The sequence below is a fragment of the Flavobacteriaceae bacterium genome, from assembly GCA_014075215.1.
Classification (GTDB): Bacteria; Bacteroidota; Bacteroidia; order Flavobacteriales; family Flavobacteriaceae; genus Polaribacter.
Window position 1 is genome coordinate 1 of record CP046177.1, and the last position, 57,671, is coordinate 57,671.

63 protein-coding genes and 4 pseudogenes (1 of these 67 running past the window's edge) are annotated in these 57,671 nt (G+C 34.8%); 40 read left to right on the plus strand and 27 right to left on the minus strand.

Annotation, left to right across the window (positions count from 1 at the left end; all coding sequences use genetic code 11):
* The 6 genes from GKR88_00005 to GKR88_00030 form a co-directional block, all read left to right on the plus strand.
* Positions 1-1,668: hypothetical protein (locus tag GKR88_00005; protein QMU62810.1), on the plus strand; the 1,668-nt coding region annotated here is incomplete at its 5' end.
* A gap of 223 nt (positions 1,669-1,891) precedes the next feature.
* Positions 1,892-2,506 carry a hypothetical protein gene (locus GKR88_00010; GenBank protein ID QMU62811.1) on the plus strand — a complete coding sequence of 205 codons (615 nt, stop codon included), beginning with the start codon at positions 1,892-1,894 and terminating at the stop codon, positions 2,504-2,506.
* A complete protein-coding gene (locus GKR88_00015) occupies positions 2,500-2,820 on the plus strand; it encodes a hypothetical protein (protein QMU62812.1) in 321 nt (106 codons plus the stop codon). The genes GKR88_00010 and GKR88_00015 overlap by 7 nt, the downstream gene beginning before the upstream one ends.
* A gap of 54 nt (positions 2,821-2,874) precedes the next feature.
* A complete protein-coding gene (locus GKR88_00020) occupies positions 2,875-3,195 on the plus strand; it encodes a hypothetical protein (GenBank protein ID QMU62813.1) in 321 nt (106 codons plus the stop codon).
* A gap of 406 nt (positions 3,196-3,601) precedes the next feature.
* Positions 3,602-4,621, plus strand: a complete 1,020-nt coding sequence (locus GKR88_00025) for a hypothetical protein (GenBank protein QMU62814.1) — start codon at positions 3,602-3,604, stop codon at positions 4,619-4,621.
* An 18-nt stretch (positions 4,622-4,639) separates the two neighbouring features.
* The gene (locus GKR88_00030; protein QMU62815.1) at positions 4,640-4,993 is read left to right on the plus strand and encodes a DUF2019 domain-containing protein; all 354 of its coding nucleotides are present in this window, start codon (positions 4,640-4,642) and stop codon (positions 4,991-4,993) included.
* A gap of 110 nt (positions 4,994-5,103) precedes the next feature.
* On the opposite strand, the gene GKR88_00035 is transcribed toward GKR88_00030, so the two are convergent.
* On the minus strand, positions 5,104-5,322 hold the full coding sequence (locus tag GKR88_00035) for a hypothetical protein (GenBank protein QMU62816.1): 219 nt from the start codon (positions 5,320-5,322) through the stop codon (positions 5,104-5,106).
* A gap of 24 nt (positions 5,323-5,346) precedes the next feature.
* Positions 5,347-5,694, minus strand: a complete 348-nt coding sequence (locus GKR88_00040) for a helix-turn-helix domain-containing protein (GenBank protein ID QMU62817.1) — start codon at positions 5,692-5,694, stop codon at positions 5,347-5,349.
* A 161-nt stretch (positions 5,695-5,855) separates the two neighbouring features.
* Between GKR88_00040 and GKR88_00045 the strand changes: the two genes are divergently transcribed.
* The 11 genes from GKR88_00045 to GKR88_00095 all read left to right on the plus strand — a co-directional run bounded on the left by GKR88_00045 (position 5,856) and on the right by GKR88_00095 (position 14,843).
* Positions 5,856-8,381: a toprim domain-containing protein gene (locus GKR88_00045; GenBank protein ID QMU62818.1), complete on the plus strand. Its 2,526-nt coding sequence runs from the start codon at positions 5,856-5,858 to the stop codon at positions 8,379-8,381.
* A 171-nt stretch (positions 8,382-8,552) separates the two neighbouring features.
* Positions 8,553-8,765: a hypothetical protein gene (locus GKR88_00050; protein ID QMU62819.1), complete on the plus strand. Its 213-nt coding sequence runs from the start codon at positions 8,553-8,555 to the stop codon at positions 8,763-8,765.
* A gap of 52 nt (positions 8,766-8,817) precedes the next feature.
* Positions 8,818-9,759 (plus strand): hypothetical protein, encoded by a 942-nt coding sequence (locus GKR88_00055; protein QMU62820.1) that lies wholly within the window; start codon positions 8,818-8,820, stop codon positions 9,757-9,759.
* Positions 9,760-9,907: 148 nt separating this feature from the next.
* Complete coding sequence (locus tag GKR88_00060; protein ID QMU62821.1) at positions 9,908-10,522, plus strand: hypothetical protein; 615 nt, start codon at positions 9,908-9,910, stop codon at positions 10,520-10,522.
* Positions 10,452-10,838 (plus strand): hypothetical protein, encoded by a 387-nt coding sequence (locus GKR88_00065; protein ID QMU62822.1) that lies wholly within the window; start codon positions 10,452-10,454, stop codon positions 10,836-10,838. Before GKR88_00060 ends, GKR88_00065 begins: the two co-directional genes overlap by 71 nt.
* Positions 10,839-10,892: 54 nt before the next feature.
* Entirely contained in the window at positions 10,893-11,213 is a 321-nt protein-coding gene (locus GKR88_00070; GenBank protein QMU62823.1) for a hypothetical protein, read from the plus strand.
* Positions 11,214-11,619: 406 nt separating this feature from the next.
* The gene (locus GKR88_00075; GenBank protein ID QMU62824.1) at positions 11,620-12,567 is read left to right on the plus strand and encodes a hypothetical protein; all 948 of its coding nucleotides are present in this window, start codon (positions 11,620-11,622) and stop codon (positions 12,565-12,567) included.
* Positions 12,564-12,851: a hypothetical protein gene (locus GKR88_00080; GenBank protein QMU62825.1), complete on the plus strand. Its 288-nt coding sequence runs from the start codon at positions 12,564-12,566 to the stop codon at positions 12,849-12,851. Before GKR88_00075 ends, GKR88_00080 begins: the two co-directional genes overlap by 4 nt.
* Before the next feature lie 152 nt (positions 12,852-13,003).
* Positions 13,004-13,987 carry a hypothetical protein gene (locus tag GKR88_00085; GenBank protein ID QMU62826.1) on the plus strand — a complete coding sequence of 328 codons (984 nt, stop codon included), beginning with the start codon at positions 13,004-13,006 and terminating at the stop codon, positions 13,985-13,987.
* Positions 13,988-14,381: 394 nt separating this feature from the next.
* On the plus strand, positions 14,382-14,558 hold the full coding sequence (locus GKR88_00090) for a hypothetical protein (GenBank protein QMU62827.1): 177 nt from the start codon (positions 14,382-14,384) through the stop codon (positions 14,556-14,558).
* A 33-nt stretch (positions 14,559-14,591) separates the two neighbouring features.
* Positions 14,592-14,843 carry a hypothetical protein gene (locus GKR88_00095; protein QMU62828.1) on the plus strand — a complete coding sequence of 84 codons (252 nt, stop codon included), beginning with the start codon at positions 14,592-14,594 and terminating at the stop codon, positions 14,841-14,843.
* A gap of 89 nt (positions 14,844-14,932) precedes the next feature.
* On the opposite strand, the gene GKR88_00100 is transcribed toward GKR88_00095, so the two are convergent.
* Positions 14,933-15,490 (minus strand): IS3 family transposase, encoded by a 558-nt coding sequence (locus tag GKR88_00100; protein QMU62829.1) that lies wholly within the window; start codon positions 15,488-15,490, stop codon positions 14,933-14,935.
* A gap of 54 nt (positions 15,491-15,544) precedes the next feature.
* Between GKR88_00100 and GKR88_00105 the strand changes: the two are divergent.
* A pseudogene (locus GKR88_00105) lies at positions 15,545-15,890 on the plus strand (transposase).
* 1 nt (position 15,891) lies between these two features.
* A pseudogene (locus GKR88_00110) lies at positions 15,892-16,867 on the plus strand (DDE transposase).
* Positions 16,868-17,139: 272 nt separating this feature from the next.
* On the opposite strand, the pseudogene GKR88_00115 reads toward GKR88_00110, so the two are convergent.
* Positions 17,140-17,622, minus strand: a pseudogene (locus GKR88_00115) (ATP-binding protein).
* Positions 17,623-17,680: 58 nt separating this feature from the next.
* Between GKR88_00115 and GKR88_00120 the strand changes: the two are divergent.
* From GKR88_00120 to GKR88_00145, 6 genes and pseudogenes are all read left to right on the plus strand, one after another.
* Positions 17,681-18,846 (plus strand): IS3 family transposase gene (locus tag GKR88_00120; protein ID QMU62830.1). Its coding sequence is split into 2 segments (ribosomal slippage): positions 17,681-17,930 and positions 17,930-18,846, totalling 1,167 coding nucleotides; the frame shifts between segments, so codons are not numbered across the junction.
* A gap of 23 nt (positions 18,847-18,869) precedes the next feature.
* A pseudogene (locus GKR88_00125) lies at positions 18,870-19,307 on the plus strand (ATP-binding protein).
* A gap of 317 nt (positions 19,308-19,624) precedes the next feature.
* On the plus strand, positions 19,625-19,873 hold the full coding sequence (locus GKR88_00130; protein QMU62831.1) for a hypothetical protein: 249 nt from the start codon (positions 19,625-19,627) through the stop codon (positions 19,871-19,873).
* 24 nt (positions 19,874-19,897) lie between these two features.
* A complete protein-coding gene (gene asnS / locus GKR88_00135; protein ID QMU62832.1) occupies positions 19,898-21,331 on the plus strand; it encodes an asparagine--tRNA ligase in 1,434 nt (477 codons plus the stop codon).
* Between the two features lie 28 nt (positions 21,332-21,359).
* Positions 21,360-22,820, plus strand: coding sequence for an RNA polymerase factor sigma-54 (gene rpoN, locus GKR88_00140; GenBank protein ID QMU62833.1), 1,461 nt, complete (start codon positions 21,360-21,362; stop codon positions 22,818-22,820).
* The gene (locus GKR88_00145) at positions 22,820-23,419 is read left to right on the plus strand and encodes a hypothetical protein (protein ID QMU62834.1); all 600 of its coding nucleotides are present in this window, start codon (positions 22,820-22,822) and stop codon (positions 23,417-23,419) included. Before rpoN ends, GKR88_00145 begins: the two co-directional genes overlap by 1 nt.
* A 23-nt stretch (positions 23,420-23,442) precedes the next feature.
* On the opposite strand, the gene GKR88_00150 is transcribed toward GKR88_00145, so the two are convergent.
* The 6 genes from GKR88_00150 to GKR88_00175 all read right to left on the minus strand — a co-directional run bounded on the left by GKR88_00150 (position 23,443) and on the right by GKR88_00175 (position 27,871).
* Positions 23,443-24,117, minus strand: a complete 675-nt coding sequence (locus tag GKR88_00150) for an outer membrane beta-barrel protein (protein ID QMU62835.1) — start codon at positions 24,115-24,117, stop codon at positions 23,443-23,445.
* Between the two features lie 159 nt (positions 24,118-24,276).
* Positions 24,277-24,741 carry a biopolymer transporter ExbD gene (locus GKR88_00155; protein QMU62836.1) on the minus strand — a complete coding sequence of 155 codons (465 nt, stop codon included), beginning with the start codon at positions 24,739-24,741 and terminating at the stop codon, positions 24,277-24,279.
* A 19-nt stretch (positions 24,742-24,760) separates the two neighbouring features.
* Positions 24,761-25,393 carry a biopolymer transporter ExbD gene (locus tag GKR88_00160; GenBank protein ID QMU62837.1) on the minus strand — a complete coding sequence of 211 codons (633 nt, stop codon included), beginning with the start codon at positions 25,391-25,393 and terminating at the stop codon, positions 24,761-24,763.
* 6 nt (positions 25,394-25,399) lie between these two features.
* Positions 25,400-25,855: a hypothetical protein gene (locus GKR88_00165; protein QMU62838.1), complete on the minus strand. Its 456-nt coding sequence runs from the start codon at positions 25,853-25,855 to the stop codon at positions 25,400-25,402.
* Positions 25,856-25,863: 8 nt separating this feature from the next.
* The gene (locus GKR88_00170) at positions 25,864-26,583 is read right to left on the minus strand and encodes a MotA/TolQ/ExbB proton channel family protein (protein QMU62839.1); all 720 of its coding nucleotides are present in this window, start codon (positions 26,581-26,583) and stop codon (positions 25,864-25,866) included.
* Positions 26,584-26,836: 253 nt separating this feature from the next.
* On the minus strand, positions 26,837-27,871 hold the full coding sequence (locus GKR88_00175) for a type I asparaginase (GenBank protein ID QMU62840.1): 1,035 nt from the start codon (positions 27,869-27,871) through the stop codon (positions 26,837-26,839).
* 94 nt (positions 27,872-27,965) lie between these two features.
* Here GKR88_00175 and GKR88_00180 point away from each other — a divergent pair, with 94 nt between their 5' ends.
* Both GKR88_00180 and GKR88_00185 read left to right on the plus strand, forming a co-directional pair.
* Positions 27,966-28,664, plus strand: a complete 699-nt coding sequence (locus GKR88_00180) for a hypothetical protein (GenBank protein QMU66595.1) — start codon at positions 27,966-27,968, stop codon at positions 28,662-28,664.
* Between the two features lie 551 nt (positions 28,665-29,215).
* Positions 29,216-30,211, plus strand: coding sequence for a hypothetical protein (locus GKR88_00185; GenBank protein ID QMU62841.1), 996 nt, complete (start codon positions 29,216-29,218; stop codon positions 30,209-30,211).
* Positions 30,212-30,393: 182 nt separating this feature from the next.
* Here the strand turns inward: GKR88_00185 and GKR88_00190 are convergent, their stop codons facing one another.
* Positions 30,394-31,317 (minus strand): LD-carboxypeptidase, encoded by a 924-nt coding sequence (locus tag GKR88_00190; GenBank protein QMU66596.1) that lies wholly within the window; start codon positions 31,315-31,317, stop codon positions 30,394-30,396.
* 164 nt (positions 31,318-31,481) lie between these two features.
* Here GKR88_00190 and metG point away from each other — a divergent pair, with 164 nt between their 5' ends.
* Positions 31,482-33,572 (plus strand): methionine--tRNA ligase, encoded by a 2,091-nt coding sequence (gene metG / locus GKR88_00195; GenBank protein ID QMU62842.1) that lies wholly within the window; start codon positions 31,482-31,484, stop codon positions 33,570-33,572.
* Positions 33,573-34,618: 1,046 nt separating this feature from the next.
* Here the strand turns inward: metG and GKR88_00200 are convergent.
* From GKR88_00200 to GKR88_00240, 9 genes are all read right to left on the minus strand, one after another.
* Positions 34,619-34,777 carry a hypothetical protein gene (locus GKR88_00200; GenBank protein ID QMU62843.1) on the minus strand — a complete coding sequence of 53 codons (159 nt, stop codon included), beginning with the start codon at positions 34,775-34,777 and terminating at the stop codon, positions 34,619-34,621.
* Between the two features lie 404 nt (positions 34,778-35,181).
* On the minus strand, positions 35,182-36,177 hold the full coding sequence (locus GKR88_00205; protein ID QMU62844.1) for a transposase: 996 nt from the start codon (positions 36,175-36,177) through the stop codon (positions 35,182-35,184).
* 381 nt (positions 36,178-36,558) lie between these two features.
* Complete coding sequence (locus tag GKR88_00210; GenBank protein ID QMU62845.1) at positions 36,559-36,864, minus strand: hypothetical protein; 306 nt, start codon at positions 36,862-36,864, stop codon at positions 36,559-36,561.
* 430 nt (positions 36,865-37,294) lie between these two features.
* A complete protein-coding gene (dusB, locus tag GKR88_00215; GenBank protein ID QMU62846.1) occupies positions 37,295-38,299 on the minus strand; it encodes a tRNA dihydrouridine synthase DusB in 1,005 nt (334 codons plus the stop codon).
* Positions 38,300-38,426: 127 nt separating this feature from the next.
* On the minus strand, positions 38,427-39,296 hold the full coding sequence (locus GKR88_00220; protein ID QMU66597.1) for a hypothetical protein: 870 nt from the start codon (positions 39,294-39,296) through the stop codon (positions 38,427-38,429).
* Positions 39,296-39,685 (minus strand): hypothetical protein, encoded by a 390-nt coding sequence (locus tag GKR88_00225; GenBank protein QMU62847.1) that lies wholly within the window; start codon positions 39,683-39,685, stop codon positions 39,296-39,298. Before GKR88_00225 ends, GKR88_00220 begins: the two co-directional genes overlap by 1 nt.
* The gene (locus GKR88_00230) at positions 39,663-40,202 is read right to left on the minus strand and encodes a YceI family protein (GenBank protein ID QMU62848.1); all 540 of its coding nucleotides are present in this window, start codon (positions 40,200-40,202) and stop codon (positions 39,663-39,665) included. The genes GKR88_00225 and GKR88_00230 overlap by 23 nt, the downstream gene beginning before the upstream one ends.
* Positions 40,203-40,206: 4 nt before the next feature.
* Complete coding sequence (locus GKR88_00235; protein QMU62849.1) at positions 40,207-40,551, minus strand: cytochrome c; 345 nt, start codon at positions 40,549-40,551, stop codon at positions 40,207-40,209.
* 50 nt (positions 40,552-40,601) lie between these two features.
* The gene (locus GKR88_00240; protein QMU62850.1) at positions 40,602-41,828 is read right to left on the minus strand and encodes a DUF4910 domain-containing protein; all 1,227 of its coding nucleotides are present in this window, start codon (positions 41,826-41,828) and stop codon (positions 40,602-40,604) included.
* Between the two features lie 166 nt (positions 41,829-41,994).
* On the opposite strand from GKR88_00240, the gene GKR88_00245 reads away from it, so the two are divergent.
* The 4 genes from GKR88_00245 (at position 41,995) to GKR88_00260 (ending at position 46,101) form a co-directional block, all read left to right on the plus strand.
* Positions 41,995-43,098 carry a hypothetical protein gene (locus GKR88_00245; protein QMU62851.1) on the plus strand — a complete coding sequence of 368 codons (1,104 nt, stop codon included), beginning with the start codon at positions 41,995-41,997 and terminating at the stop codon, positions 43,096-43,098.
* 190 nt (positions 43,099-43,288) lie between these two features.
* Positions 43,289-45,085, plus strand: a complete 1,797-nt coding sequence (gene lepA / locus GKR88_00250; GenBank protein QMU66598.1) for an elongation factor 4 — start codon at positions 43,289-43,291, stop codon at positions 45,083-45,085.
* On the plus strand, positions 45,078-45,401 hold the full coding sequence (locus GKR88_00255; GenBank protein ID QMU62852.1) for a hypothetical protein: 324 nt from the start codon (positions 45,078-45,080) through the stop codon (positions 45,399-45,401). The genes lepA and GKR88_00255 overlap by 8 nt, the downstream gene beginning before the upstream one ends.
* Positions 45,402-45,417: 16 nt before the next feature.
* Positions 45,418-46,101 (plus strand): hypothetical protein, encoded by a 684-nt coding sequence (locus GKR88_00260; protein QMU62853.1) that lies wholly within the window; start codon positions 45,418-45,420, stop codon positions 46,099-46,101.
* Between the two features lie 174 nt (positions 46,102-46,275).
* Here the strand turns inward: GKR88_00260 and GKR88_00265 are convergent, their stop codons facing one another.
* Positions 46,276-46,710: a hypothetical protein gene (locus GKR88_00265; protein QMU66599.1), complete on the minus strand. Its 435-nt coding sequence runs from the start codon at positions 46,708-46,710 to the stop codon at positions 46,276-46,278.
* A 338-nt stretch (positions 46,711-47,048) separates the two neighbouring features.
* Between GKR88_00265 and GKR88_00270 the strand changes: the two genes are divergently transcribed.
* Complete coding sequence (locus tag GKR88_00270; GenBank protein QMU62854.1) at positions 47,049-47,306, plus strand: hypothetical protein; 258 nt, start codon at positions 47,049-47,051, stop codon at positions 47,304-47,306.
* 212 nt (positions 47,307-47,518) lie between these two features.
* On the opposite strand, the gene thiL is transcribed toward GKR88_00270, so the two are convergent.
* Both thiL and GKR88_00280 read right to left on the minus strand, forming a co-directional pair.
* Positions 47,519-48,568: a thiamine-phosphate kinase gene (gene thiL, locus GKR88_00275; GenBank protein QMU62855.1), complete on the minus strand. Its 1,050-nt coding sequence runs from the start codon at positions 48,566-48,568 to the stop codon at positions 47,519-47,521.
* Between the two features lie 104 nt (positions 48,569-48,672).
* Positions 48,673-49,107, minus strand: coding sequence for a peptidase, M28 family protein (locus tag GKR88_00280; GenBank protein ID QMU62856.1), 435 nt, complete (start codon positions 49,105-49,107; stop codon positions 48,673-48,675).
* Positions 49,108-49,293: 186 nt separating this feature from the next.
* Here GKR88_00280 and GKR88_00285 point away from each other — a divergent pair, with 186 nt between their 5' ends.
* Positions 49,294-49,665: a transposase gene (locus GKR88_00285; protein QMU62857.1), complete on the plus strand. Its 372-nt coding sequence runs from the start codon at positions 49,294-49,296 to the stop codon at positions 49,663-49,665.
* Positions 49,665-50,522, plus strand: coding sequence for an IS3 family transposase (locus tag GKR88_00290; protein ID QMU62858.1), 858 nt, complete (start codon positions 49,665-49,667; stop codon positions 50,520-50,522). Before GKR88_00285 ends, GKR88_00290 begins: the two co-directional genes overlap by 1 nt.
* A gap of 86 nt (positions 50,523-50,608) precedes the next feature.
* On the opposite strand, the gene GKR88_00295 is transcribed toward GKR88_00290, so the two are convergent.
* Together GKR88_00295 and GKR88_00300 are read right to left on the minus strand one after the other, a co-directional pair.
* A complete protein-coding gene (locus GKR88_00295; GenBank protein ID QMU62859.1) occupies positions 50,609-51,604 on the minus strand; it encodes a transposase in 996 nt (331 codons plus the stop codon).
* A gap of 281 nt (positions 51,605-51,885) precedes the next feature.
* On the minus strand, positions 51,886-52,023 hold the full coding sequence (locus tag GKR88_00300) for a M28 family peptidase (protein QMU62860.1): 138 nt from the start codon (positions 52,021-52,023) through the stop codon (positions 51,886-51,888).
* A gap of 277 nt (positions 52,024-52,300) precedes the next feature.
* On the opposite strand from GKR88_00300, the gene GKR88_00305 reads away from it, so the two are divergent.
* From GKR88_00305 to GKR88_00315, 3 genes are read left to right on the plus strand one after another with little or no spacing between them, the layout of a single operon-like run.
* A complete protein-coding gene (locus tag GKR88_00305) occupies positions 52,301-53,377 on the plus strand; it encodes a radical SAM protein (protein QMU62861.1) in 1,077 nt (358 codons plus the stop codon).
* Between the two features lie 2 nt (positions 53,378-53,379).
* On the plus strand, positions 53,380-54,897 hold the full coding sequence (locus GKR88_00310; protein QMU62862.1) for a radical SAM protein: 1,518 nt from the start codon (positions 53,380-53,382) through the stop codon (positions 54,895-54,897).
* A gap of 6 nt (positions 54,898-54,903) precedes the next feature.
* Entirely contained in the window at positions 54,904-55,578 is a 675-nt protein-coding gene (locus GKR88_00315) for a methyltransferase (GenBank protein QMU62863.1), read from the plus strand.
* A gap of 274 nt (positions 55,579-55,852) precedes the next feature.
* On the opposite strand, the gene GKR88_00320 is transcribed toward GKR88_00315, so the two are convergent.
* The gene (locus tag GKR88_00320) at positions 55,853-56,263 is read right to left on the minus strand and encodes a hypothetical protein (GenBank protein ID QMU62864.1); all 411 of its coding nucleotides are present in this window, start codon (positions 56,261-56,263) and stop codon (positions 55,853-55,855) included.
* A gap of 434 nt (positions 56,264-56,697) precedes the next feature.
* Positions 56,698-57,216, minus strand: a complete 519-nt coding sequence (locus GKR88_00325) for a hypothetical protein (GenBank protein QMU62865.1) — start codon at positions 57,214-57,216, stop codon at positions 56,698-56,700.
* A gap of 105 nt (positions 57,217-57,321) precedes the next feature.
* Here GKR88_00325 and GKR88_00330 point away from each other — a divergent pair, with 105 nt between their 5' ends.
* Positions 57,322-57,465, plus strand: coding sequence for a hypothetical protein (locus GKR88_00330; protein QMU62866.1), 144 nt, complete (start codon positions 57,322-57,324; stop codon positions 57,463-57,465).
* A 23-nt stretch (positions 57,466-57,488) separates the two neighbouring features.
* Positions 57,489-57,671 carry the beginning of a sigma-70 family RNA polymerase sigma factor gene (locus tag GKR88_00335; protein ID QMU62867.1) on the plus strand. Its footprint extends 330 nt past the window's final position, so only the first 183 of its 513 coding nucleotides appear in the window; its start codon is at positions 57,489-57,491; the stop codon falls past the right edge of the window.

Below are 57,671 nucleotides of genomic sequence, written 5' to 3' on the forward strand. Positions count from 1 at the left end.
GATGGCGAGGATATTAATTCTTTATTGGACAGTCATACTTCAGAAATCGTTACCCAGTTTTTTGAAAAACGAATACAGGTAATATCTACAAAACAACCACAAAAAGACTACACTTTAAATATTGAAACTCATAAAACAATTTACCAAGACGAACATCTAAACATCCAAGTATTAGGCAAATTAGATACAAAAAATCTAGGCGCACTTCGAGTTACGTTAGTGGTAAAAAGCAAACACAATCCCAATCAGATACCCGTTAGAAATACTTTAGATTTATACCACGGCGACCGCATAGAAAAGTTTGTAAGAACCTGTGCAGAGAAACTAGAAACGGGTACAAGTTTTATAAGAAAGGCTTTAAATACCCTCACAGAGGGTTTAGAAAACCACCGATTACAGCAAGTTGAAATTGCCCAGGAACAACAAGATGAAAAACCAACGTTAAGAGAACTTACCAATCAAGAAAAACAAGCAGCTCTTTTACTTTTAAAGGATAAAAACCTAACAAAAATCCTCACTCAAAAATTACAAAATACAGGTATTGTGGGCGAAGAGAAAAAAGCCCTTTTTTTATTTACCATTTTATTGAGCCATCAAATGCATCATACTTTACACGCTATGGTTCAAGGAACTTCGGGAAGTGGCAAAAGTCATTTAATAAAAAAAGTGGCCGACTGTATGTTTAACCAACAAAAAATCAAACGCTTTACCAGAGTTAGTGAGAAAAGTTTTTATAATTATGGGAGTTACGACTTGCAACATTGTGGAATTATTTTAGAAGATTACGATGGACTGGCAGAAGAAGCGCAATTGGCATGGAGAGAATTGCAAAGCAATGGACAATTAAGTAGCAGTGTGAGTTTAAAAAACGAAATGACAGGCGAGATAAAAAGCGGAGAAAAATGGGTCTACGGTCCGATTGCTTCCTTAGTGGCTACTACAAAATTTAGATTGTATGAAGACAACCAAAGTAGAGTATTTACCATTGCCATTGATGAGAGCGAAGCACAAACAGAAAAGGTGTTGGAATATATGGCTTCAAAAGCATCCAAAGGCATCACAGAACAGCAGGAACAACAGGCTATACGTGAAATCCAAAACTTAGTGAGTTTATTAAAACCCTATGCTGTACAAAATAACTACCGATTGCATTTACCAAAAACCACCCAACAACGTAGAAGATTAACGCAAATGCTACATGATTTTATAGAGCAAATAACTTTACTACATCAATACAATCGGCAGAGAATCTCCGCAGATACACAAGAACCACAAACGCTAATCACAGAACTAGAAGATCTAGAACTGGCGGTAGATCTCATGTTTGAAAGCATTGTATTAAAAACCGATGAACTCGATGGAATCCTACGACAGTTCTATGAAAACTTAAAAGAATACATTACTAAAAAAGCCAAGAAAATAGGAAAGAGTTTATCTGAAACTGACTTTATACAAAGAGAAATCCGACAAGAATTTAGAATTAGTAAAACACAGCTCTTTCGTTATTTTACAGAATTACAGGAACTGGAATACATTACAAAAACCCATACAGGAAGCAGAAATACCTTTAGTTATAAAATAGGGTATTGGGATAATATAGAAAAATTACGAACAGAAATAAGAGATTATTTATACAAACAAATCCAAGCATTTAAGAAGAATACCTAAAAAGGCAATTACTTTGGAACGCTTTGGAACGGAAAAGGAACGCTTTTGGAACGGTTAAAACGTTGATATACAGTAAATAAAGTAGTAGCGTTCCAGAATTCCATAACAAGAATAAATAAGAGAAATAAAAAATTGCTATAGAAATCATCTTTTTAAAAGTAAATAACTTCTGCTTTTAAACAATTCCACACGTACACAATTTAATTTTTTAATTACAATAATCATGAACACCAGTTACAAAAAGCAGGCAGTAAAACGCTACGTAAAAATTGAAAAAATCAAGTACAGAAAATACCACATTAAAGATTTTAATTTATTGATTAAACTTATTTACCCCAAACGAGTGGTACTCAATCCTTATCATAAATTATTAGAAAAAACAGGTAGTTTTAGCAAAGTACATTTAGAGTTGATTAAAGAAACGACCGCTAATTTTACGATTTTAAATGAGTTGCACAGAGACCAAGATAAATATGGGAGATTGTATACTGTGAGAGAAGACTTAAACAATGCTATTTATTTTTTACAAAACGAACTAAAACTTAAAGAACAAGATATTTTATTGAATGCTTCTACACGTTGGTTTTACCATGAAATTCATTGGCAATTTTACGATCGTGTCTTTACCAGTAAAGAAGTTGCCTTACAACTTAGAAAAGCCAAAAGTACGGTGTATCATCATTTAACGGAATTGAAGGTGTTCGCTACGCCCCTCTGTGCAGCACTTTTTTTTGGCCAAAAAAAAATACATCGGCTTACAGCCGTTTTTGTCCAAAAAAAAGCTGCTGCCTCCCTGCTTCTGCTCCGCTCACTCGCAGCTCCTCTGTATTTTTGTTAGGCTCCTATGGGTCGCCTACAAAAATCCACCGCTGCTTATCGGGCGCAGCCGCTGGTGCCAAAGCCTACTGCGCATTTTTTTTTAATCGATTTATTATTTTTATAATAAGGAGAAAAAAAATGCTTGTGGCGCGTCCACGCTGCTCACTTAATCGTTCGCAGACAATGTGTCCACGTCGGCTTTGGCGCTGCGCTTTCGCTGCGCTGGTTTTGCGTACAACGCAGAACACTCAATCGGCGTTGGCCTCTATAAACAGTACGGTTAAATCAAAAAAAGGGAAATACATAGTGGGCTATTATCCTGAAATGAGTTGACCGTTTTTTTAGCTAAATCCTAAAATAGATTTACAACCCGGAATCAATCCTAAAATGAGTTTACAGTTTTTAAAATCAGTACGGAAAACACTTGAGATATCACAGAGGGAAGAACTTACCATAAACGATGTAGTTCCGATGCTGAACGCACTATCGCTTGTCGGTTTTAAAAAGCTGACGATTTATCTCCCTGCTATAACCCTTTCTATAAATCCTCATCTTTTTAAAACGGAGGTAAACCGTTTTAATAATTGGCGATTTTTTAGAGGTGGAAAAAAGCCAGGGGAAAAATCGACAAGTATTAAAATGAAGCAACCGAAGGGCGCTAGTCTTCACAAAGAGCATAAAAAAAGAAGCTACCTAATTAAAAGATAACTTCTTACTTAGCAAACGATTTTAGTCCTCTAAGACGTCGTAGCTAAAATACGACTTTTTTACTTAAAAATCAAAGCTATTATCATCAATCTTAGTTCCACTGTGCGCTCAGGTAGCTATGAGCCTGGAGTATTTTACATAATTTACATTATAACTTACAAGCGAAGAACCGATCAAATAGTAAACTCCTGAATTTGTATTATAATGCCAATTATGTACAAATATCGAGGGAAAGGAAACGGAAAAAACACAGGGGTTTTGAGGAACGAAAATACTGGGTTTTTGGAGTGCGGATTTAATCATAAAATCATATATTTACAATGGTCATGAAGTGAGGACGTTCTTAAAAAAATCTGTTTTTGTCAGGTATAAGCGATAAAAAATGGGCTTTTATTAAAAAAAACGCATAAACGTCTATCCCTTTGGGCTTAAACAAAAAGGGTATAATAATGTAGTTAGTTCTAATGGGAATAGTGTAGCGCAGAAGTTTGGATTCAATGGAGTTGAATTAAATGAAAGTTTAGGACTTGATTTAATGGAGATGGATGTGAGAATGTATGACCCAGCCATTGCAAGATTTAATGGAATAGATCCTGTAACACACTATTCACAAAGTACAAGTGTTGCTTTTGATAATAATCCTGTCTTTTGGGCAGATCCTAGTGGGGCAGATAGTCAGTCAATGGAGGAATGGCATGCTTCTAATGTAGCTCAAGATGAAGATTGGCATAATAGTATTGATCAAAGTAGTGGAATATCTACTAGTCAGAATTCTTCTTCTTCAAGTAGTAATTCAGGCACAAGTAATAATTCAGGAACAAGCAATTCTGAATCTCAAGACCCTTGCCCAGAATGTAAAACATTTGATGATTACTATTATTATTATTTACTACGTTTAGCATATTATACTAACTCAGACTCACAAGCAAGGTATAAAAGGGCTTTAAAAGATACAGGAACAGGTATTTTAAAAGCTGGTCTTCAAACTTTAGAAGTAAAGAACATAACATCAGTAAAACGCTCAGAAGAATTCGGTCACTTTTTTGGCATTTTCCTATTTGCTCTTTTAGAACCAGGTCCTGGAGCCGAGTTTAAATTTGCTAAGAAGGGATTTAAATCGTTCTCAGCTTTTAAAAAGGCATTGGGACCAGCGGGAAAAGGAAAAGCATGGCATCACATCGTAGAACAGAATCCTGCTAACATAGCCAAGTTTGGACCAGAAGCTATTCATAATACGAATAACGTGATGAAATTATCCCATGGAAAAGGAACCATACATGCGAAAATTTCTGGGCATTACAGTTCAAAACAAGCATTTACAAATGGCAAAACAGTTCGTCAATGGTTGAATACAAAGAGTTTTGAATACCAACGTGACTATGGAGTTCGGAAATTAAAAGAATTTGGTTGGAAACCTCCTCAATAATAGAGAAATTAGATAATTATGAAAATAGATAGTTTAGAAAATGCGATTGATATATTTAAAGGAGCATCCATTGAACATGGAAAAGCATCAGAAGAAGGTAATTATAAAGTTGGAAACAAGAATTATTATAAAATAGTAGATGCTGCAAAATACTTAAATGAGAATGACGCAATTCATGAATTATTACAACTTTTAAACAATGAGAACGTTAGTGTTCAATTGTGGGCTGCAACCTATTTGCTTGAAAATCATGAAAATGAAGCGATTAAGTTATTAACTTCTATCTCAAAGAAGAATATTACACATTTTTCTTTTAATGCACAAATAACTTTGGATGAATGGAAAAGTGGAGATTTGAAGTTACAGTATTAGGATAGTTTTCTAAAAAAGCCCCGCTGGCAAAGTCTCCTGATTTAGCGTAATTAAAATAGAGAAGCCACTTTGGAAACAGAGTGGTTTTCTATTTTTAGAAGTATGCTTTTTTATATTAACTTGGGTTTTCTAATAAAATAAGGTTTTTCTAATATCCATCCAAAGCGTTTGGTGATATAATCAATACAAGGTTTTTCAAATTCAGGTACCTGTTTAAAATCAAGAAACACTCCATGTCCAGGTTCTATTACATTATTATAATGCTCCGCCCAAATTTTAGCCTTTTCTTCTATAGTGGTATTAGCAGGATAAGTAATTGTATTTTCCATTTTGCAATATTTTAAAGTTTATTTTTAAGCTACAATTTGTTGTATTTGTTTTTTTGTAATAAAAGCATCTAGAAAAGTAATAATCATTTCTTTGTCTTTTTCATTTAGCGTTTCTATTTTTTTAAATAGGTTTAATATTTTATTATTAGATAAATGATTTTCTGATATATTTTCATTCCCGTTAATAAGAAAATCTACAGTAGTGTTCAGTGCTGTAGCTAATTTACTAATGACTTCTGAAGAAGGAATTGCGCCTCTTTTTTCATATCGTCCAATTTGAACATAGGTTAAACCTACTTTTTCTGCTAATTGAGATTGTGTAAAATCATGTTTTTTCCTTAATATCTTTATTCTTGTTCCAATATCATTCATAATACTTTTAAGTTTTATTAACAGTAAAAAAGTTATTCAAATGTACTAAAACAAAGACTTTTTAATACGTATTGTTAACAAAATAATACACACAGAACATATCTAATTAATAATTAAAGGTATTATTTTAATACTTTTGAATATTAAATTATTTATCAACAATGGACATTGGAACATTTAAAAAGGAGTTGGATATTTTAGAAATAGGAAAAGAACTAGGTTTAAAAATAGAAAAGAACGGTGCTTGTTTATGTCCGTTTCATAAAGATAAAAAACCGAGCTTGATGTTTTCCAGAGAAAAACAAATTGTTACTTGTTTTAGTGGAAACTGTTCTGCAGGAACGATGGACGTAATAGATTTGGTACAAAAGTTCTATTCTTGGGAATTGCCTAAAACCTTAGAATGGTTAAAGCCGTATGCAAATGTTGTGGAAACTCCCAAAACTACTCCAGTAAAAACAAGCATGAATTACGAAGCACTCTTTAAAAAACTACAACCGAAATTAAAACAAAGTAGCAACGCAAGAACTTATTTAGAGAGTCGTCATTTAGATTACAAACTTTTAGAAGCAGCTTTTAACAAAGGCAAAGATTACAACTCTTTAAAGCACTGTGTTATTTTTCCTCTAAAAAACAAAGATGGGAACATTGTAAGTCTATACGGAAGGTCGATAGCATCGACAGGTAATTACAAACATTTTTACACCAAAAACAGACAAGGTCTGTATCCAAAATATCCACCTGCAACAACAAAGAAATTAATCATTACAGAAAGTATTATTGATGCAGCGACCTTGCAACAGCATTTTACACTTCCAAGAGATACGGCAATTTTAACAGCGTACGGTACAAATGGCATCACACCACAACATACCGAGGCGGTAAGCCAATTAGAACATTTACAAGAAATTATCCTGTGGTTAGATGGCGATGATGCAGGTAAAAAAGCCACCGAGAAATATGGCAAAGAATTTGCTAAACAATATCCAAAATTACAGATTAGCAAAGTACCCACCTTAGATGGCGAGGATATTAATTCTTTATTGGACAGTCATACTTCAGAAATCGTTACCCAGTTTTTTGAAAAACGAATACAGGTAATATCTACAAAACAACCACAAAAAGACTACACTTTAAATATTGAAACTCATAAAACAATTTACCAAGACGAACATCTAAACATCCAAGTATTAGGCAAATTAGATACAAAAAATCTAGGCGCACTTCGAGTTACGTTAGTGGTAAAAAGCAAACACAATCCCAATCAGATACCCGTTAGAAATACTTTAGATTTATACCACGGCGACCGCATAGAAAAGTTTGTAAGAACCTGTGCAGAGAAACTAGAAACGGGTACAAGTTTTATAAGAAAGGCTTTAAATACCCTCACAGAGGGTTTAGAAAACCACCGATTACAGCAAGTTGAAATTGCCCAGGAACAACAAGATGAAAAACCAACGTTAAGAGAACTTACCAATCAAGAAAAACAAGCAGCTCTTTTACTTTTAAAGGATAAAAACCTAACAAAAATCCTCACTCAAAAATTACAAAATACAGGTATTGTGGGCGAAGAGAAAAAAGCCCTTTTTTTATTTACCATTTTATTGAGCCATCAAATGCATCATACTTTACACGCTATGGTTCAAGGAACTTCGGGAAGTGGCAAAAGTCATTTAATAAAAAAAGTGGCCGACTGTATGTTTAACCAACAAAAAATCAAACGCTTTACCAGAGTTAGTGAGAAAAGTTTTTATAATTATGGGAGTTACGACTTGCAACATTGTGGAATTATTTTAGAAGATTACGATGGACTGGCAGAAGAAGCGCAATTGGCATGGAGAGAATTGCAAAGCAATGGACAATTAAGTAGCAGTGTGAGTTTAAAAAACGAAATGACAGGCGAGATAAAAAGCGGAGAAAAATGGGTCTACGGTCCGATTGCTTCCTTAGTGGCTACTACAAAATTTAGATTGTATGAAGACAACCAAAGTAGAGTATTTACCATTGCCATTGATGAGAGCGAAGCACAAACAGAAAAGGTGTTGGAATATATGGCTTCAAAAGCATCCAAAGGCATCACAGAACAGCAGGAACAACAGGCTATACGTGAAATCCAAAACTTAGTGAGTTTATTAAAACCCTATGCTGTACAAAATAACTACCGATTGCATTTACCAAAAACCACCCAACAACGTAGAAGATTAACGCAAATGCTACATGATTTTATAGAGCAAATAACTTTACTACATCAATACAATCGGCAGAGAATCTCCGCAGATACACAAGAACCACAAACGCTAATCACAGAACTAGAAGATCTAGAACTGGCGGTAGATCTCATGTTTGAAAGCATTGTATTAAAAACCGATGAACTCGATGGAATCCTACGACAGTTCTATGAAAACTTAAAAGAATACATTACTAAAAAAGCCAAGAAAATAGGAAAGAGTTTATCTGAAACTGACTTTATACAAAGAGAAATCCGACAAGAATTTAGAATTAGTAAAACACAGCTCTTTCGTTATTTTACAGAATTACAGGAACTGGAATACATTACAAAAACCCATACAGGAAGCAGAAATACCTTTAGTTATAAAATAGGGTATTGGGATAATATAGAAAAATTACGAACAGAAATAAGAGATTATTTATACAAACAAATCCAAGCATTTAAGAAGAATACCTAAAAAGGCAATTACTTTGGAACGCTTTGGAACGGAAAAGGAACGCTTTTGGAACGGTTAAAACGTTGATATACAGTAAATAAAGTAGTAGCGTTCCAGAATTCCATAAGGGTGCATAACATTTTGTCGCGAAATAGTTATTTTTAAGGATTAACTTTTAAAAGCGACACCATTATGATTAGCGAAGAGGAATTTTTAGCCCAAGCCAAGAAGCGTTATCAAGCGATAGCAAAATTATCAAACATAAAGAGTTACTATGATTACGAAAAGACTTTTGATCAAATATGGACGGACTATGGTCGAGAGGTTTTAGAGAGAAGTATAAGCGAACCATCTAAAGACAGGCGTAAAAAAAAACTTATCACGTTACGGAAAGATAGAGATTAACAACACTCATCCCTTTAGTGAAAAAGTCAATGGATTTAAGATAAGTCCCTATATGCAAGACAAAATGATTTATATTGGTCAAAACGATTGTTATGGAGATGGTCATGAAGTTTTATCGAATCTTCTAGGTGTTTCAGTCAATGCGATGCAGCTTTACAGAGTCACAGACTTTTATGGTGGTTTATTAGAGCAAGAAAAAGTATTGGAGGTTGATGCCGTTGAACCTGATATTCTTAAGGTAGATAACCAAGAGTGCATATATGCTATGGTCGATGGGTCGATGCTTTTCACTCGGGAAGAGGCTTGGAAAGAAGTAAAATTAGGCAGAATTTTTAAACAGAGTAGCTGTATGGACATATCAAATAAACGTGGATGGATACGCCATTCGTTGTATGAAGCATATTTAGGCAAAGCTGATAAGTTTACAGATAGAATGGATAGATACTTAGGCTGTTACAGGAGTATTGATAAGCGACTGATTTTTGTTGGTGATGGTGCTAGATGGATATGGAAATGGGTAGATCAACATTACCCTTTTGCCACACAAATATTGGATTGGTATCATGCTTTAGAACATTTACACGATTTTGCTAAGGTTTGTCTCTCTAATCAAGAGTCATATAACAGTTGGGTTGGTCAACAGGAGCAACTACTAAAAAACAGTCAAGTAAATCAAGTCATTGAGAATATCAAAAACTTAGAATTGACAAAGCAAAATCAACGTAAACAACAAAGCCAACTTATCACATATTATACCGAAAATAGGTCGCGTATGGACTATCAGCAATATCAAAATACAGGAGCAGGTATTATAGGATCTGGAGCCATAGAAGCAGCTAACAGGGAGGTTGTTCAAAAAAGAATGAAACTCTCTGGACAACGTTGGTCTAAAATTGGAGCTCAAAATATGCTCACATTAAGAACAACTAAACTGAGTGATAAATGGAACAAAGTAGTTAACCTAATCTGTACTGAGAAAAATAAAGCTGCTTAAAACGACAAAATGTTATGCACCCATTCCATAACAAGAATAAATAAGAGAAATAAAAAATTGCTATAGAAATCATCTTTTTAAAAGTAAATAACTTCTGCTTTTAAACAATTCCACACGTACACAATTTAATTTTTTAATTACAATAATCATGAACACCAGTTACAAAAAGCAGGCAGTAAAACGCTACGTAAAAATTGAAAAAATCAAGTACAGAAAATACCACATTAAAGATTTTAATTTATTGATTAAACTTATTTACCCCAAACGAGTGGTACTCAATCCTTATCATAAATTATTAGAAAAAACAGGTAGTTTTAGCAAAGTACATTTAGAGTTGATTAAAGAAACGACCGCTAATTTTACGATTTTAAATGAGTTGCACAGAGACCAAGATAAATATGGGAGATTGTATACTGTGAGAGAAGACTTAAACAATGCTATTTATTTTTTACAAAACGAACTAAAACTTAAAGAACAAGATATTTTATTGAATGCTTCTACACGTTGGTTTTACCATGAAATTCATTGGCAATTTTACGATCGTGTCTTTACCAGTAAAGAAGTTGCCTTACAACTTAGAAAAGCCAAAAGTACGGTGTATCATCATTTAACGGAATTGAAGGTGTTCGCTACGCCCCTCTGTGCAGCACTTTTTTTTGGCCAAAAAAAAATACATCGGCTTACAGCCGTTTTTGTCCAAAAAAAAGCTGCTGCCTCCCTGCTTCTGCTCCGCTCACTCGCAGCTCCTCTGTATTTTTGCTGACGGCTCCTATGGGTCGCCTACAAAAATCCACCGCTGCTTATCGGGCGCAGCCGCTGGTGCCAAAGCCTACTGCGCATTTTTTTTTAATCGATTTATTATTTTTATAATAAGGAGAAAAAAAATGCTTGTGGCGCGTCCACGCTGCTCACTTAATCGTTCGCAGACAATGTGTCCACGTCGGCTTTGGCGCTGCGCTTTCGCTGCGCTGGTTTTGCGTACAACGCAGAACACTCAATCGGCGTTGGCCTCTATAAACAGTACGGTTAAATCAAAAAAAGGGAAATACATAGTGGGCTATTATCCTGAAATGAGTTGACCGTTTTTTTAGCTAAATCCTAAAATAGATTTACAACCCGGAATCAATCCTAAAATGAGTTTACAGTTTTTAAAATCAGTACGGAAAACACTTGAGATATCACAGAGGGAAGAACTTACCATAAACGATGTAGTTCCGATGCTGAACGCACTATCGCTTGTCGGTTTTAAAAAGCTGACGATTTATCTCCCTGCTATAACCCTTTCTATAAATCCTCATCTTTTTAAAACGGAGGTAAACCGTTTTAATAATTGGCGATTTTTTAGAGGTGGAAAAAAGCCAGGGGAAAAATCGACAAGTATTAAAATGAAGCAACCGAAGGGCGCTAGTCTTCACAAAGAGCATAAAAAAAGAAGCTACCTAATTAAAAGATAACTTCTTACTTAGCAAACGATTTTAGTCCTCTAAGACGTCGTAGCTAAAATACGACTTTTTTACTTAAAAATCAAAGCTATTATCATCAATCTTAGTTCCACTGTGCGCTCAGGTAGCTATGAGCCTGGAGTATTTTACATAATTTACATTATAACTTACAAGCGAAGAACCGATCAAATAGTAAACTCCTGAATTTGTATTATAATGCCAATTATGTACAAATATCGAGGGAAAGGAAACGGAAAAAACACAGGGGTTTTGAGGAACGAAAATACTGGGTTTTTGGAGTGCGGATTTAATCATAAAATCATATATTTACAATGGTCATGAAGTGAGGACGTTCTTAAAAAAATCTGTTTTTGTCAGGTATAAGCGATAAAAAATGGGCTATTATTAAAAAAAACGCATAAACGTCTATCCCTTTGGGTTACAGCACAAAGGGTACAATAATGCGGTGATTGGTACACAAAATAACTATAAATACAACGGTAAGGAGCTCAATGAAGAATTAGGTTTGGACTGGTATGATTACGGAGCCAGGAATTATGACCCGGCTATTGGACGCTTTTTTAATGTTGACCCACTGGCAGATGCACCGATACAATTGGATAAATCTCCTTTTGCCTATACTTGGAACAATCCAATAAATCTTACAGACTCCACCGGGATGCATCCGGACTGGAATGAAGATATGTATTCTTCTTTAACTGCGGGCGGATCAGGTAGTGATTTAGATGGATATATTGGGAATAAAGTTGATGAACACGGCCCCATATATGTTACATCGACATACGTTGATTCAACCGGAAAGATAATAAAGCATGTTGATGACGGAGACCCTAATATATATTTAGTTAATGATCCTGATAATTGGGATGGAACATCTAGCGACTTAAAGATTATAGGAACAGAGAGAGAAGGAGTTACTTATACACCCGGTAATACAATTGTGCAAGAAGATTTAAATGAAGGTTTCTTCCTTATTAATGGTTATTTAGCGACGAAATTGACCAAATCAGAAACAGTAGTTGGCGGGCCTGGTGTTCTTGAGTATATAAGTGTAGGGAGTTTGATAAAAATAGGTTCGTGGTTACAAAGATTATTTAAATTAAAAAAAGCTGCTAAATTGGCTAAATCTCAATTGAAAGCTATTAGGTCTCTAAAAAGACAAATCAAAATACATAAGAAAAAATTAAAAAATTATAAACGAAATCCTGATAAATATGATAATAAAGGATTTTTAAAGACTGCTCCTCCTAGTCTAAGGAAAAAAATTATAAATACAAGGATTCAAAAACTGAGTCGGGAAATTCAAAAATTTAAAAACGAAATCAAGAAAATAGAGATAAAATGAAAGTCAAAATAATAGATATACAAAAAGGATTTAACAAGATATTTGATCATATCAAAGATAGTGGTATAGAAGAAGTTGAAATTCAAAAAGATTTTTACTGGAATATTCCTGAAGAAGAAAGATATAGGTTGGAAAAAGAACCAGCCAATCTCGATATGGGACAACTTTCGGAAGATTGGGATAATTTATTAAGAATTATTAATAATGAAAATGATCCAATCGCATACGCGTTAGTGTGGCTATCTTCTATTGGAAGATATGTAGGAGAAAAAATAGTTTCTTAAGTAGTATAGGCAGTAAAAATCCTAGCGTTCGTTTGTAACGAGTGCTAGTAGTGCCAGTATAAGTGATTAACAAAAAGTAAATAGTAACAAAGTAGGCCATAGTTAGTAAGTATCTAGCTGTGGCTTACTTGTCATAAGTAAATCATATTGTTATGAAAGAAAAAATCTCATTAAAGAAGTTACACAAGCTTAGTCGTAAATATCCCACCCGGTATATTGTTTTACATGGAGGTTGTGTGATCTACAATGGTTGTTTGTATACAAACCGTCAGGCCCCACTGGCAGATGCACCGATGCAATTGGATAAATCTCCTTTTGCCTATACCTGGAACAATCCTATAAACCTGACTGATCCTACAGGGATGCATCCAGAATTGGAGGAGCCTGGGCAAATTGACTGTACTGATGGAGGTTGTAGTTTTGAGTTTGATGATCAAGGGAATTTTTCGATCTCTGGTGGAAGAAGTTCAGCAAGTGGTAAAAAATCAGGAGATGTTCACTTAGCTCGTTATGCAGATGGTACGGTAAAAGTAGTTTCCGAAGAAGAATATAACAAACATGTAGAAAATGGTGTTAAAGAAGAAAATATTAAGGATTTTACTCTAAATGCTCTTCAATCTAAGTTAAGTTTTGATAAATTACGAGATAATTTCAGTGATATTAAACATTCTCATTTTGATAAAAAAGGAAATGAATGTTTTAGCAATTATTGTGCAATAAATCTTAGTGAAGCGTTAAGAAAATCTGAGATAAAATTAGTAAAATTTGAAGGTGCTACCTGTTGGGGGTGCGATGTAGAAAATGGATCGCATGCCATCAGAGCAACGGAACTTGCCAAATGGCTCCTAAAAAATAATATTAACGGTGTAGGAAAAGTAAAAGTTCTCAACGGTTCAAATTATGCAGACTATGTCAGAGGTAAAACAGGAGTAATTTATTTCGAAGATTTTTGGGTAAGAAAAGGGCAAACTTCAAGGACAGGAGATCATATTGATTTATGGAATAAAAATGAATTGGAAAGTATTGGAACTTTTCTTACTTGGATTAGAAGAACTTTTCCCGGAACTTCAGAAGCATTTTTTGATATGTCAGATTTAACAAAATCTAAAAGAGTATACTTTTGGGAAATGAAATAATATTTTTAAGCTAAGTAAAATGATTAAAATAATATTAAAAAGTTTATTAATTACTCTAGTCATAATGATTTTACTTTTATTCACCCGTGATTTTTTATTAGATAAAATCTACGAGATTATAAAAAGAATTAGGGGAACTACTATATATGATGGAGAGACTATGGCAGTGGAGCATCTTTTTATTTTAACAAGAATTATATTTCCAATAATTTTAATACTTGTTTTTATAATCTTAATGTTTTTAAGGAATCGTAAAAAGTGTAGGTTGAAAAGTAAAATATAATGTATGTAACAAAGATTTGTTAAGAATAAAAAACTTTTTTCCTTTTCATGAAGAAAGAGTTCCACACTTTTTTGTGGTGTGGCCTCTTTCTTATTTTAAATTGTTGTGTTTATGAAAGAAAAAATATCCTTAAAGAAATTACGCAAGCTTAGTCTTAAATATCCTACCCGGTATATTGTTTTACATGGAGGTTGTGTGATCTACAATGGTTGTTTGTATACAAACCGTCAGGCCCCACTGGCAGATGCACCGATGCAATTGGATAAATCTCCTTTTGCCTATACCTGAAACAATCCTGTAAACCTGACTGATCCTACAGGGATGCATCCAGAATTGGAGGAGCCTGGGCAAATTGACTGTACTGATGGAGGTTGTAGTTTTGAGTTTGATGATCAAGGGAATTTTTCGATCTCTGGTGGAAGAAGTTCAGCAAGTGGTAAAAAATCAGGAGATGTTCACTTAGCTCGTTATGCAGATGGTACGGTAAAAGTAGTTTCTGAAGCAGAACATAACAAGCATGTTAAAGATGGTATAATTCCCCCCATTGATAGGACAGATTTTATTAAAACTTAAATGAGATAATGATGTTGAAAGAGGGGGGTCCGGGAGGAGACTGATAACTCTCATTTTTTGTGAATAACTCCCCAAAGTATCATCATATCTCATGCTGCTATTTTTAGGGTTTGTTGATAAATGGTTTGAGGATGTTGATTACCGATACTTTGATGTATTCTTTGTGTATTGTAATACTCGAAATACTCCTTTAAACCTCTATAACATTCTCTACCGTCACTAGCTGGAAACAAATATACATGTTCGTATTTGACACTATGCCATAATCGTTCAATGAAAATATTATCAATAGCTCTTCCTTTACCATCCATACTGAGTTTGATGGCTCTATCAGGATGAGTTACCCAATGGCAGAACTCATAGGCAGTAAACTGACTCCCCTTATCTGTATTGAGAATCTCTGGTTTTCCATGTTTTTCAATAGCCTCTTGTAAGGTTTCTCTGCACCGGTTACTTGTCATCGTGTTGGATAATGACCAACCCACTACATAACGACTGTAAAGGTCTATAATAGCACATAAATACAAATACCCTCCCTGAACTGGAATGTAGGTAATATCCATTGCCCACACTTGATTGGAATGTCTAATCTTTAACTTACTCAACAGGTACTTATAGATTCTATGCAAAGCCCCTTTACGGATCAAGCAAAAAGTTTGTGGAGTAGGTTAATTTTTTAGAGTTTTGGTTTAAAAACTCAAATGCATACACAAGAGCTCCTGAAGCATTTTTTACCCGAAGGTATTTTAGATTACTTTGAACTTAAAGAGGTAAAAGATTCAACGAACAAACTTACTTTGGTTTTAGAAGAAAAACCTATACAACCAGATGAGTTATCTCATCGTAAATTACATTCCAAAGGATTTTACCCAGTAGTAGATATTCAAGATTTTCCAGTACGTAACAAGGCTTGTTTTTTACAAGTAAAACGTAGACGATGGTTATGTTGATACCTCAGAAGTATTCTCAAGAGATTGGAATTTGGTAGCAAAGGGAACTCGAATGACAGAAGAGTTCTCTCTTTTTTTAAAGAGGCTTGTTAGATAGTATTCCAGTAAGTTGTAAAAGTTTATCTACCTACTATCACCTTAACGGCAAGCGATTAGAAGAACAATATCGCAATCATTTAAGTAACTTTTTGACTTGGGATCAATTAGCTCATGCCGACCAATGGCTGCTTTTTAAGAAGAATATAGGAACTCATTTAAGTATTGATGAAGTAGCATACTCAAGGCGAGCTCTATACAGTGATTACCAACAAAGCAGGTAAAGGAAAACGAGGCAGTTTAGTAGCCATAGTAGCTACCACACAAAGTGAACGAGTCATAGAAGTGTTAAGGAAAATTCCAAGTAAAGACCGATATTTAGTAGAAGAAATCACTTTGGATATGGCACCTACTATGGAAAAGATTGCTAAAAAAGCCTTTCCTAAAGCTACTCAGGTCACAGACCGATTTCATGTACAAAAACGAGCTTATGATGCCTTGCAAGAAATTCGAATACAGTATAGATGGAAAACCATAGAACAAGAAAATAATGAAATAGCATTGGCTAAAGAAACAGGAAAAAACTTTAAACCGAATATCCTTGACAATGGAGATACTCCCAAACAACTACTAGCTAGAAGTAGGTATTTACTCTTTAAAGCCCCTAACAAATGGACAGCCAAACAAAAATTTAGAGCAGAATTACTCTTTGAAAGATACCCCAACTTGGAACGAGCTTATGAGCTTACTAGAGAACTGGCAACGATTTATCAAAAGACAAAAGACAAGGCGGTAGCATATACAAAACTAGCTAGATGGTATGATAAGGTAGAAAAATCAGAGTTCAGTAAAAGTTTTGGAACAGTAGCTAGATCAATACAAAGTCATTATCGAAGCATCTTAAATTTCTTTGATAATAGAAGTACCAATGCTTCTGCTGAATCTTTTAATGCTAAAATAAAAACTTTTAGACTACAATTTAGAGGCGTAAGATCTGTTCCTTTCTTCCTATTCAGACTATCTAAAATTTATGCGTAAAAATCTAAATCCCACAACTTTTTTGCTTGACCCATAAAAAACCTAAAAAAGAAAACAACATTTAAGGCATTAAGTCCTGCCAAGAAAGAAGCTGAAATTGAGAAACGTTTTATTGCTTACCTAATAGAAAACGAACAAGAAAAACTCTACTATTTTGTTTTAGCCAGTCAGAACCCACAAAAAGTGATGATTGTGGCTATTTCGGAGTGACCATGCCACTGATTTCGGTCAAACAGTGCCACTCATAGAAGTATTGCAATAATAGTTAAAATTTAGTTTTTATCATTTTGTAAAATGGTTTTTCTCATTGATTCACCTTCGAGCATTATTCTATGTGATGAGTTGACGATACGGTCTAAAATGGCATCAGCAATAGTACCTTCTCCTATAGTTTCATACCAAGCTGACACAGGTATTTGTGATGCTATTATAGTTGATGATTTTCCATGTCTGTCATCTATAATATCCATTAACGCCTCACGAGCATGATTATCAAAACTCTGAAGCCCAAAATCATCAAGTATTAAAAGTTCAACTTTTAAGATTCTATTAAGTTCTCTGAGGTAGGTTCCATCAATTTTACAAAGTTTTAGTCTTTTAAACATTCTGGCAGTATTTTGATACAGTGTTTTATGTTGTAACATACAGCTTTGGTGTCCCAAAGCTTGTGCGATATAGCTTTTACCTACGCCAGATGCACCTGTTATAATAATATTTTCCTGTCGTTTAAGGAAGTCTAATGTGACTAAGTGGACTTGCTACATTTAGAGTGACAAAGAGTTAAGCTAATTTTATCTAAAATAACTTAACCATATGAAACGAAGAAAATACAGTAAAGAGTTTAAAATTAAAGCAGTAGAATTAAGCAATGTACGAGGTAACACAAAGCAGATTGCCATGGAATTGGGAATCAGTGCAGATCTTATTTACAGATGGCGTAGAGAATTAGAACAGCGTCCTGATTTAGCTTTTAGCGGTAATGGCGTCAAACAACTCACAGAAGATCAGAAAGAGTTAGAGCGATTACGTAAACAGCTCAAGGATGTTACCATGGAGCGGGATATCTTAAAAAAGGCCGTGAGCATCTTCTCCAAGAGCGATCGGAAGTATTGAAATTTATCAAAGATTACAGTAGAGAATATCCGGTTGGGAAGATGTGTAAAATTTTTAAAATTAGTAGAAACAGTTATTACAGGAGTAAGAATTATGTTCCATCAGATAGAGATGGAAAAAATCGTATGCTACTCTCTGAGATTCACCGTATCTGTGAGCGAAGTAAATCTACTTATGGAAGTCCTAGAATTACAGAGGAACTCAAAGCTAAAGGGTTTAAAGTATCTAGGTCTAGGGTAGCACGATTGATGAAAAAACACGGGATTAAAGCAGTTCGTAAAAAGAAATTTGTTGTCACGACAGATTCTAAGCATCAATATCCAGTAGCTGATAATGTATTGGATAGAGATTTTAAAGCTACCGCTGCTGCACAGAAATGGGTTTCTGATATTACCTATTTAAAGACTGCACAAGGATGGCTGTACTTAACGGTAATTATTGACCTGTTTGATCGTAAAGTCATTGGTTGGTCTTTGAGCAATGGACTCAAAGCAAGACAAACTATCATTGCTGCATGGAGAATGGCTGTAAACAACAGAATGCCTTGTGAAGGTATGATTTTTCATTCTGATCGAGGTGTACAATACGCATCTCATGCGTTTGTTAATATCCTTAAAAGTTATCATGTAACACCCAGTATGAGTAGAAAAGGAAACTGTTGGGATAATGCAGTAGCTGAATCTTTTTTTAAAACAATCAAAACAGAACTAATGATAGACAATAAGTTTATATCCAACAAAAGTCTTCAAATTAAAGTCTTTGAATACATAGAAACTTGGTACAACAGATACAGAAGACATTCTGCTCTTGGTTACAAAAATATCATCGAATTTGAAAAATTATATCAAATCAAAAATGTAGCTTAACTTTTTGTACCATTTTTTGTTGCATATCCACAGGTGCATCTGGCGTAGGTAAAAGCTATATCGCACAAGCTTTGGGACACCAAAGCTGTATGTTACAACATAAAACACTGTATCAAAATACTGCCAGAATGTTTAAAAGACTAAAACTTTGTAAAATTGATGGAACCTACCTCAGAGAACTTAATAGAATCTTAAAAGTTGAACTTTTAATACTTGATGATTTTGGGCTTCAGAGTTTTGATAATCATGCTCGTGAGGCGTTAATGGATATTATAGATGACAGACATGGAAAATCATCAACTATAATAGCATCACAAATACCTGTGTCAGCTTGGTATGAAACTATAGGAGAAGGTACTATTGCTGATGCCATTTTAGACCGTATCGTCAACTCATCACATAGAATAATGCTCGAAGGTGAATCAATGAGAAAAACCATTTTACAAAATGATAAAAACTAAATTTTAACTATTATTGCAATACTTCTATGAGTGGCACTGTTTGACCGAAATCAGTGGCATGGTCACTCCGAAATAGCCATAGGATAATGAATAAATTCGTTACCCCTGTAGACGTTGAACAAATGGCACGTTTTAATGGTTTTGTTCTTATGCGGCAGTGCTACTTTAAAATTGAATTTAATTCGTTACTTTTGACGGAAGCATTGGTTTTCTTCATTAGAAAAATGAGTGATTTTATTCTTCCAATATACTGAATATCAATGCTTTAAATTAATATTTTAACATTTAAGTTGTTGATAATCAACGAATTGTATTTTTTGCCATGTACTAAACATTTTAAAACTTTTAGAGGGAAAGAAGGGAAAGATGCTGCTACCATTTCTTTTGGAGAAGATGGGAATCAAAATTGGTTTCTGGGTCATTTGTATTATGGTGGTAATCCAAGCCCAGATTTATACATAAGTAAAAAAAGTACTATTTACGATGGAAAAGGTTCATTTTTTGATACTGGTAGTCATTGTCCATTTTCAGCTAAAAAAGTATCTTTGCCCTTTCTATGCCTATAAATAACATTAGTAGGATTAATAAATATGATAGTAAGTAGCGTTGCCGAATTAGTAGCATCGGATAAGTTTTTACAGGAAGTACAGGTAAAGGGTTGGGTCAGGACATTTAGAAGTAATCGGTTTATTGCTTTAAACGATGGTTCTACCATTAAAAATATTCAATGTGTTGTGGATTTTGAAAATACGGATGAAAACCTGTTAAAAAGAATTACAACCGGAGCTGCCGTAACTATTAAAGGTACTTTAACAGAGAGTCGGGGAAGAGGTCAGGCTGTAGAAATAATGGTTTCCGAATTGGAAATCACAGGAGATTCGAACCCTGATGAATATCCTATTCAGCCTAAAAAACACAGTTTCGAGTTTTTAAGAGAACATGCGCATTTACGGGTAAGAACTAATACATTTGGTGCTGTAATGAGGGTTCGTTCTGTGCTCTCTTTTGCTATTCATACCTATTTTCAGGAAAACGGGTTTAATTATGTACACACACCCATTATTACAGGATCTGATGCGGAAGGCTCCGGAGAAATGTTTCGCGTAACTACTTTTGAACCTAATAAGGCCCCTTTAAACGAAAAAGGAGAGGTTGATTATACTCAGGATTTTTTTGGTAAAGAAACGAATTTAACCGTATCGGGCCAGTTGGAAGCCGAAACTTTTGCTATGGCATTGGGAAAAGTATATACATTTGGCCCTACTTTCAGAGCAGAAAACTCAAATACCACACGCCACTTAGCAGAGTTTTGGATGATTGAACCGGAAGTTGCTTTCTGCGATTTGGATGGCAATATGGATTTGTCAGAAGATTTTATAAAATCGGTTTTAGCGTATGTTTTAGCACATTGCAAAGATGATCTGGAATTTTTAGACCAGCGGCTGACACAAGAAGAAAAATCAAAGCCACAAGCAGAGAGAAGTGAAATGAGTTTGATAGAAAAGCTTCATTTTGTAGCGGATAACAACTTTAAGAGAGTAAGCTATACGGAAGCTATTGATATCCTAAAAAATTCAAAACCAAATAAGAAAAAGAAATTTCAGTTTCCTATTCATGAATGGGGAGCAGATTTGCAATCGGAACACGAAAGATATTTGGTAGAAAAACACTTTAAATGTCCGGTGATATTGTTTGATTACCCTGCAAATATTAAAGCATTTTACATGCGATTAAATGACGACGGAAAAACCGTAAGAGCTATGGATGTACTGTTCCCGGGAATCGGGGAAATTGTCGGTGGCAGCCAGCGAGAAGAGCGTTATGAGGTATTGCTTGACAAAATCAAAACGATGGGGATTGACGAAAAAGAACTTTGGTGGTATTTGGATTTGAGAAAATTTGGAACGGCGGTACATTCCGGTTTTGGACTGGGTTTTGAAAGACTGGTTCAGTTTGCTACCGGAATGAGCAATATCAGAGACGTCATTCCTTTTCCCAGAACTCCGCAAAATGCAGCATTTTAATCTTCGTTTTTTGTATCTTTAATGGCGTATGCTAAAACAAAGTTTACAATACAAACTGCTTCAAAAATTATCTCCTCAGCAAATCCAGTTGATGAAGTTAATTCAATTGCCTATACAGGCATTTGAAGAACGATTAAAACAGGAAATTGAAGAAAACCCTGCACTAGATACCGGAAAAGAATCCGGCTCTACAGAAGATGACTTGGGGAATGACTATGAATATGATGATGACGGCAATGATACAATTGATGCGGATGATATCAATATTGACGAATACTTAAGTGATGATGAAATTCCAAACTACAAAACCCAGGCAAATAACTATTCCTCTGACGATGAAGATAAGCACACGCCTTATGCTGCCGGAACTACATTTCATCAATATTTAAAAAATCAGTTAAACACCTTTAGAATTGACGAAGAAGAAAGAATTATTGCCGAATTTTTAGTAGGAAGTATAGATGACAGCGGCTATATCAGGAGAGAGCTATTAGACTTGGTAGATGATTTGGCTTTTACGCAAAACGCGTTTACTACTGAAGAAAAAGTATCTTTTGTGCTTACGGAGGTGGTTCATGCTTTAGACCCGATTGGTGTGGGAGCGAGAGATTTAAAAGAGTGTTTGATCATTCAATTAAAAGCAAAAGAAGAAACCGCTATACGAAAACTTTCCATAGCCATTTTAGAGCAGGCTTTTGATCATTTTGTAAAAAAACACTATACAAAATTAACGGAGAAATTTGCGATTACCGAAGAACAGTTAAAAGAAGTAAACCAGGAGATTGCAAAACTGAACCCCAAGCCCGGAAGTTCTTATGCCGGAAATGATAAAATTGCCGAGCAGATAGTCCCTGATTTTACGATTCGGATTTTGGATGGTGAATTAAACCTCTCTTTAAATGCAAGAAATGCTCCGGAATTACATATTTCCAGAGAATACAACAATATGTTAAAGAGTTACCAGGAATCTTCGACGAAGAGCAAATCACAAAAAGACGCTATATTTTTTATCAAGCAAAAATTAGATGCGGCCAAGTGGTTTATCGATGCCATTAAGCAAAGACAAGAAACATTGCTAGTTACCATGAACTGCATCATGCATTATCAGTACGATTATTTTCTGACGGGGGATGAACGCAAATTGAAACCAATGATCTTAAAAGATATTGCAGATCAGATTCAGATGGATGTGTCTACGGTATCTCGTGTGGCAAACAGTAAATATGTTTCTACTCCTTACGGAACAAAGCTCATTAAAGAATTTTTTTCCGAATCTATGAAAAATGACCAGGGAGAAGATGTATCAACCAGAGAGATTAAAAAAAATTTAGAAACGGTTATTAGCGAAGAAAACAAAAAGAAACCGCTGACCGATGATAAACTCTCCGTTATGTTAAAAGAAAAAGGGTATCCCATTGCCCGAAGAACGGTTGCTAAGTACAGAGAACAATTAGACATTCCCGTTGCCAGGTTAAGAAAAGAAATCTAATGAGGTTTCACAAATTTATATCTACTCTTTTGCACCCGATAGTAACTCCAACTGTTGGAATCATCTTATATTTTATTTTTGTTCCGCATGCGCTTACAAAAGAACAGCATTTTTTTATACTGGCTTTGGTTTTCGGAGCTACCTATATAATACCGATCTTTATGTTACTGGTGTTAAAGGGGATAGGTCTGATAGAAAGTTTTGGGTTACACACTATCAGAGAAAGAAAGATTCCACTGTTTTTAATGATGGTCGTTTTTTATTGCTTAGGGAAATCGTTATTGGGAATTTCTTTAATTAGAGACTTCGCCGTGCTGTTTTATGGCACTTCATTTAGTTTGGTATGGTTGTATTTTTTATTTATTATCAAACTAAAAGTCAGTATTCATTTGGTATCCATGGGGAACGCATTGGGTTTTTTTCTGGTGTTAATAGGGATGTACAACTTAAACTTGCTTCCGGTACTGATGATTATGATAGTACTATCAGGACTTCTGGCAAGTGCCAGATTACATCTGAAAGCACATACTCCGACAGAAGTTTACCTGGGGTTTTTTATCGGAATGATATCCCAGTTTTTAGTAGGTGGGTTTTTATAGTTCAAATTATATAAATTACGAATCTACAAAATATAAAACATCAATCCTATTTTCAAAATTTTTGTATTAATAGGAGCATTTTGTATGAAGGCGTTTTCAAATATGGAAGTCAATCCGTAATAGACATGTGCATTAAACGCATCGTAGCCTATGGAGGTGGTTATACCGTATTGCCAGGAACGAAAATTAGGAATATTATTGAATTTAAAAGTATTTGACCCGCTTTTATAAGTAAACGTATTAGAAAGATTATACCCTATTTTAATACCTGTATAAATCCTCCAGAACTTATATTTTTTAGCGGTAGAGGTTCTCCATCTTAACTCCAAAGGGAATTCTATCGTATGAATGGAAAGTTTGTTAGCAGTAATAGTATTGTCAACAGAAAAGTCAAAACCGGTATTTGTTTCCGATACTTTTAACCCATGATTAAACGTGTCAAAACCATACCCAACTCCTATTCCAACAGAGATATTTCCTTTTCCGGTTACCGGAATATCTTTTATAAACCCGCCGAAAAACCCGTATGAAAACCCTGTACCCCCTATTTGAGCAGGTTGATTGAAAAATTGATTGTAGGTAAGCCCGATATATAGCTGGTCATCAGCATATTTTTCTCCTAACCGTAAAGAATCTCTCTGCCCAAAAGCAGATATTACAAAAAGTAAAAACAGAATTGTAAATAACTTTTTCACGATCGTCTTATGAACTCATTTAAAAAAAGAATACTATTTTTCAGGAATTTACAGTTAGTTGTCCGTTCTTACACTTTCAACTTTCCAACTACAATATATATTTCAGAAAAAAAGGCAACTTTTAAGTTACCTTTTGTATTTTCCATATCACCGTAAGTAAACTTATTCCGTTGCAGACTGAGCAGCAGAGTAGCTCACTTTCAGTGCATTTACATCTCTTAGTTTTAAACGGATATCCGTAATGGTTCCTACACTTGATTCTTTATCTGCCTTTATGGAAGTGGTCATAAAAGGAACCTGATTTTCCGGAACTCCTTCTCTGGCGTTTAATATAAATGCCGGAACATCGTCAGCTGTTGCAATCTTATCATTCAATTGTATTCTGTTATACCCGACACCATACTTGGAATCTTTGGCTTTACCCACATATATGGTGCTTACCAGGCTTTTGTGCTCCAGTTTTTTTACTTCGACAGCACTGGGTAGTCTCGGAGTTTCAATCTGTAAAGAAGTATCTCTCGGAGTGGTGGTCACCATAAAGAAAAACAGCAACATAAATACAATATCAGGCAATGCAGCCGTATTTACCGCCGGCATCCCTTTTTTCTTTTTTCTAAATTTTGACATATTGTTTTTTGTTTAAATATTAATTTGCCGAGGTAGGCTCCGCATCCGATACAATTTGAGGGTAACTCGTTTTAATATCGTCAATCTTTTTCCGTAAATCCTCATCTTTTCTATTACTTTTTTTATAAAGCGCTTCTAATTCCGTAAAAGACATCTCGTATCTCTCTTGACATAGTCGATTTCTTAAAACCCGATAGGCTTTTAGCAACTCATCCTGTACTGCAAGATAAGTTTCATAGTTCGTACTGCGATCGCTTTGTACGGAAATAACCGCTTTGTTAGGGTGGTCCGAAGATGATTCGTTTCTTTCCCCTTTACAATAGTCACAGGGTAATCCCGGCGTACCGTCTTCATTTGGTTTCCCAAGACCTCCCCCATTATCAATAAAAGCAATAGCAGCCTCTTTGAGATCTTTAATATTCATACGCTCACCCTCTACCTGAAGTTCATTTCTAAAATTAATATTCACTTCAAAAATGTTTCTCTCCTTGATAATCGGCGGGATATAATCGGGTGGTGGCTTTTCTGCTAACTTTTTAGAGATTCCCGAATCTACGTTTACCGTTGTGGTTACCAGGAAAAAAATCAATAAGAGGAAGGCAATATCTGCCATAGACCCTGCATTAATTTCCGGATTTTCTCTTCTTGCCATACTATTTTATGATTTGATTAATCCTTTTAACAGGTCATATATAAAGAAAAGACCTCCTATACATCCTAAAACGATGCTATACCAAATAAGCGAGCCTGCCCACTGGTTAGAAGCAGTGCCTGCTTCGCCTCCTTTTAGTACCTCTCCCTGTGTATCCAATACGGCATTGCTATCTGCTAATAGGTAAGCGATTCCTAACAAAACAGCTAACACACCTATACTCAGTAATGTTTTCTTTAAACTTTCAGGGTTTTTAATGATACCCATTATTGATAGTACCAATGTAACACCGACCGTAAGATAAATTAACAGTGTTGAAAAAGTTATCAGTGGAGAAGTTGCCGAATTAAGAGCCTCCAGATCTCCTTCATCCACCGAAGCAACTACAAAAAATAAGATAACTCCTATAACAGCAATGACGGCAATGCCTATGGTTAATATTTTAGATAATTTATTGTTCATAACCCTGTTTATTTTTTGTATTTAACCAATAAATCAACCAGTTTGATAGACGCATCTTCCATATTATTTACAATGCTGTCTATTTTTGATACGATATAATTGTAGAAAATCTGTAATATGATGGCCACAATCAAACCAAATACCGTAGTTAATAAAGCTATTTTAATTCCTCCTGCTACTAATCCCGGAGAAATATCATTTGCTACTGCAATTTTATCAAAAGCATCAATCATACCAATTACGGTTCCCATGAATCCAAGCATGGGTGCCAGCGCAATAAATAATGATAACCAGGAAATGTTTTTCTCCAATAACCCCATCTGTACGCCTCCGTAGCCTACCACTGCTTTTTCTGCCGTCTCAATACCTTCATCTACTCTGTCCAGGCCCTGATAAAAAATAGACGCCACAGGACCTTTTGTATTTCTGCAAACCTCTTTTGCGGCCTCTACACCACCGGAGCTTAATGCATTATCTACATCTGCTACCAGTTTATTCGTATTCGTAGTAGCCATGTTTAAGTAAATAATTCTTTCTATAGCAATCGCCAGGCCTAGTATAAGAGCTAATAATACAATGCCCATAAAACGCGGATCACCCTCTATAAAACGTTGTTTTAATTCTTGGTGAAACGTTTTGGTTGCTTCAGTCTCTTGCGCAAAAGTGGATTGAACAGCTCCAAAAAACATACACCCTGTTACGGTTAGGATATTTACTACTTTTTTCATCTTTGTTATAATTAATTTTTAATAGTTAACAGGTTAAATATAATATTTTACTACATAAATTAAAAAATAGCCTTTGCCGAATATCATTTTAACAGCAACAGGCTCCGTTCTTTAATTAAGAACGGCAAGTAACAAAAAAATGTTGAGCCTGTAAAACAAAAAATAAGGTATTTTTAATCGCATTGGTAAAAACCGTACTACACCTTAGCTTCCAATTATTTTTAACTTGTTTGCTTTATCAAAATATAACTCTTTAATTTTCAGATATTTCTCCTCTTAGAGAAGTTGTGAAATACTTGTGAAAACCGTTTTTACTCAATGATTCCCCTAACAAGTACATTAGTTTTGCTACGGCGGATTCTGTTGTGATATCTTTACCATCTATTACCCCGATTCTTTTTAATGCCGTACTTGTTTCATAGTGTCCCATCAACACACTTCCTCCGTTACATTGTGTTACATTTACAATATGTATGCCATTTTTTATTGCACTTTCCAGAGCATCAATGAACCAATTGCAGGTTGGGGCATTGCCGGCTCCGTAGGATTCTAAAACAACACCTTTTAAATTTTGAATCGTTAAAATACCGGAGACGACTTGTTCTGTAATTCCGGGAAAAATTTTAAGTATGGCTATATGAGTGTCTAATTGCTTTCTAACTATTAAGTTGCGGCTAAGATCATGCACTTTTAACAGGTATTCTTCATTGAATGTCAGATGCACTCCACTTCTGGCCAATTCGGGATAATTGGGCGAGGAAAAAGCACTGAATTGCTCTGCATTGATTTTTGAAGTTCTGTTGGCCCGGTATAACTTATATTCAAAATACAAACACACTTCGTTTAGTATCGGGCGTCCGTTTTTTTGGGCAGCAGCAATTTCAATGGAAGTAATCAGGTTTTCTTTTGCATCGGTCCTTAAATCTCCTATGGGCAATTGAGAACCTGTAAATATCACAGGCTTTGTTAAGTGCTCTAACATAAAACTAATAGCAGAAGAAGTATACGACATGGTATCTGATCCTGTTAACACAACAAAACCGTCATAAGTATAATGTCGTTCTATGATTTCTGCAATCTTGATATAATACGCAATATTCATATTAGAAGAATCTATAGGTTCCTCAAATGAAATCGTATCAATAGTACAATGAACTTGCTTTAGTTCGGGGATTTTCTCTAAGATCCGGTCAAAGTTAAATGCCTTTAATGCCCCGGACACGTCATCTTTGACCATACCAATGGTACCTCCCGCATATACCAGTAAAATATTAGATTTGTTTGCCATTTTGACATGTAAATACTAAAATGGAACAGTTTATGCTGTAAATGTATCAAACAAAAATGAGTTCTAAAACAGTAATTTTAAAATAGAAGTTATGATAATGGAATTTTATATCCTCATTGGGATCATTGCATTGGCAAGTTGGTTAGTCAGCAATACCCTAAAAAGTAAATTCAAAACATATTCGAAAATTCATTTACGAAATGGAATGAGCGGAGCGGAGATTGCAGAGAAAATGCTCGCAGACCATGGCATTAGAGATGTGAAAGTGATTTCTACTCCGGGAAGGCTAACAGATCATTACAACCCAAGAAATAAAACAGTAAACTTGAGTGAAGCCGTATATCATCAGCGCAATGCTGCCGCAGCGGCAGTTGCTACGCACGAAGTAGGGCATGCAGTACAGCATGCACAGGCCTATGAATGGCTAACGATGCGCTCTCAATTGGTACCCGTAGTTACTATTTCTTCCAGATTTTCTCAATGGCTGGTTATCGGAGGCTTGGTTTTGGGTGCTGCTTCGGGTACTACCGGAATCGGTTTTACTATTGCCATTATCGGTTTGGTGATGATGGGGATAGCAACACTGTTTAGTTTTATTACGCTTCCTGTGGAATACGATGCGAGTAACAGGGCCTTGGCATGGCTAAAAAACAAGAATATCGTATCGCAACAAGAATATGCAGGGTCTAAAGATGCGCTGAAATGGGCCGCGAGAACCTACCTGGTAGCAGCTTTAGGTTCTTTGGCAATGTTACTCTATTGGGGTTTGCAGATATTAGGGAGTAGAGATTGACGATACGGTTGGAAAGTTTCAAAGTTGGAAAGTTCTAAAAGTAAAATGTTTACCATTCTTTTTTAAGTATGGCCAAATCGGTATAAAATACGATCATTTAAAAATCTATTGACTCCGGAGTCAAGAAAATAAACTATTTCTGAACTCATTTTAAACTTCTGATTTTCGCTTAAGCCCAAAAAGATTAAATGAGTTCTCTATTAAAATTGGGTTGAAATGTTCTTTTAAGGATCATTCTTCTTTTGAATGTTAAAAAGAAAAAATATCCAAGAGCTCCGAGCACAAAAACTATTCCAATCCAAATATATGTATCACGCTTATACTTGAATTTTAATGATCTTAATTCAAATAAGAAAAAAATAAAAAACAGCGCTCTAAAAAACAGTATCAAAATTTAATTTTTAAGAAATTTAACAAAAAGAATTGCTAAATTTAGATGCAAAAATAATAATATCAATCACGAATTGACAATAGTCACTTCGGAGAACCGGCAAAGTTAGGCTATTCAACGGTAAAGATGATATTTTTTGAAAGACATTTAAACAAGAGCAATGAAAGATAATAATTTTGTATTTGCTGATGTATCGGCGTATGATTTAAAAGCTGCTACTTATTTCTACACTCAGGTTTTTGATTGGAGCTATACCCATTCGGGCGATCATTATTTTATAGCAAAATATAAAAACAAAGAAGTAAGCGGTTTGTATGAAACTCCGCAAAAATTCAAAGATCTGAATATGCCATCTTTCTGGATGTCTTATATACAGGTAGCAAAAATAGATGATACGATAAAAAAAGCGAAAGCATTAGGTGGCATTGTAGAGTTGGTAGATAAAAACCAATCTATTGGTAAAATTGCGCTTATCCGTGATCCTCTAGGAGCCGGATTTACCATTTATGAAGGATCCCTTCTCAATTCCAGATATGAAAATGAGCAACATACATTGGTTTGGAATGAGCTGTTTATTTCAGATTTTTCCAAAATAAAATCTTTTTATGAAGGAATATTTAATTGGACATTTCAAAAAACAAAAAACAATCGGTACTTAATCCATAATACCAGGCATAATACTATTGGTGCCATTCAGGAATTGAGCGATGATATAAAGGGTAAAAAAGAATATTGGAGTGTGTTTTTTGGCGTTAAAAATCCTTCGGAAACCAAAGCAAAGGCCCTAAAAAATGAAGGCAAACTTATCTATGAAGATACAAACACAACTGTTTTAGCAGACCCTTTGGGTGCATTTTTTCATATTGTTCCAATAAACAAACATTCGTTTATGAAAAATAAGAACTCCATATTTTACATGTTACAAACTAGTAAGTGGAAAGCTATTTTGGGATTACTACTCATTGCACTATATTTAACTACTAATGTGGTATGGATATGGAGTGTTTTTTTTGCTTCCTGGATCATTTCTGATATACGATCCGGGCGCACTCATTTATTTGAGCCGTTGTCGAGGAAAGACACTCCGTTTTTATACTGGGCTGTGCTTACTATATGGGCATTGCTGGGGGCATATAGTATTGTCTATTATGCGTAGACAACAGGTTAAAGTTAAAAAGTTCCAAGTTGTTAAAATGTTGACTTTTACACTTTTCAACTTTCTAACTTTCAACTGTATTTTTAAGTCAGAAATGGTATAACACTGAACTCATTTAAACTTTTTGGATTTAAGCGAAAATTAGAAGTTTTTAGCAAATTCAAAAAAAATTACGTGAGTTTCTATTCTTCAAAGCTAAGGATAGATAGTTTATCAGCTTCTACATATAGCCTTACATTCCGGCCAAGAATTAAAGCATTGTTGTCAGGCTCATGTCCGGCAGGAAACCCAAACAATACGGGAAAATCATATTCCGAAACCGTCTCTAAAATTAGTTCTTCAACGGTACTCCCCCATGTCGGATTATTCTTTTTTATCTCGCTCATATCGCCTACAATCAATCCATTACATTTACTAAAATATCCAGCTCTTTTCAGACTTTGCAACATCCTGTCCACATGATATTTGTATTCTCCTATCTCTTCAATAAATAAAATGGCACTTTTAGTATTCATAGCACTTTCAGAGCCTAGCATAGCTGTTAGTAAGGTAAGATTTCCACCTGTCAAACGCCCTTTGGCAACTCCTTTTCTATTGTATTTGGAAGGAGGAATTTTATACTTTTCTAACGAACCAAACAGCACTTTTTTTAAGGTGGCGATACTCTTTTTGATAGCAAGAGTATCAAACCGAAAATCTACCGGCATCATTCCATGAATGGTCTCTATTCCCAAATGGTTAATATGATTGTGCAATACCGTAACATCCGAATATCCGATGATCCATTTAGGATGCTTTTTAAAAGTGGTAAAATCCAACCGGTCTATAATGCGTATACTTCCATATCCGCCTCTGGCAATCCAGATTGCTTTTATATTCGGATTGTCCAAAGCTTTTTGAAGGTCAGCAGTTCTCTCTTCATCTGTTCCGGCAAAATGATGATTTTGTTTAAAAACATGTGTGCCGATAACAACCTGCAAGCCCCAACTTTCGGCTGTGTTCTTTGCTGCTTCAATACACATCTTTTTGTTTGTTAATACTCCCGCAGGAGCAACAATAGCTATACTATCACCCTTCTTCAGGTAAGGAGGTGTTTGAAATTTCATGGTTTTAAAAGTAACATCTTTTTCCGATTGACCCAATATAGAAAGATCGGAAAATAACAGGAAGCATATGATAATGCCTGCATTATAAAGCCTACACATACATTTTTCCTGTAAAAATACGAATACCGTTTAAATTGATTAATTTTACCCTCTAAAAATTTTCAATGCCAAAAAGATATACCATCACTGCTGCCTTACCTTATGCAAACGGGTCTATTCATATTGGTCATTTGGCGGGAGTTTATATTCCTGCAGACATCTATGCTCGTTTTTTACGGTTAACAGGAAATGAGGTTGCATACATATGCGGGAGCGACGAGCACGGAGTAGCCATACCGATGCGCGCAAAAAAAGAAGGAGTAAGCCCACAGAATATTATAAATAAATATCACAAGATCATTAAACAATCTTTTGCCGATTTTGGAATTTCTTTTGATCATTATTCCAGGACATCTTCGGCAATACATCATCAAACCGCTTCGGATTTTTTTGTCAATCTACGTAAAAAAGAAGTATTTACAGAGGCAATAACAGCTCAATTATATGATGCCGGAGCCCATCAATTTTTAGCAGACAGGTTTGTGACAGGCACTTGCCCCAAGTGTGGTTTTGAAGAAAGTTATGGAGATCAGTGTGAAAATTGCGGAACAAGTCATAATGCAACGGATATCATTAACCCAAGGTCGGCTATTACCGGAAATATTCCTACCGTCAAAGAAACAAAGCATTGGTTTTTACCTCTGGACAAGTATGAAGGATTTTTGTGCCAATGGATTTTGGAAGGTCATAAAAAAGACTGGAAACCAAATGTATACGGGCAGGTAAAATCGTGGATCGAAGATGGGTTAAAACCCAGAGCTGTAACCCGAGATTTGGATTGGGGAATTCCTGTTCCCGTTAAAAATACCACAGGAAAAGTGTTGTATGTTTGGTTTGATGCACCCATAGGGTATATCTCTGCTACCAAAGAGTGGGCAGCAAAAGAAGGAAAGAATTGGGAAGACTATTGGAAAAACCCGGAAACCCGATTAGTTCATTTTATAGGGAAAGACAATATTGTATTTCATTGTATTATTTTTCCGAGCATGCTAGAAGCTCATGGCGGTTATATCCTGCCTGACAATGTGCCGGCAAATGAATTTTTAAACCTGGAAGGCAGCAAATTGTCCACTTCTAAAAATTGGGCGGTTTGGCTACATGAGTATTTGGAAGATTTCTCCGGGCAGCAAGATGTCTTGCGCTATGTACTCACGGCGAATGCCCCGGAGAGTAAAGACAATGATTTTACGTGGAAAGACTTTCAGGCAAGAAATAACAATGAACTGGTGGCTATTTTCGGGAATTTTATCAATCGGGTTGTAGTACTGACTAACAAGTATTATCATGGTAGTATTCCAACACCCGGAGATTTTTCCGAAGCCGATAAAGATGCACTGGCTTCCTTAAAAAAGTTTCCTCATATCATAGCAAAATCCATAACACGTTATCGCTTTAGGGAGGCGAGTCAGGAATTTATGAATTTGGCACGGTTAGGGAACAAATATCTGGCAGATGAAGAACCGTGGAAAGTGATCAAGGAAAACGAACAACGCGTACAAACCATTATGTACACGGCATTGCAAATTGCAGTGAGTTTAGCCGTATTATCCGAACCTTTTTTACCGTTTACTTCTGCTAAGTTAAAAACGATGCTGAATATGGCTACTTCCGATGTAGCTGATAATGATATGGAACCGTCTGTAAACCCCGTTTTAAAATGGGAGGATATTTCCGAAAAAGAGATGTTACTGCCCGCGGGACATCAAATAGGAAAAGCAGCACTGTTGTTTTCTAAAATTGAAGATAAAACCATACAGGCTCAGTTAGAAAAATTAAAAGCTACAAAAATAGCCAATGCGCAAAACGCTAAAGATGTTGTACCTCAAAAAGAGACCATTGCATTTGATGATTTTGCCAAACTGGATATAAGAACAGGTACGGTTTTAGAAGCAAAAAAAATAGCCAAAACCAAAAAATTGCTTCAACTAAAAGTAGCTATAGGTATTGATGTGAGAACCATTGTTTCGGGAATTGCAGAAAGTTTTGCCCCGGAAGATATCGTAGGGCAGCAAGTTATCGTATTAACTAATTTAGCACCCAGAAACATACGAGGTATAGAAAGCCGCGGCATGATTTTAACGGCTGCTGCCTCTGACGGAGCACTGTCATTTGTGGCCCCCGGACAGCAAGTATCTGACGGGCAGCAGATATGTTAAATTGCTGAGGCCTTTAGTGTAAAACCCGAAGAAAATTTTCTTCGGGCGTCGAACTTTTTTGTCAAATCAATTTTGCAAAGGTCTCATATATTTAATAATGAGATTCCCAGTTTTGCTTTCCAAAGGCTATTTGTATCTAAGTTAAAAGAATAAGTTGCCGAAAAGTCTAATTTATGATAGGGTAATAAACTGTTTGCATTTATTCTTTCATAATTGATTTGGTTATCATCATTCAGCCCTGTTGCTTTTGTATAAGGGACTCCGCTTCTGAAATTCCATTCTAAAGAAAAATCGTAATTTCCTGCTTTTAAGTTATGAGACCAAAAATGCTGTGTGTAATAGCCGTATTTGAAGGGAAAGGCGTTCCATCATTTATCTCCGTAAAAGTAAACTCGTTGTTATTATAACTATAACTCAACCACGACATGTAACGGTTCCATCTTTTTTGAACTAAAAAATCAACTCCTTTAATGGTATTGGAGCCTTCGGAAAAACATTATTTACTGTCTGAAAACCTCTGTTAACAGACGTTAAACCCATTACTTTTTCCTGATAAAAATCAATGTCTATCAACCAACGGTTTTTCTTAAAAATAAACCCTGCTGTAAATTGTTCACTTCTCAGAATAGGTACATCATCGTTTACGGCAAGCGCCCAAACCTGATTTTCAAGCCTAAATCTTCTGTGAAAAATTCCAGCAATTGACTCATATTCTGTTGTTTATAATTTAAGGACACTTTTAACTGGGTTCCGGGAATCATCAACAGTTGCATATGTAATCTTGGGATAATAAAGAACTTATCCGTAAGCGTAAAATAATTACTCCTCAGCCCTGCTTGCAGTGATAATGTATTGTTATTATAAAGGAATTCACTGAAAAAAGCATGTTATATTAGATTCCCTTAACATAAAATCTTCTTGAGGTACCACCTGGTCTCCTATACTGAAAAGATAAAAAACAGTGTTATTGTAAAACTGGTAGCCAAAATTATAATTTGAAGTGCTGCTTTTCTTATAGTTAACAGTAGTTTGAAAATGTATCTCTTTTATCTGGTTTTGTTTGTCTGATTGTTTGCCATATTTTGTATTACATCAAACTGATAATTTAAGTCGTATTCTGAAAAATAAACAACAGTTTCCTGTGCTATTTTATGACTCCAGTTTTTCAACCATTTTACATGAATACCTTTATTTACAATACCCAAAATGTCTCCGGAGTTATAGCTGTTATCATTAAATCCAAATGAATAATCTAATTTGTTTTTTGTAAAGAGCTGACTGATAATGATTTTGTCTTTATGAGTAGGTTGGTATATGAGTTTGCTATTGATATCTACGAAGAAAAAATCGTTTTTATCTGAAAAAAAATCATTATCTGATTGCTGCTCGTTTGTAGCTATGATGGTATTTTGAAAAACTTTTCCGGAGAGCTTGTTTAAATGTATTTGTACTAAAAATATCCGTGAAAGATCTTCTTACTGAAAATGACAAGCTGAGATTTTTACGAAGCTTTGTTTTTAAAAACATATCCGCATGTATCATATTAAAACCAAACCCTCCGTATTCTATGATAAAAACAAGTAAAAGTTGAGATATTATTTTTACTAATTTATGCAGCAAATTTAAAAGTATCTACATAGGGTGTTTGTCGTTTGACAACGGCAAACACTCTTGCTATTAATTTGTTTCTAATAATGTTAACGGTACTCATTTTACTTTTGCCTTGTTTTATTCTTTTATGATAGTATAATTTCATTTCTGGGTTATGTTGTATAGCAGAAATAGCGCACATATTAATAATTGCTTTCAATTTTTTATTAGCCAAATGAGAGACTTTTGTACGTCCTTTAATACTAGTTCCAGATTGGTAAGGAAAAGGAGCAACACCACAATAAGAGGCAAACTTTCTCCAGTTTTCAAATTTTGAAAAATTGTCAGTAAACACAATCATCATTATAGCAGTTTGCATTCCTATACCTTTAACACTAGTAACAAGTTTATAGGTTTCTTTTAACATTATATTTTGGTCAATAATAGCTTGCATTTGAGTATTAATCTTGTGTATTTGTTTGGTTAGTTCTGCAATCATTTTTTGTTGAACGTCAAAGATTATTTTATACTCTTTTGCTTTATAAATTCTTTTTTGTTCTTTCAAAGTAACTTTAAAACCAGCTCTTTGTTTGTTAAGTTTTGTCCTTAAAGATAAGAGACTTTTTAGTTGTAATATACTTCTTTTAGGTAGCTTACTGGGTTTAAGTTCTTCTTTTAATCGATACCCATATAGAGCAATGCGTTTGGCATCAATTTGGTCATCCTTTCCACGAGCAATACCAATAGATCTTTTAATTTCTAAACCAGAAGCTATGAAAAAAGATAATTTTTGTTCAGTTAAAGACACAGATAATAAATGAGAGTACATTCCTGTATGTTCAAATACAAACATGGTTTCTTCTTTAGAGAAAGACGAATTTTTAAAACTCCACTTTAGCATTAATTTAAATCCAGATTTACTGTTCTCAAACTGTTGAACAATTTGTTTAGAATAGATACAAACATCAATTAATAATTTACTGACATCGATTCCGATAATTTCATTTGTTTTCATAATTTTGTAATTAGATATTAATAATAGTTACTTAAACTAAGACCTTTAATAAGGGCAGAAACTGAAATTCTATATGGTTCTAAGTAACTTTTAAAAAGAACGGAGACTAATACGGGGGATGGCTCTAAAAAGCTAGCTGGCCGCTAAAGTTCACTCCGTTCTTTTGTGTTTTTGGTTATCAACAAAATAAGAGTTATTAACAAAGAAAAAAAGAAGCAAAAAAAGAAATTTCATCATAACTATTATGTTTTTATTTTAAGTAATTATTTCTATTTGCTAATCTAAAGGCTGGTTTTTATATCGACAACTCCGGAAATATGATTTCCGTATTTTGTTCCCGACCCGCTTCTAAAAACTTTAATTTTATCGGTTATATAGGGATTAAATGCAGAAATGAGTCCAAAAAAAATGTGCTGAGTTGCAGATTCTAATACCATCAAAAAGAATTAGGTTTTGGTCCGGCGTTCCTCTGCGAATATGCAGGCCGGACACTGTTTCATTCGGACTTTTTATTCCCGGTAAAAGCTGGATGTTTTGCAACATATCCGGTTCTGTTAAGCCCGGTAAAATGCCTAAACTTTTAAGCGAAATAATAACAGCCCCTTTTTTTTCTTTTGCAATTCCGTTTATTAAATAGTTGATAATCAGTATTTCATTCAAAGAAACCTTGTACTCTTCCGAATACACCTTTTTTACACGGTTTTTTCAACAACTCTTTTGCTAAAATAATGTTGGTTTTATAGCCAACAAATGACAAGCTAATGGTATCGCTTATCGAAACAGGCTTCAATTCGAAATATCCTTAGTTTTATAAACGACTCCCGGACAAAATCTTCTGCCAAACTTTTATCATCACACTTATAGTACATAAAATTGAGAAGTGTTTCAGAGTGTTCTTCAAACACTTTTCAAAAACATCGGGCTCGCATATAGATCGGGTCTTCTTCATCTATAATAAACTTACCAAAAAAATTAAAACATATATCAGGTATTTTTTATTCTGTTTTCCCAAATAATTTGAAAAACATTTCCGGATTATAAAATAATGAACTTGTTTAAGCTTTTTCAATTTGTTAAAAGATGACTGTTTTCTGCACTGTTATCGCAATACTATACCTCAGCTACTAATTTCAGGAATCAGAGTATTTCCAAACCGCTCCTCAACTTCATCAAACGTTGCAAATACATCTCTTGGGTCGTCAAAAGTAACCATTTTTAATCGGTACTCTTTAAAATGCGGAATCCCTCTAAAGTAGTTTGCATAATGCCTTCGGGTTTCCACCACACCCAAATGTATTCCTTTCCAATCAATGGCCATTTGTAAATGCCGTCTTGCCACTGCTGTTCTGTCTGCTATAGAGGGTTTCGCCAAATGTGCCCTCGTAGTAAAGAAATGCTTCACCTCGTTAAAAAACCAGGGATATCCAATAGATGCTCTTCCAATCATAGCGCCGTCCAGTTCATATACATCTCGCATTTCCAATGCTTTTTCCGGAGAAATAACATCTCCGTTTCCAAAGACAGGGATGTGCATCCTGGGATTGTTTTTTACTGCTGCAATCGGGCGCCAATCTGCATTGCCTTTATACATTTGCGCTCTTGTTCTGCCATGAATGGCAATGGCCTTGCAACCCACATCTTGCAGGCGCTCTGCCACTTCCACAATTTTAATAGAATTGTGATCCCAACCCAAGCGGGTCTTTACAGTGATGGGAATACGAGTATGCTTTACCATAGCTTCGGTAAGTGAAACCATTAAATCAATATTCTTTAAAATCCCTGCACCCGCACCTTTGGAAACTACTTTTTTTACGGGGCATCCGAAATTGATATCAATCATATCCGGACGGGTTTTTTCTACTATTTCCACAGAACGCAGCATGGAGTCTAAATTAGCCCCAAAAATCTGAATTCCAACAGGCCGTTCTTTTCCATAGATGTCTAATTTCATCACACTTTTTGAGGCATTTCGGATCAGGCCTTCCGAAGATATAAATTCAGTATATACCACATCCGCTCCGTTTTCCTTACACAAAGCACGAAAAGGAGGATCGCTGACATCTTCCATTGGAGCTAACAACAGTGGGAAATCAGGTAATTCTATATGGCCTATTTTTACCATACTGCAAATTTATATTATTTTAATGCCAAAAAGAAATCACCTAAAAGTACTAAAGTCCGAAAGTATTATGGAGTTAGCTTAACTTTTCTGATCTATCAACCAACACAAAACCTCAATCTATCTATGGTTAGAAAACTCTTACAATATTAAATCCAAAAAACACATTCCCCTTAGACCAGTCTCCCTCGGCATTACTCATAAAGCCTGGTACTGTAGTAGATTGCGCATTTGAAAATAGCAATTGAAAGACATGCCCGCCGGTTTCAATATCTACTCCAATTGTTAAAGGGTTGTTATAGATGGAATTGCTATTCCTACTAAAATTATACGCGTAATCTGCATTTAAGCTGACCCGTTTACTCAGCTTATAACGCCCTCCAAAACCCAGCGCAAACTGGTTGTGATTGGGAGTACCTGTAACTCTTACATCTTGAACATTCTCCCTGATATAAGTGGGTGCAATTTCGAAGGAAAAACTCTTGGAAAAACGTCTGGAGATCAATAATTGGTGCCCAAAACTATACCGATCACTAAATGTGATGTTCGGCAAAGTGTTTTCATTAATTTCCGTATTGATATTTATGCTGTTGTATCCCACAACCGTTACAGGGAATTTTCCCGATTGTCTTGCCAATCTGTATTTGATAGCCCCCGTATACGTTTTTCTTAAAGATTCTCTACTTATACTGAATTGAACTCCTTCCCAAAAACTATATGCAAATTGTATCCTTGTATTTGCGTTATCAAAACCAAAAAAAGTATCAATCCCATTTTGTAAGGTTCCAAATCTGTGAGAAACGTAGAAGTATAAATCTCCTTTAGCCGCAATCTTGGTAGATTGCAAGTTGGCAATTCGCATGGCTTTAAAAGCAGGAGATTCAAAAGATTGGTTTTCAGTAGTAGTATCTAATTCATCTAACAAATCGTCTTGGGCATTGATGTGGGTTCCTAAAAAAAATACCAAAAAAATAACGGCGTATTCTCGTACGGATTTCATTATTCTTGTATTATACATTGATCTAATTTTAATTCTTCTAATAAATCGTCGTATCCTATGATACGTCCTTTAATTTTTATGGTTTGATTATTTTCCAAAGAGTGTAATGTGGCAGCATCTCTAAACTGGCAATAAGTATTTTCATCCAGTGTGATTCCTTTAGCATCTTTTGCTGTGATAACTCCCGATAAAACAACACCTTTATTCTGCCAAATACTGTCATTTTCCTGAATCTTCACAAAAAAATCTTTCGAAGCTCCATTAAAATCTACTTTAAAATCTTCGATGGTCTTATGAGGTTGATAGGCATATTTATACATGCCGAACCCAATGATAAAAATCCCCAACAGTATAAAAAGAAGGATTTTACTTTTTTTGGATAAGTTCATAATTTAAAGTTAAATGAATGGTTTCGGCTATTTTTTTTCTGACAATATTGGGAATTTTAATGTCAAAATCCTGAGGCTTAACAGAGAATGTAGCATTTAAACTTAGTTTTTCATCATTTTTTGAGAATGTTCCTGTAGTTTCAATCTCTTTATTTATTCCTCTGACAGTGAGTGTTCCGATAATTTTAAACTCTTTTTGGCCGGTAAATTCCAAATCAAATTCCTGTATTTTTCCTTTAAAAGTTGCCTTGGGAAATGCATCGGAGTCCATGTAGTTTTCATTAAAATGTTCTTCCATTAGCGCAACTTTGAACCGAAAAGCTTTGATAAAAAGCAATGCGGCTATGTCGCCCGTATCTGCTTTTAATACTACGGAAGTACTTTTATTGGTAGCTTCAACCGGTTCAAAAGCGGCTACAGAGGCTTTTAGTTCCGTGGTTCCGGTCTTTGTATAATATTTTTGTGCATGAACTCCTAAAGCTATAAAGCATGCAATTACGATGATTGTTTTTTTCATGATTTCAGTTTTCTAAATACCCGTCCGTCATCCACCGTGTTATCGCGGCTCTGTTTGTCGAAGACATTAAAGCTGCTGGTGGCATTGGCCTGGTTGCATCATTAATTCTATTGATGAGGTTTCCGCTTTCAGCTGCAGTCCTAACCTGCGTATATGTAGTTAAACTCAAACCGGCATCCGGAGAAGTTGCTCCATGGCAGCTTACACAATTGTTATCAATGATGGTTTTTACACCATTGTTGTATTTTACCATGATAGGTGAAGGAAGTACAGGTGTGTCTTCTATCACAGCCTTAGTACAGCTCGCAAAAAGAGCAAACCCTAAAAAAAGACAAATGTGTTTTTTCATAAAAAATATAATTAGGTTTTCAAATATATAAAAAAATAAGTTCTGCTAAGCTAAAACCGGATGTCCACATCCATGTGTTTCTCACCTCGTTTAACGGTTACTTTTGTTTTATCCCCTTTATCAAAGACAGATAGTGCCTTCATATAGCTCATCATATCTGTTACCACACTATCTCCCAGTTTAATAACAATATCTCCTTTTTTCAAACCTGCTTTTTGTGCCGGTTTTTCTTCGGAAACACCATCAATTCGCATGCCTTTTCCATCAAATAAATAATCCGGAATAACTCCCAGCCCTACTTTAAACCGGGGGACATTATCGCCTTCATTCTTTGTTTTTCTAAAGGCTAATTTCCCCTGAGAGTTTAATTCCGAAATAATATTAAAAATATAATCGGAAATAGCTTCCATCCCTGTATAATTTAATTTCTCCGTGTCATCACTCGGTTTGTGGTAATCTTCATGCTGCCCTGTAAAGAAATGCAATACCGGGATATCGGCCAGATAAAAACTGGTATGATCGCTGGGGCCAACTCCGGATGCTTTTAGAATGAGTTTAAAACGATTGTTATGAGTATGTAACACTTGCTTAAATATTGGAGACGTTCCCGTACCGTATACCGCCAGCGTGCTGTCTTTTTTTAATTTTCCAACCATATCCATATTGATCATAAAACTCACTTTTTGCATATCAACAGTCGGGTTTTTCACGAAATAGTTAGAACCCAGCAACCCCATTTCTTCACCGGAAAAGGCAATAAACAGGTAGTTGTTATTACGGCTCTTTTCTTTCTTTAATTTTCGGGCCAAATCGAGCATTACTGCAACGCCACTTGCATTGTCGTCGGCACCATTATGTACTGCCTTTACAGAATCTCTGTATAAAGAACCATCACCGCCATATCCTAAATGATCATAATGAGCTCCAATTATGACCGTATTATTAGCTTTGTTGTCGATATGCCCGATGACATTGCTTCCCGTAATGGTTCCGTCCTGATTTTTGGTAAATTCCACTTCCGAATGCGGGTCTGTTTTGGGTTTGAAAGAAAATTCCTGATAAAAACGTTGCGTTCCTTTCGGACTTAGTTTCATTTCCCGGAAACGTTCAGCAATATAGTTGGCAGCTTTTCTTTCGCCTTCGGTTCCGGTTTGCCTGCCTTCCAGGGCATCATCAGCCAAAAAGGAAACGTCCTGCTTTAGCTTACTTTTGCCTGTAGTACCAGGTTCGCAGGAGAGCAATATTGGTAAAAAGATAAGCAGGAGCAGATTTCTCATGAGATTAAGTATTATTTTTGCTCAAAAGTACATGAATTTTTTCATTTGAAAATTCACAAAAAACAAATGAAAAAAATTAAGTGGTTACTGAAGTGAAACTAAATTTTGTATTTTTCAATCAAAATTTAGTTTTTTACAGAAGAAATTAGGGATTAAAAACTATCATATGAAATTTAAATTCGTATCCGTACTTCTTATTCTTTTTCTAAGTATCGGATGTAAAAACAAACCTGTAAAAAAAGAAGCAAAAAACGTTAAATTAATTGCAGGGAAAGATTCCTTGATTTTTCCTGAAGAAGTGCATTTTAAAAGTATGCGTCAAATTACTTTTGGCGGAGACAATGCAGAAGCTTACTGGAGTTTTGATGATAAGCAACTCATTTTCCAGTCGAATAATGCCAAATGGGGTGTTGGGTGTGATCAGATGTTTTTAATGAATGTTGATCAGACATTTGACAGTATACAACCACCGATGATTAGTACCGGAAAAGGAAGAACCACCTGTGCTTATTTCTTACCGGATAATGAGCATTTTATATATGCTTCCACACATCTGGAGGATGACAACTGCCCTCCTGCACCACTTCGGAAAAACGGAAGGTATGTATGGCCGATTTATGACAGTTATGACATTTTTGTTTCTGATTTGGAAGGGAATATTGTGAAGCAACTAACTAATGAAAAAGGATACGACGCAGAAGCAACCGTGTCGCCAAAAGGAGATAAAATTGTGTTTACGTCTACCAGAAGCGGTGATTTGGAACTGTACACCATGAATATTGACGGAACAGATGTAAAACAAATTACGGATGAATTAGGATATGACGGCGGAGCCTTCTTTTCACCGGACGGAACAAAGTTAATTTTCCGGTCGTCAAGGCCAAAAACTTCGGAAGAGATAAAAGCGTATAAGGATTTACTGGCCCAAGGATTAGTAGAGCCCACTGAAATGGAATTGTATATCTGCAATGCAGACGGGTCTGATTTACGCCAATTAACGCATTTGGGAAATGCCAATTGGAGTCCGTTTTTTCATCCTTCGGGAGAAAAAATATTGTTCTCTTCTAATTTTGAGGCAGAAAGAGGTTTCCCTTTTAATTTGTATATAATTGATATAGATGGTAAAAATCTGAAAAGAATAACTTACGGAGAAACGTTTAATGCTTTTCCGGTATTTTCTAATGATGGTAAACAACTGGCTTTTTCATCTAACAGGAATAACGGAGGGGGTAGAGATACCAATTTGTTTATTGTGGAGTGGCAGGAGTGATTTATGTCATAATGTACCAATGTGTCAACGTAACAATGCTATAATGTAATAATTTGAGAACGTAGGGATGGATAACAGAGGTGTGATTTTTTCTTTTTAAAAAATGAAGTTGAGTACTTCTTAAAATTTTACTTGACGGCTTTTCAAACTCAAAAAACTATATTTGCAGACGCTAAATTATCATGCAGCAATGAAGAATATTAGAAACTTTTGCATTATCGCACATATCGATCACGGTAAAAGTACACTTGCAGACAGGTTGCTGGATTATACAGGCGCTGTTACGGAAAGAGAAAAGCAGGATCAGTTGCTGGACAATATGGATTTGGAGCGCGAGCGGGGAATCACTATAAAATCGCACGCAATTCAAATGGAATATACCTTTAAAGGCGAAGAATATATTTTAAATTTAATCGATACTCCGGGGCATGTGGATTTCTCTTATGAAGTTTCCCGCTCTATTGCCGCTTGCGAAGGAGCTTTATTAATTGTAGATGCCGCACAGAGCATTCAGGCACAAACCATTTCCAATTTATACCTGGCTTTGGAAAATGATCTGGAGATTATTCCTGTTTTAAACAAGGTAGATTTGCCTTCTGCCAACCCGGAAGAAGTAACAGACGATATTGTGGATTTGTTAGGATGTAATCCGGAAGAGGTGGTACATGCAAGCGGGAAAACGGGTTTTGGAGTAGCTACCATTTTAGAAGCCATTATAGAACGGATTCCCGCACCGGAAGGAGACCCCAACGGGCCCTTACAAGCTTTGATTTTTGACTCCGTATACAATTCTTACAGGGGAATAGAAACCTATTTCAGGGTTTTAAACGGGGAAATCAAAACAGGGCAGCGGATTAAGTTTATGGCTACCAATAAGGAGTATTTTGCGGATGAGGTAGGAACTTTAAAACTCAGTCAGGTTATTAAAAAATCTGTGAAAACGGGAGATGTCGGTTACCTAATTACAGGAATTAAAACGGCAAAAGAGGTAAAAGTGGGAGATACTATAACGGATGCTGTAAATCCGACTACGGAGGTTATTGACGGATTTGAAGATGTAAAACCCATGGTATTTGCCGGAATTTACCCGGTAGATACCGAAGATTATGAAGAGTTGCGTTATTCTATGGAGAAATTGCAATTGAATGACGCATCTTTAGTGTTCTCTCCCGAAAGTTCGGCGGCACTGGGTTTTGGTTTCCGGTGCGGATTTTTAGGAATGCTTCATATGGAAATTATTCAGGAGCGTTTGGAGCGTGAGTTTAACATGACCGTCATTACTACGGTTCCTAATGTTTCTTATCATGCATTCACTAAAAAACATCCAAATGATGTGGTACTGCTAAACAATCCGTCTGATTTACCGGAACCGTCAAAACTAGATAGGGTAGAAGAGCCCTTTATCAAAGCTGCTATTATTACCAAGTCTGATTTTGTAGGACAGGTAATGTCTCTTTGTATAGAAAAAAGAGGGCAAATAACCAATCAAACCTACTTGACTACACAGAGAGTTGAATTGACATTTGAAATGCCTTTAGCCGAAATTGTATTTGATTTTTATGACCGGTTAAAAACCATTTCCAAAGGGTATGCTTCTTTTGATTATCATCCGATAGAAATGAAACCTTCAAAGTTAGTCCGTGTAGATATCCTCTTAAACAGGCAGCCTGTAGATGCGCTCTCTGCACTCTTACATGCGGATAATGCCTATACAGTGGGGAAAAAGATTACTGAAAAACTGAAAGAATTAATTCCAAGGCAACAATTTGATATTCCTATTCAGGCAGCTATCGGGTCAAAAATTATTGCGAGAGAAACCATAAAGGCACTGCGTAAAGATGTAACGGCAAAATGTTATGGTGGCGATATTTCCAGAAAGCGTAAGCTGTTGGAAAAGCAAAAGAAAGGAAAGAAGCGAATGCGCCAGGTGGGAAATGTGGAAATCCCACAAGAGGCATTTATGGCCGTATTGAAGTTGAATGATTGAGTTATACCAAAAAGAATACTATTATGAATTTCGTGAGAGCTTCAATTTAAACAGGTTTAATATTGATTACGAAAAATATTCGGAAAATTGGATTTCAAGATCAGCACAAATCATCTTCTTAAATAAAACTTGTTTTAATGGACTTTTCAGATTCAATTCAAAAGGAGCATTTAATTCACCACGAGGTAAATACAAAAATACAAAAATACTTGACGAGCAAAATCTCTTAAACGTTTCAAAACTTTTAGAAATCGCAACCATAAAAAAAACTGATTTCAAAGAAGTCAAAATGATATTTCAAACGAAAGTTCATTAAACAAAGTCCATTTCAGGTGGTTTTTTTAGCTGCCGGGTTTGCAGTTTTTGGCGAGGATTACCTAAGTATAAATCATCATGGAAAAAAGATTGAAAAAACTATTTTTCAAAATTTAATAGGTAGCCATATCGTTTTCAATGAACTCAAGAAAAACAATTTGCTTGATGAAAATGCAAGAATTATTTTAGCAGGAGGCGAAGGAGCAAGAGGAATTAAAGGAATGATTGATAAACCTGTGTTTTCTTCTCCTAAAGAACTTAGAGAATATATCTATCTTGAATCTGACAGATTGCCAAAATACAATCCTATGAATGCCATAGGTATTTCAAAATTCGTTGGTGGGTTATGGACGAAGAAAATGGCAAGCTTAAAATCGGAAAATTTTGATTTTGTTTGGTTTTCACCAGGTTTAACTTCAGGTTCTACCGGATTAAAAACTTTACCAATCTTGAAAAGAACCGTTTTTACGGTAATGTTCAAAATAATGAATTTATTAGGCAAGTCTCAATCTCCCGAAAAAGGTGGTAAAAAATATGCAGATTGCCTACTCGGAAAAGTCGGAAAAAATGGCGAACTCATTGGCGCTCCGGAAGGTAAGACAATAGGAGAATATACGGAACAAACGGCTTTAAATCCTTTGTTGAACAACCAAGGACTAAAAGATGAATTATGGAAAATACTACAAGAGATTGAAAGTTGACCAAAGGGCACATAACATTAAATAACTGCTCATTTTTTTTTTCGCTTTGAGAAGTATACTGAAGTTTTCAAAGTTTGTAACTTGTTCACACAACTACTCATAGCCTGAGATGTTGGAAAGTTAGAAAGTATTATAAGATCTTTGCAGCATTGATTTGGCGAAAATCTCTTACCATCAATATTTTTCCTTCAAAATTATCTTAGGTTTCTTTTCTTCTTTTTTTATACTTCCGGGAAATAGTAATGATGTACTCGAAAAAGTAGTCCCAAAAGTTATATTAGCACTATATACCTGGCTTACGGCATCTTTTACCTGTTTTTCCGAAAGCTCTCTTAGAGGATGTATAAAAACAGACCATAAAATACCTTCTGCAATGGCGTATTTTACATCTAAGGCCGAATGAAAATTAGCTATCAATGCAGCACTTTTTAGTTTGTCATTTAGAAGATATGATTCTGTTATCGGCGAAATAATTCGCATCCTGTTGTACTTGGTATCTGTGATACATAAAAAAGTAATCTCTTTAATTTTGAATTGCCATCTTCCGTCAATTCCTTGTATAGTATCACTTATGTTTGTTAAAATAGCACCTATTTTTTCTGCGGTCATTTCCTGGGCAAGAGAAATTTGAAAGTTCAGCAATGAGACGAATATGATGAAGGTTTTTTTCATGGTGCTAAGTTATACAGTTTAAAAGTTCCAGGTTTCAAGTTCCAAGTCAATTCCGGTTTCAACTAATAAATACCCGAAAAACCGGATTTGTTTTTTGGGAAAATAATAGCTCATATGGGACAAATGTTTAAAGATTAGACGAAAAAATACGTATTATATAACGAATCCGTTTACACTTTTTTGCCAAATCAATGCTGCAAAGGTCTCCCAATACCAAAAAGAATACTATTTTCAAATTCTTTTGTTAAATTTATAAGAGCAATTAAAAGGTAACTGTGAAAATACAAGATGCAAAATCGATTGTTGATGTTATACGAAACGCTACTTTTGGTGAGCTGTTTTTTACATCGTTGATAACCTTACCTATTTATTTGGGAAGTTGGGTGCTGGTATTAAAACAGATAGATAAAAACTTGTGGGGCCTGAGTTTTTATATTTTTTTAATTCTTATTGCTGCATACATATTGACACTTATTATCATGAGATACTACCAAAGTAAGGATATGAAAGTTGAAAGGGCTTCTCAAAAATAAAAGCGTATATCTCATCCAGAAATTGGACCAGAATGAGTTTTGAAAGAGTGATGAAGAACATCGATAGTACCTATACTATACTGAAAAAATAATTATGGGTGTTTTAAACAAATATCCGGAAGATTTTCGAATCGGAACTGTAAAAGGAGGTAAAAAAGCAATTGTTCTTTTAGGTGAAGAAGAGGAATCATAAACTCCGTTTAATATTCAATTTATTCTTCTTTTAAAGCATTCCACCCTTGTGCTTTTAAAGCCAGTTCCTGATTGGCTCTTGTAACCAAATTCATTCCTGCGGCTTTTTCGGTAATATGGCCGATAACGGAAAGATGAGGGTTTCCTTTGATTTTTTCAAAATCAGAAATAGGAACTGTAAACAGCAATTCATAATCCTCTCCTCCGCTTAAAGCCACCGTGGTACTGTCGATTTCAAACTCTTCACAAGTGGAAATTACCTGGGGATCCAAGGGAACTTTTTCTTCGTAAATTTTACATCCTACTTTACTTTGTGAACAAATATGCATGATCTCCGATGACAGGCCATCGGAAATATCAATCATCGAGGTTGGTCTTACTTCCAATTCTTTTAACAATTTCGGAATGTCTTTTCTGGCTTCCGGTTTTAACTGACGTTCTATAATGTATGCATATGGATCTAAATCCGGCTGATGATTCGGGTTCACCTGAAAAACCTGCCGCTCTCTCTCTAAAACCTGTAAGCCTAAATATGCTCCGCCCAAATCTCCGGTTACTATGATTAAATCGGTTTCTTTTGCCCCGTTCCTATACACTACATCTTCTTTCTTTGCTTTTCCTATGGCAGTGACAGAAATTAAAATTCCTTTGGAAGAAGAGGTGGTATCACCGCCAATTAAATCTAATTTATATGTTTCACAAGCCAGATGGATTCCCGCATATAACTCCTCGACGGCCTCTAAAGAGAAACGGTTGGAAACAGCAATGGAAACCGTAATTTGTTCGGCTTCGCCATTCATTGCATATACATCGGAGATATTTACCATTACAGATTTATACCCCAGATGTTTTAACGGCATATAACTTAGGTCAAAGTGAACGCCTTCTACTAGCAGATCTGTTGTAATCAGGGTCTGTAATTTGGAAGCATTGATAACGGCCGCATCATCTCCAACACCCTTTACAGTAGAACGATGTGATAATTTGAAGTGTTTTGTAATATGATTGATCAATCCGAACTCTCCTAATTCAGACAGCGATGTTCCGGATTGATTTTTATTTGCTAACATGCTGCAAATATAATGATAAACAACTGCTTACTTCTTTTTGCTTTTATTGTTTTACTATTATGAGTGGTATAGGGGCATTTATACTATTCATTTTGGCAAAGGTCTCATTCATTTAATTTTACTATTGCATTATATAACTGTAAAATAACTAAATTTAATTTTTTCAAATCGAGCGTTTTAAGAAGATCTTTATCCGTGTGATAATTTTTGTTTCTGTAAAAAGCTGTATTGGTAATCATGACAGCTTCATAATTGAATTTCCAATAATTTAGATGATCGGAAAAATCAACCCCCGATATAGAAGCATTTGATTTTAAAAGCTCAGTTTCTGTTAAATTTTGATTGAGCAATAAATTGGCAATTTGAGAACTAAATTTCTCATTTTTATCATTTTGAACAACAGCAATGAAGTTCCCTTTTGTTCCATACATTGACTCCATTTCTTTTAAAGGAAATCTTTGAGAATGATCTGCATCGCTATAATACCCAATACTTTCTAAACAAATCATTCCTTTTACATCAATATGATTATCATACAATACTTGGCATGCTTATAACTATCCATATTCTTTGTTCTAAAAAAAGGGGGTTCTTCAAGCATATATGCCACAAAATCAATTCTGTATTTCAATTTTTCTTTAGCTAATAACCTGGCTAATTCTAACAAACCTGCTACCCCGTATTCTGACCCGTCCTGAAATATGTATACAAAAAACAACAAGTATATGTATAAAAATGATGGATATGTAAGACGTTATAGTGAGAGTTTTAAACTCAAAGTATTAGCAGAACTTACCAAAGGAAACCATTCCAAAAGACAAATTGCCTTAACTTACGGCATACAATCTAGTACGATAAACGTATGGATTAAAAAATATGACCGTAAAGATTTAATGAACACCCGTGTAACCGTGCAAACAGACGACGAATTATCCCGTATTAAAGCCCTTCAAAAAGAGCTAAAACAACTCAAAGATCTTCTTATTAAAAAGGATCTAGATAAACTTGTGAATGATAGTTATCTTGAAGTAGCTGCTGAAAATCTTGGCTATAAAAATGTTGAAGAATTAAAAAAAAACTTAAACATAAAGCCTTAATGAAAATAGCACCGATTAATAGAAAAAAAAGAAGGTACGCCATCGCTACTATTTGTAATGCTTTCGAGTTAAAAAGAGATGCTTATTACAAATATCAAAAAAGGTTTGTTCTTAAAAAACAAATAGAACAAAATGTAATAATGCTTGTTAAAAAAAGCAGGAAAACATTACCCAGAGAAGGTACTAGAAAGCTAATGAAATCCTTACATAATGATTTTAGGAAACAGAATATAAATATAGGTAGAGACCAGTTATTTAGAATCTTAAAAGAAAATAATTTGTTAATTAGAAGGAAAAAATATTCTTCTAAAACAACCAACTCTTACCATCGTTTTTATAAATATAAAAATATCATAAAAGACCTGATCATTAATAGACCTAACCAAGTTTGGGCTTCGGATATTACCTATATAAGAACTATAAATGGATTTTGTTATTTAGCACTTATTACTGATATGTATTCAAGAAAAATAGTAGGCTATGATATTAGTGATAGTTTAGAACTTAAAGGCTGTGTTAGAGCTTTAAATAAAGCTATTTATCAAACTAAAAATACCGAAGAAATCATACATCATTCTGATAGAGGAATACAATATTGTAGCAATGTTTATACTCAAATTTTGAAAAGAAAAAAGATACAAATCAGTATGACCCAAGAAAATCATTGCTACGAAAACGCAATGGCCGAAAGAGTTAACGGAATTTTAAAAGATGAATTCTTCCTCGACCAAACATTTACAAATATCAATCACGCCAAAAAAGCAACAAAAAATGCAATCAAATTATATAATAATAAAAGATTACATTTATCTTTAGATTATAAAACACCTAATTACGTGCACAAAAATGTAGCATAAATTTTAATAATTAACTGTAGCCCTATTTTAGGACGAGACATTCTATGATAAAAACAAGTAAAAGTTGAGATATTATTTTTACTAATTTATGCAGCAAATTTAAAAGTATCTACATAGGGTGTTTGTCGTTTGACAACGGCAAACACTCTTGCTATTAATTTGTTTCTAATAATGTTAACGGTACTCATTTTACTTTTGCCTTGTTTTATTCTTTTATGATAGTATAATTTCATTTCTGGGTTATGTTGTATAGCAGAAATAGCGCACATATTAATAATTGCTTTCAATTTTTTATTAGCCAAATGAGAGACTTTTGTACGTCCTTTAATACTAGTTCCAGATTGGTAAGGAAAAGGAGCAACACCACAATAAGAGGCAAACTTTCTCCAGTTTTCAAATTTTGAAAAATTGTCAGTAAACACAATCATCATTATAGCAGTTTGCATTCCTATACCTTTAACACTAGTAACAAGTTTATAGGTTTCTTTTAACATTATATTTTGGTCAATAATAGCTTGCATTTGAGTATTAATCTTGTGTATTTGTTTGGTTAGTTCTGCAATCATTTTTTGTTGAACGTCAAAGATTATTTTATACTCTTTTGCTTTATAAATTCTTTTTTGTTCTTTCAAAGTAACTTTAAAACCAGCTCTTTGTTTGTTAAGTTTTGTCCTTAAAGATAAGAGACTTTTTAGTTGTAATATACTTCTTTTAGGTAGCTTACTGGGTTTAAGTTCTTCTTTTAATCGATACCCATATAGAGCAATGCGTTTGGCATCAATTTGGTCATCCTTTCCACGAGCAATACCAATAGATCTTTTAATTTCTAAACCAGAAGCTATGAAAAAAGATAATTTTTGTTCAGTTAAAGACACAGATAATAAATGAGAGTACATTCCTGTATGTTCAAATACAAACATGGTTTCTTCTTTAGAGAAAGACGAATTTTTAAAACTCCACTTTAGCATTAATTTAAATCCAGATTTACTGTTCTCAAACTGTTGAACAATTTGTTTAGAATAGATACAAACATCAATTAATAATTTACTGACATCGATTCCGATAATTTCATTTGTTTTCATAATTTTGTAATTAGATATTAATAATAGTTACTTAAACTAAGACCTTTAATAAGGGCAGAAACTGAAATTCTATATGGTTCTAAGTAACTTTTAAAAAGAACGGAGACTAATACGGGGGATGGCTCTAAAAAGCTAGCTGGCCGCTAAAGTTCACTCCGTTCTTTTGTGTTTTTGGTTATCAACAAAATAAGAGTTATTAACAAAGAAAAAAAGAAGCAAAAAAAGAAATTTCATCATAACTATTATGTTTTTATTTTAAGTAATTATTTCTATTTGCTAATCTAAAGGCTTGCGTTATCATCAGCACCGGGTGTTTCACAAAATACATCATAATGAGCACCGATTATTATTCTGGTAGAATGAGTTGTTCCAATAGACCCAATTACATTTTTATATTCATTACCATTAATATTGTACACCTGAAAAAAAACAGCATCACAAACTTTCTTTAATTCATTTTTTGAACTCGTTTAGACTTTTTGGGTTTAAGCGAAAATTAGAAGTTTTTAGGGCTGTTGAAGGCTTTTTTGAGTTGCATAGCGTTACGGAAGGAAAAAAAGACAAAAACATAGCGGAAAACAGCAATTTTTTAGCAAATTCAAAAAGTTTAAATGAGTTCTATGTTATGTGCATTCAAAAAAAGTATTTAATTTGTAACCCGAGTAATCAATAGAAAACAGGTTCTCTAAAAAATACATGACTTTATTAAAAAAAATAAATAAGCGTTTTTATCCAAAAAATTACCTATTCCCTCCGGAGTGGATCGTTTTAGGGGTAAATAATGTGTGTAATCTGCATTGTAAAATGTGTGATGTAGGTACCAAAAATATAGATAGTAATTTTGCTCAAAATCTGGTTGGAACAAGACCGTTAAACATGCCTCCGGAACTAGTTAAAAAAGTTATTGATCATACCGCAAAATACTATCCGAAATCTAAATTAGCTTACGCTTTTACCGAACCTCTTGTGTATCCACACTTACTGGAGTCCTTAGCATATGCTTCAAAGAAAGGACTGCATACAACCATAACAACAAATGCTTTGACCTTAAAACATAAAGCAGAAAAGATGGTAAATTCAGGAATTAACGATGTGTATATTTCCTTAGACGGCCCGCAAGACATTCATAACGAGATACGAGGGCATAAAAAATCATTTCAAAAAGCATTAGAAGGCATAGAAATATTGGCGGGTATGGATAGAAGGCCTACAATTAATATTATCTGTGCCATTACAGAATGGAATGTTAAGCATTTAAAAAACATGCTAGATTCATTAAAACATCTTATTATTAATGAAGTTGGTTTTATGCATACTCAATTTGTAACAAAAGCGTCTGTAGCACTTCACCAAAATACCCCATGGGGTGCTTTATATCCTGCTCATGATTCTAATATGGATTTGATCGATCTTAAAAATATGGATCTCAATGCGTTATTAGATGAGGTCAGATTGATAAAAAAAACATCCTATCCGTTTAGAGTTTATTTTTCACCGGAGATAGATTCAATAGAAAACCTGGAGCTCTATTACTTACAAACTGAAAAGATTATTGGAAAAAACTGCCATGCGGTATATTCCAGTATTATGATAAAATCTGACGGTACGGTAATCCCGGCTCATGGAAGATGCTATAACTTGAATCTTGGAAATTTGCATGACAAATCTCTAAAGGAAATCTGGGAGTCTGGCACTCTAAAAAAATTACGTAGTGATTTAAATAAAGCCGGAGGCCTTTTCCCGGCTTGTAGCAGGTGTTGTAGCGCATTTTAATTATGAAAAATAAAATCGTCATATTCAATCCCCGTAGCGCCAGTGCAAAGTATAGAATCCCCAATTCTATTTTGCAAGTAGGCGCCTCTATTCACGGAAAATTTGAGTATGTTTTTCTGGACGGAAACCTGGAAAAAGATCCATGGCAAAAAATTCAGCAGTACTTTGATACAGGCGAATTCAAATATTTTTGCTCTACCGTAATGCCCGGGCCTCAACTTAAACAAGCCATTCCGTTTACAAAAAAGGTAAAAGAAGTATATCCGAACAGCATAACCGTTTGGGGCGGATATTTTGCAGCCAATCAATTCAAAGTGTCCATCAATTCCGGATACGTAGATTATATCATTAATGGGCCCGGTGATGTTGCTTTCCCTGGTTTACTGTCGGTTTTAGAAAATAACGAATTAGAAAACTTAGCAACTGTTAAAAACCTGATCTACAAAAAAGACGATCAAATTATCACCACAGCAAAAGAGGCATTACCGGATCAGGATAGTTTGCCCGATTTGCCTTATGAATATTTGGATACTTTTTATCCGCTAAAAAATTATCTGGCTAAAACATTTATGGGAAGCAAAACACTTTCCTACCACTCAAGCATGGGCTGTCCTTTTACCTGCTCTTTTTGTGCTGTGGTTCCTATTTACAATGCCCGGTGGAAAGGGAAATCGGCTACAAATATTGCCAAAGACGTTTTTTATTTTAAAGAAAAATATAACATAGATGCTGTTGAGTTTCACGACAATAACTTTTTCACCTCCAGAAAACGTGTCGTGGAATTTTCTGAATTGGTTGTAGGTAAAAACATACAATGGTGGGGAGAAGGGCGAATAGATACCATCAACAAATATTCTGATGAAGATTTGCATTTGATGCGAAAAGCAGGATGCAGCATGATTTTTTTGGGAGCTGAAACCGGAAATGACGAAGTGCTAAAGCAAATGAACAAAGGCGGAACACAATCCGGAAAAATGATAGAAGATTTTGTAGTACGAATGAAAAAAGCAGACATTGTCCCGGAACTGTCCTTTGTATTGGGCTTACCTGCGGAAACCAAAGAAAAAGTGTATGAGCAAATCCTATGGGATATCCGGTTTATCAAGAAAATTAAGAAGCTAAATCCGGATTCCGAGATTATTATTTATTTGTATAGCCCGGTACCGACAGAAGGTTCGGATTTGTATCAACAAATTATAGATGCGGGGTTTTCTTTTCCCGAAACTCTGGAGGAATGGATTGAACCCAACTGGGAAAAATTTGACCTCAGAAAAAATCCGTTAACTCCGTGGTTGACACCAAAAATGGTAGACAGAATACAGAATTTTGAAACCGTATTGAATGGTTGCTACCCAACTGTTTCCGATTTCAAGATTAAAGGAGTTAAAAAACACTTACTGAAAACCATATCCCGTATTCGATACGAATCGAATATTTACAGGTTTCCCTATGAGGTTAAATTAATGCAAAAAATATGGAAATACCGTCAGCCTGAAATTGAAGGTTTCTATTCCGAATAAAAAAATATGCGAAATTTTCTAAAAAAAATTACACATCCTCTTTTAAAGATAGCTGCTAATATTTACTTTTTAAAACCCAGAAAATATATCTACAAAGAGATTCATACTCTTGTGCATCCGGAAGTTTTTGCGCCACATTTTATACTGAGTACCAAAATATTACTGGATTTTGTTGCCACGTTAAACCTCAATAACAAATCTTTTCTGGAACTCGGTTGCGGCTCAGGTATCATTTCACTTTTTGCAGCTTCGAAAGGAGCCAAAGTTACCGCTTCGGATATCAACCGTAAAGCCCTGGAATATTTGGAAATATCAGCAGGGAGAAACAATTTACCGCTTAATATCATTTATTCGGATTTGTTTGCAGAACTTAATTCAAAATATTTCGATTATATCATTATCAATCCTCCGTATTATCCCAAAAAGCCTAAAAACATGAAAGAAAAAGCCTGGTTTTGTGGCGAGCATTTTGAATATTTTCAACGTCTTTTTACGCAGCTGACAAAACGAAAAGATGTTATAAACACCTATCTGATTTTATCAAAGGATTGTAATATGGTTCAAATTAAAAAAATAGCAAAAGCCAATGCTTTACGTCTAAAAAATGTTCGAGAAGTTATGAAACTAAAAGAGAAGAATTTTATATTCAAGCTTCAAAATTATTCGGAGAATCTACAGTAAGTATGCCAGATACTCTTTTTTTCGCCCTAATATATGCTCTTCTTTTTTGTCCTTTTGAAATTTCAAAAAAAACGGATAGAAATAACATCCCTAATTCAATAAATTGCAATATCTTTTTCATGAAAGATACATTTTTAAATGTTGTCATTCTCACACAAGATCAAACCGGATAGAAATACATCTATAAATCCTTGTTTTTAATTCCTGCATGAGAATGGACATGGTTATATAAAAATCAACTAACTACATATGAATATCAATGGAATAATAAAAATTAAACTTCACAATCACAATTGGAATTAACTGTTCCCTGCTGATTTTGAATATAGCACGTATCTCCAATATTGAGTTGTAGTGCCGGACAATCATACTGTGTCGTGTTTTCTGCCTCGCATTCGCAATTAGCATTTATTTTCCCATCCATACCATTGGCAGTTGTACAGGAGTCTCCAATATTGAGTTGTAATGTCGGACAATCGTAAGTAACGGTAACTTCACATTCGCAATTTGCATTAAGTACACCTTGTTGGTTTTGCACAAAACAGATGCTTCCGACATTAGCTTGCAATGCCGGGCAATCAAATAGTTGATCATTTTGCTCGTCATTATTTTGAGTACAAGCGAGTATAAAAGCAATGGTTGAAACTAATAAAAATACTTTTGCGGATAAGATTTTTTTCTTCATGATAAATAAGTTTAAGTTTTTAAGTTTATGTAGTAGACAGTTGCAAAACACAATTTCCTACCTTCATTTAAAATTTTTAACTATTTGAGACCTTTTCAAAATTGATTTGGTGAAAAAGTTCGACGCCCGAAGAAAATTTTCAACCGGAATAACCTATTGATTTTGAGGATTTAAAATTTTCGAGAAGGAAGAAATTTGAAGCCAAATCAATTTCAATACGGAATATATTACTTTTTTGCAAAGGTCTCTATTTATCTAGTTTCAAGTTTGAAAGTATTCGAGTTAAAAGCTTCAAATCAGTCTTTTAAACACCAGGAGAAATAGCCTTATTTTTTGAGAAAATAAGGTTTCTTAAAAGTTATCACATCCCGTAAACATTATTGCTTAGAGCTTTTCATGCAAAAAACCAAGCTAGGCTTTAGTCAAAAATGATATTATATTTCACAATCACAATCAGGATTAACAGTTCCTTGCTGATTTTGTATAATGCAAGGATCACCGATATTTAACTGTAATGCCGGGCAATCAAATGTAGATTGACATTGCTGTGAGACAGTGGAGAGGTTTGCTCGTAGTTCCTCATTACTCGTAAGCGTAAAAGTAGTGTTTCCCGAATTAGTGTTTACCGGGAAATGTAAACTCACAAGATATGTGTCTGTATTGATTCTGTTAGTTACCATTACACGTAATTCCGCATCATTTGTTACGGTTTCATTAACTAATGACTGAAAATCTATGTTATAAACGTTAAATAGTATAGGGTAATTAAAATCTATACAATCAATTGCATTAGTAGAAACATCCAGGATTAAAGTAGCTAATTCGGAATTGGCCACAATAACACTATTCTGATCCGGAGGAGTTACTGAAATAGTATCATTTTCTTTACAGGAAAAAAATAATAGTAGTATTAATACCCCTAAATATTTAGAAAAAGTTAATTTCGCTTTCAAAATACATATGGTTTTATTAGAAGTAGACATGTTATCACTTATAAATTCCTACTTTGCAAGTGTTAAAAATATGTAATTCCATATAAGTTCACAAAATATTATACTATGAACTCATTTAAACTTTTTGGATGTAAGCGAACATTAGAAGTTTTTAGATATGTTGAAAGTTTTTTTGAGTTGCATAGTAGCGCTACGGAAGGGAAAAAAGATAAAAACAGAGCTAAAAACAGCAATTTTTTAGCAAATTGAAAAAGTTTAAATGAGTTCTATATATGAAAGATGATGATCTTTGTGATGAGTTAACGTTTTCAGGTATTTTCAAAAAATATTCTAAAGAATTATATCAGTATTTTTATTACCGTTACGGAGGAGATTGTAATATTGAAGACTTCATTCAAGATGCATATACAAAACTGTGGCATAAGTGTAGTCAGGTAACTGCTTCAAAAGTTAGA

Excerpts from the sequence above, each read along its gene's own strand:
- GKR88_00010 (QMU62811.1), top strand. The coding sequence starts at position 1,892 with ATGAACACCAGTTACAAAAAGCAGGCAGTAAAACGCTACGTAAAAATT.
- GKR88_00020 (QMU62813.1), top strand. The coding sequence starts at position 2,875 with ATGAGTTTACAGTTTTTAAAATCAGTACGGAAAACACTTGAGATATCA.
- GKR88_00030 (QMU62815.1), top strand. The coding sequence starts at position 4,640 with ATGAAAATAGATAGTTTAGAAAATGCGATTGATATATTTAAAGGAGCA.
- GKR88_00035 (QMU62816.1), bottom strand. The coding sequence starts at position 5,322 with ATGGAAAATACAATTACTTATCCTGCTAATACCACTATAGAAGAAAAG.
- GKR88_00040 (QMU62817.1), bottom strand. The coding sequence starts at position 5,694 with ATGAATGATATTGGAACAAGAATAAAGATATTAAGGAAAAAACATGAT.
- GKR88_00045 (QMU62818.1), top strand. The coding sequence starts at position 5,856 with ATGGACATTGGAACATTTAAAAAGGAGTTGGATATTTTAGAAATAGGA.
- GKR88_00050 (QMU62819.1), top strand. The coding sequence starts at position 8,553 with ATGATTAGCGAAGAGGAATTTTTAGCCCAAGCCAAGAAGCGTTATCAA.
- GKR88_00055 (QMU62820.1), top strand. The coding sequence starts at position 8,818 with ATGCAAGACAAAATGATTTATATTGGTCAAAACGATTGTTATGGAGAT.
- GKR88_00060 (QMU62821.1), top strand. The coding sequence starts at position 9,908 with ATGAACACCAGTTACAAAAAGCAGGCAGTAAAACGCTACGTAAAAATT.
- GKR88_00070 (QMU62823.1), top strand. The coding sequence starts at position 10,893 with ATGAGTTTACAGTTTTTAAAATCAGTACGGAAAACACTTGAGATATCA.
- GKR88_00080 (QMU62825.1), top strand. The coding sequence starts at position 12,564 with ATGAAAGTCAAAATAATAGATATACAAAAAGGATTTAACAAGATATTT.
- GKR88_00085 (QMU62826.1), top strand. The coding sequence starts at position 13,004 with ATGAAAGAAAAAATCTCATTAAAGAAGTTACACAAGCTTAGTCGTAAA.
- GKR88_00090 (QMU62827.1), top strand. The coding sequence starts at position 14,382 with ATGAAAGAAAAAATATCCTTAAAGAAATTACGCAAGCTTAGTCTTAAA.
- GKR88_00095 (QMU62828.1), top strand. The coding sequence starts at position 14,592 with ATGCATCCAGAATTGGAGGAGCCTGGGCAAATTGACTGTACTGATGGA.
- asnS (QMU62832.1), top strand. The coding sequence starts at position 19,898 with ATGATAGTAAGTAGCGTTGCCGAATTAGTAGCATCGGATAAGTTTTTA.
- rpoN (QMU62833.1), top strand. The coding sequence starts at position 21,360 with ATGCTAAAACAAAGTTTACAATACAAACTGCTTCAAAAATTATCTCCT.
- GKR88_00145 (QMU62834.1), top strand. The coding sequence starts at position 22,820 with ATGAGGTTTCACAAATTTATATCTACTCTTTTGCACCCGATAGTAACT.
- GKR88_00155 (QMU62836.1), bottom strand. The coding sequence starts at position 24,741 with ATGTCAAAATTTAGAAAAAAGAAAAAAGGGATGCCGGCGGTAAATACG.
- GKR88_00160 (QMU62837.1), bottom strand. The coding sequence starts at position 25,393 with ATGGCAAGAAGAGAAAATCCGGAAATTAATGCAGGGTCTATGGCAGAT.
- GKR88_00165 (QMU62838.1), bottom strand. The coding sequence starts at position 25,855 with ATGAACAATAAATTATCTAAAATATTAACCATAGGCATTGCCGTCATT.
- GKR88_00170 (QMU62839.1), bottom strand. The coding sequence starts at position 26,583 with ATGAAAAAAGTAGTAAATATCCTAACCGTAACAGGGTGTATGTTTTTT.
- GKR88_00175 (QMU62840.1), bottom strand. The coding sequence starts at position 27,871 with ATGGCAAACAAATCTAATATTTTACTGGTATATGCGGGAGGTACCATT.
- GKR88_00185 (QMU62841.1), top strand. The coding sequence starts at position 29,216 with ATGAAAGATAATAATTTTGTATTTGCTGATGTATCGGCGTATGATTTA.
- GKR88_00190 (QMU66596.1), bottom strand. The coding sequence starts at position 31,317 with ATGAAATTTCAAACACCTCCTTACCTGAAGAAGGGTGATAGTATAGCT.
- metG (QMU62842.1), top strand. The coding sequence starts at position 31,482 with ATGCCAAAAAGATATACCATCACTGCTGCCTTACCTTATGCAAACGGG.
- GKR88_00205 (QMU62844.1), bottom strand. The coding sequence starts at position 36,177 with ATGAAAACAAATGAAATTATCGGAATCGATGTCAGTAAATTATTAATT.
- dusB (QMU62846.1), bottom strand. The coding sequence starts at position 38,299 with ATGGTAAAAATAGGCCATATAGAATTACCTGATTTCCCACTGTTGTTA.
- GKR88_00220 (QMU66597.1), bottom strand. The coding sequence starts at position 39,296 with ATGAAATCCGTACGAGAATACGCCGTTATTTTTTTGGTATTTTTTTTA.
- GKR88_00225 (QMU62847.1), bottom strand. The coding sequence starts at position 39,685 with ATGAACTTATCCAAAAAAAGTAAAATCCTTCTTTTTATACTGTTGGGG.
- GKR88_00230 (QMU62848.1), bottom strand. The coding sequence starts at position 40,202 with ATGAAAAAAACAATCATCGTAATTGCATGCTTTATAGCTTTAGGAGTT.
- GKR88_00235 (QMU62849.1), bottom strand. The coding sequence starts at position 40,551 with ATGAAAAAACACATTTGTCTTTTTTTAGGGTTTGCTCTTTTTGCGAGC.
- GKR88_00240 (QMU62850.1), bottom strand. The coding sequence starts at position 41,828 with ATGAGAAATCTGCTCCTGCTTATCTTTTTACCAATATTGCTCTCCTGC.
- GKR88_00245 (QMU62851.1), top strand. The coding sequence starts at position 41,995 with ATGAAATTTAAATTCGTATCCGTACTTCTTATTCTTTTTCTAAGTATC.
- lepA (QMU66598.1), top strand. The coding sequence starts at position 43,289 with ATGAAGAATATTAGAAACTTTTGCATTATCGCACATATCGATCACGGT.
- GKR88_00255 (QMU62852.1), top strand. The coding sequence starts at position 45,078 with ATGATTGAGTTATACCAAAAAGAATACTATTATGAATTTCGTGAGAGC.
- GKR88_00265 (QMU66599.1), bottom strand. The coding sequence starts at position 46,710 with ATGACCGCAGAAAAAATAGGTGCTATTTTAACAAACATAAGTGATACT.
- thiL (QMU62855.1), bottom strand. The coding sequence starts at position 48,568 with ATGTTAGCAAATAAAAATCAATCCGGAACATCGCTGTCTGAATTAGGA.
- GKR88_00285 (QMU62857.1), top strand. The coding sequence starts at position 49,294 with ATGTATAAAAATGATGGATATGTAAGACGTTATAGTGAGAGTTTTAAA.
- GKR88_00290 (QMU62858.1), top strand. The coding sequence starts at position 49,665 with ATGAAAATAGCACCGATTAATAGAAAAAAAAGAAGGTACGCCATCGCT.
- GKR88_00295 (QMU62859.1), bottom strand. The coding sequence starts at position 51,604 with ATGAAAACAAATGAAATTATCGGAATCGATGTCAGTAAATTATTAATT.
- GKR88_00305 (QMU62861.1), top strand. The coding sequence starts at position 52,301 with ATGACTTTATTAAAAAAAATAAATAAGCGTTTTTATCCAAAAAATTAC.
- GKR88_00310 (QMU62862.1), top strand. The coding sequence starts at position 53,380 with ATGAAAAATAAAATCGTCATATTCAATCCCCGTAGCGCCAGTGCAAAG.
- GKR88_00315 (QMU62863.1), top strand. The coding sequence starts at position 54,904 with ATGCGAAATTTTCTAAAAAAAATTACACATCCTCTTTTAAAGATAGCT.
- GKR88_00320 (QMU62864.1), bottom strand. The coding sequence starts at position 56,263 with ATGAAGAAAAAAATCTTATCCGCAAAAGTATTTTTATTAGTTTCAACC.
- GKR88_00330 (QMU62866.1), top strand. The coding sequence starts at position 57,322 with ATGAACTCATTTAAACTTTTTGGATGTAAGCGAACATTAGAAGTTTTT.